A 56,124-nucleotide genomic window follows, 5' to 3' on the forward strand; every position below is an offset into this window, starting at 1 on the left:
GGAGAAAATTGTAACGGCAGACATTAAAGCTCTGATCAATTGTCAGTAGCAGCGCAGTCGAACAATTCTGTTGGAGCGGATTGGCAGATTTTCGGTGTGGGGTTTAAGATGGCTACAACCGCTCAACTTTGCCGTTAGGCTAAGTATTCATGAAGTAATTAGCGTTATGAATGACACAGAGATTATCTCCAAATTTATAAAAGTTGAGCAGGGGGATGCTGAACTTAAGATCTTCGTCTGCCGCATATCCTGGCCACATCCCCACGAGCCTGCATCTAATTTGGCAGTAGCTACTGCGCTTCCAATAAAATCCTCAACTAAGGAAATTGAGTCCAAGATTTTGGAAGTTCTACAAGACAAGCGTTATTTTTAAGTTTGTCAGGAGTGCCAACAGCGAAACCCTTGTGGTTGGATGCATAATGATGGAATATGTCAAAGTTGCGCTGAGAGAAATCACGGCATTGTCTACTAACGGATAGAGCAACTATGAATATCACCCTAGAGCTACCTTCAGAGCTAGAACGTGAACTAGCCAATGAAGCATCACAACTGAACCTACCTCTGGCAGAGTATATTCTGCGAGTTCTTTCCTTTCGCCCTTTTCTCCAAAATCCTCCCAAAACAGGGGTAGAACTTGTTACCTATTGGGAAAGCATTGGGGTGGTTAGTTCCCGGCCTGATATCACTGACAGTCAGGAGCACGCACGCAGGTTGCGCGACCAAGCTGAACACCGTGAGCTGGCTTAGGTAGCAAATGTACATAGTCGATACTGATGTCATGATCGACATTCAGCGAGGTTACTCGCCCGCTCTAGCTTGGTTCACCTCTCTCCCAGAACTTCCAAGCATTCCTGGTTTTGTTGTGATGGAGTTGATTCAGGATGCTCAAGATAAGCAACAGGTGCGTAAGGTTCTACAGCTTGTTGCCCCGTTGCCGATAGTGTGGACTACTGAAACTGACTGCGCCCGTGCCCTCTCTGATTTCACAGCCTATCACCTGTCCCACAAGGTTGGACTGATTGATGCCTTGATTGCTGCTTGTGCCATTGGACGCAATGCAACTCTCTGTACTTTCAATGTGAAGCACTATCGAGTTATTCCTGGTTTGCGTCTGGAGCAACCCTATAGCCACTGAACCGCCTAACACTGCGTTGGGTGCGGACGGAACGGAGGTTATCAGTAGGAGTTCGAGAATATCTGCCGCCGCACAACTTCACCGTTATCTGGCTTGAGTTTCAGGTTTTGGCAGTGAATGGAGGTTATTGGGTTGGCGTTCAAGATCAAGTAATTTCCAGATTATTTGCTGGGCAGCACCATAAAGCTGTTTGAATCGCTCGGCTCAGTTTACATCCAGCCAATTCATTCGTTCTTGAGTGTAGCGATCGCCAGCAGCGCTACCAATCAGAGCAATCTCACCCAATCGATCTAGCTCCTCGGTGTTCAAAACAATGTTACTTGCCTTTGCGTTCTCTTCAACGTAAGCAACTCGTTTTGTTCCAGGAATTGGAACGATATCGTTACCTTGATGCAGTAACCAAGCCAATGCGATTTGTTCAGGAGTTGTTCCTTTCGCCACAGCAATTTCTTTGACTTGCTGAACCAGCCTCATATTTTGGTCGAAGTTATCCCCTTGAAATCGGGGCTCGAGGCGGCGTAGTCATTTTCAAACGCTTCAGCCCGCTTGGCTTGTCCCGTTAAAAACCCTCGACCCAGGAGACAGTAGGGAACAAAACCAATTCCTAATTCTCGCAACGTAGGCAAGATTTCGGCTTCAACTATTCGTTCCCAAAGCGAATACTCGGACTGAAGCGCACTGATTGGATGAACAGCATGGGCACGACGAATGGTTTCTGGACTTGCTTCCGAAAGCCCAATGTAGCGAACCTTCCCTTGTTGTACGAGTTCTGCCATTGCCTCAACTGTCTCTTCAATTGGGACAGTTCGATCAACACGATGTTGATAAAACAAATCGATATAGTCAACGCCTAATCGCCGCAATGAGGCATTACAGACACGGTGGATATTTTCGGGCGAGCTATCTAAACCAACAATCTTTCCGCTTTCGTCAATCTTGAAACCAAATTTCGTTGCAATGACAACCCGATCGAGATCGTTCCGAATTGCTTGACCTGCCAGTTGTTCATTGTCGTTGTAGACTTTAGCAGTATCAAAATGCGTCGATCCAGAGCGTTGTCAGGCGACTAACACAGGATGATTGAGTTGACGTGATGCATAGGTAAGCGCCGCTCTCAAATCATCCATTTCCAGATTGGGTAGTTCCTCTAAAATCTGTTCAGCGCTGAATCCTGCTGCGAACAGATCTAGGACATCAGACACTCGAATTCTCATACTACGAATACAGGGGCGACCACCACACTGACTTGGATTGACTATAAGAAGGTTGAGCCTGGTCTTTTTCGATGGGTACTGGCGACCAAGCAACCGAACGCGTCTGACCAAAAATGTTAATTTCTAGTTGAAGAACGCTCATTGCATAGCTTTTGTATCATTTCAAAAAATGAGAACCTACAAATAACTTCTCCTCTGCACCTTTGCGCTCCTGCTTTCCTGCTTTTCACTCTCTACTACCTGAAGGTAGGTTTTTTTACAATCAAGAAGTGCTAATAGAAAAAGGGAGGTGATGGCTGATGGAAGAATCAGGAACACCACAAAAGCGATCGCATTGGCAGCGACGGCAATTCTTGTTGCGCGCTAGTATTGTTGGCGCTGGAGGTGCGATCGCCAGTTTCATTTGGCAAAAGCACAATATCTCAGCAGCAACACAAAACTCAGTAGCGAATCCCCGCGAAGATTTTGGGACAATTCCGCGACGGATGCTAGGCAAAACAGGAGTCGAAGTTTCTGCTTTAGCACTAGGAGGCGCACACCTAGGTAATGTGAAAGATGACCAAGTTGCGGTGAGGATTGTTCAAGAAGCGGTTGATTCTGGCGTGAATTTCTTAGATAACGCTTGGGAGTATGGAAAAGGGCGCTGCGAAGAATTAATGGGTCGAGCATTGCAAGGCGGAAGACGCGAAAAAGCGTTTTTGATGACAAAAGTCTGCACTCACGGACGCGATGCGCGTGTAGCAATGCAGCAGTTAGAGCAATCTTTACAACGGTTAAAAACAGACTACATCGATTTGTGGCAAATTCATGAAGTTATTTATGATAATGACCCTGAACTACATTTTGCCAAAGGTGGTGTAGTTGAAGCGCTAGAGCAAGCCAAACAACAGGGAAAGGTTCGATTCATTGGCTTTACAGGACATAAAGATCCTGCCATTCATCTCAAGATGTTGGCGTACAAATATCCCTTTGATACTTGTCAGTTACCCTTAAATTGCTTCGATGCAAGTTTTCGCAGTTTTGAGCAGCAAGTGCTACCAGAACTTAACCGCCAGCAAATCGCCGCAATTGGAATGAAAAGTTTGGGGGGTGATGGCAACGCATTGAAAAAAGGAATCGTTACAGTAGAAGAAGCACTCCGCTACGCTATGAGTCTCCCTGTAGCCAGTACGGTTAGCGGTATTGATTCCTTGGCAGTGCTGTACCAGAACTTACGTATTGCTGGTAACTTTCAACCGATGAGTGCAGAGGAAATGCAAGCTGTGCGCAATCGATACGCTAGTTACGCTGCAGATGGACGCTTTGAACTGTACAAAACATCAAAAAAATATGATGGGAGACCTGGTAGAGAACAGCACGGATTTCCTTTACCACAGCAGTTGAAACTTTAGGAGAAATTTGAGGAAGTTTTATGACAGCAACACTTTCTGCACCAGAAACAATTGAATCTTGGTTGGGTGAAGAAGCCGAAGATCTGCTGACTCACAAAGCCAAAGTGTCAAAAGATTTATTGCACTTACCAGGGCCCGATTTTGTCGATCGCATTTTTTCGATTAGCGATCGCTCGCCACAAGTATTGCGCAGTCTACAACAACTTTATTCCCACGGTCGCTTAGCAAATACGGGCTACCTTTCTATCTTGCCCGTAGACCAAGGAATTGAACACTCGGCAGGAGCTTCGTTTGCACCTAACCCAATTTATTTTGACCCAGAAAACATTGTCAAGTTGGCGATTGAAGCAGGTTGTAACGCGGTAGCGACGACTTTAGGAGTTTTGGGCAGTGTTTCGCGCAAATACGCGCATAAAATTCCCTTTATCGCCAAAATCAATCACAATGAACTGCTGACTTATCCGAACCAATTCGATCAAGTCATGTTTGCATCAGTTGAACAAGCTTGGAATTTGGGTGCTGTTGCGGTTGGTGCAACGATTTATTTTGGTTCGGAACAATCAACGCGGCAAATTCAAGAAGTCAGTCAAGCTTTTGCCCGCGCCCACGAACTCGGTATGGCGACTATCTTATGGTGCTATTTGCGCAATAGTGCGTTTAAGCAAGATAAAGACTATCACATTTCAGCCGACCTTACGGGTCAAGCAAATCACTTGGGCGTGACGATTGAAGCTGATATCGTCAAACAAAAGTTGCCAGAAAATAATCACGGCTATGCTGCAGTCGCCAAAGCAACAGGAAAAAGCTACGGTAAAACGAACGATCGCGTCTACACCGATTTAGTTACCGATCATCCAATCGACTTGACGCGCTATCAAGTTTTGAATTCTTATTGCGGACGCGCAGGGTTGATTAATTCAGGTGGTGCTTCAGGTAAAAATGACTTCGCGGAAGCAATTCGCACCGCAGTTATTAATAAACGTGCTGGTGGTTCTGGATTAATTTCTGGACGTAAAACATTCCAGCGTCCCTTTGAAGATGGAGTGAAACTGTTTCATGCGATTCAGGATGTTTATCTGTCGCCAGAAGTGACAATTGCTTAAGTCTAGTAGATAAGCTCCTTATTAATTGGTAATTGGTAATCGGTAACTGTCTTGTTATCTATTCCCGATTACCTGTTACCCACTACCATTTCCCTAAATTTATGAGTACACAAGATGCCATTGTTGCCCAAGTTAAGGATTTACAAAATGGCGAGATGAAGCAAGTTTCGGTGGGAGACACTGATATATTGTTAGCGCGGGTCAACGATCAGTTTCATGCAATTGGAGCTTATTGTACGCATTATAAAGCCCCACTTGTAGAAGGGGTTTTGAGTGGCGATCGCGTAATTTGTCCTTGGCATAATGCTTGCTTTAACCTTGTAACAGGAGATTTACAAGAACCGCCAGGGTTAGATGCACAACCTTGCTATGCAGTAAGAATTGACGGTGAAAATGTCATTGCGAGCGTTCCTGACTCTGCACCACAGCAAAGGACACCTACAATGGTTAAGTACGATCCAGAGGTAGATCGACGGACATTTGTCGTATTAGGTGCAGGTGCGGCGGGAAGTGCGGCGGTAGAAGCGCTAAGACAAGCAGGTTTTGCAGGGCGTATCGTGATGGTGACGTATGAGGATAAGTTACCGTATGACCGTACGTGGTTGAGTAAAGACTACTTTAATGGCAAAGTTTCTCGCGATGAAATGCCGTTGCGATCGCAGCAATTTTATGACGAGCATGATATCGAAGTTTTGTTAAACAAGCGTGTCACGCACATCGATGCAACAACTAAAACCATCACCTTTGCAGATGATGACACAATGACTTATGACTCGTTGTTGTTGGCTACTGGTGGTAAACCGCGTCAGCTAGAGGTTGAAGGTGCAGATTTAGAAAATATCTTTACTCTCCGCAGTTTCGCTGATACAGAGAAGATCCTGCAAGCCGCAGAAAAGGCATCCTGTGCCGTTGCGATCGGTTCAAGTTTTATTGGTATGGAAGCAGCTGCGGGTCTAGCACAAAAAGGTTTGCAAGTAACTGTTGTTTCGCCAAGTTCAGTACCATTTGAGAAAATTCTTGGTCAAGAAATTGGCAAGTTGTTTCAGCAAGTGCATGAAGAACAAGGCGTAAAATTTCTGCTAGGGACAAAAGCGCAAAAGTTTGAGGGCAACGGTAAAGTAGAAGCTGTGATTTTGGAAAATGGCGATCGCCTAGCAACAGATTTAGTGATTGTTGGTGTTGGCGTACAGCCTGCAACAGAATTTCTCGAAGGCGTGGAGTTGCACGAGAAAGACCGCAGCGTCATTGTCGATGAATATCTTTGTGCAGCGGATGGTTTGTATGCAGCGGGAGATATTGCGCGTTATCCTGATTGGCGTACAGGTGAACCCACTCGCGTAGAACACTGGCGATTAGCAGCACAACACGGTCGCATTGCCGCTTATAACATGGCTGGGAAGGCTGTTAAATTCGCGGGCGTTCCTGTTTTTTGGACGATGCAATTTCAGTTTCCTTTGCGTTACGTCGGACACGCTACGGATTGGGATGAAATAATTTTTGATGGTAGCCTGCCAGAGCGAAAATTCATAGCTTTTTATGTCAAAGACGAGCGAGTTTTAGCAGCAGCTGGAAGTCAACGCGATACCGAAATGGCAGCAATTTATGAGTTGATGCGTTTAGATCGAATGCCTACTGCAACAGAATTACGTGGCGGCAAGATTGATTTAGTGGGGCGAATCAAGAGCTAATTTTACTTTAGATAACAACAATGTTGTTACGCGTCAGGTTTGGTTCGCCAATGAGTTTAGCAATTTGGATTGCGTCGGCGCTGCCAGTACCATCAACGTCAAAAAACAAATTACCGTTGTTGCGGTTGTAAACGAAGCGATCGCTCGAATTTTGTGCAGATCCAGCTACGCGAAACTCTTGGCTTGTAATATTACCTCTCGAAAGCCCACCACTAAAACCTGCTTGAGAGACTGCGATTTTATCGAAGTCGGGATTAAAGTCTCTAATAATATCAACTCCTTCGGCAGGGTAATTAAACACAAAGCGATCGTAGCCAGAACCACCAACGAGTGTATCATTGCCAAATCCGCCGATAAGTGTATCGTTACCCGCATTCCCTCGCAGAATGTTGGCAGTACCGTTGCCGATTAACTTATCAGCAAATCGCGACCCCGTGACATTTTCGATTCCAGTGAGCGTATCGCGGTCAACCAGTGCATCGTACCAAGCATTTCCCAGTTTATCGTAGCCTTGACGACGTGGATGAATGCCATCGGCAGTTAGGTCACTCAACTTAAGATTACCAGCCGCGTTAACAAAGCTCACATTCTTACCTTGTGCAACTTTGCGGTCAACTAAGCCAGGAAGGAGTGTATTAAAATCTTTGGCAAGGTTGGCAGCGGTTACGCCACGAACTTTAGCATCAATGGGAGTGATTGAGGATACGAGTATCTGAGTACTTGTTGATTGTTGGGCAATGCGATCAATGAGGTAGCTTAAGTCATTGTACATTTCGTTCAAACTACTACGACCTAAAGCATCATTGGTGCCGATCATTAGTAGCACAATATCAGGTTTGTAAGTTTTGAGAATGCCACTATTGACGAGATTGGTAATTTCGTCAATTGTCCAGCCACCGTGTCCTTCGTGGTTTTTATCGCCAAGGCTTTGCGGACCATTAAACTGCGAACCTACAAAGTCGATTTTCAACCCATCAGCCGACATATTTTTCCACAGTTGGATTCGGTAAGTTCCAGGAGTCGGGTCAACGCGGTGTTCTCCCTTGGCGATCGAGTCACCTAAAGGCATAATTTTAGGCTGAGTTGATGGATTAAATATAGGTTTTACAACAATACCTTTTTTGAGATTAGCAACTATACCCTGAGATGCGTTGCGATAGCTTGCTGTATCATTGCCACTACCACCATAAAGGCGATTGTTACCACTACCACCGTAGAGCGTATCATTGCCACTACCGCCATAAAGGCGATCGTTACCACTACCACCGTAGAGCGTATCATTGCCAGAATAACCGTAGATTGTATCTGCAAATGAACTGCCAGTAAGGTTATCGTTTTTAGGAGTTCCTTGAATAAACGCCATGAAATTGGAATATTCTGCAGTATGATGCAGTCAAAGTATCACAAACCAATATCAGGGATAAATGACACAAGAGTATGGTTATGACACTCCCAACCCACAGAATGGCGTGGATTTCTAAGCAACTTAATGTCCAGCGTGGCAAGTAATCAAAACTAGCGCTTATAGGTTGACCAATAGCGAAGCAACGAAAAATACAAATTAGAGGTCAGACTCTAAGATATCCTAGATAAATTAGAGTTTTGCCGAAGATAGTGAGCATGAAGTTGGCAGCACGAGTAGGTGAGGTAACTCCGTCTTTAACACTGGCGATCGCCGCCAAAGCCAAAGCAATGAAGGCAGATGGAATCGATGTTTGTAGCTTTAGCGCAGGAGAACCGGATTTTGATACTCCCGCACACATCAAAGCCGCTGCTCAAAAAGCTTTAGATGAAGGTAAAACAAAGTATGGTCCCGCTGCTGGAGAACCAAAATTACGTCAAGCGATCGCCCGCAAGCTGCAAAATGAAAATCACCTCGACTACAACGCCGAAAATGTCATTGTGACCAATGGCGGTAAACACAGCTTATTTAACTTGATGCTGGCATTGATTGAGCCAGGCGATGAAGTCATTATACCTGCGCCTTACTGGCTAAGTTATCCCGAAATGGTCAAGCTAGCTGGAGGAACGCCCGTCATTGTCCAAACGGATGCGGCAACAGAATATAAAATTACACCAGCGCAGCTGCGTTCAGCAATTACCGATAAAACTAAGCTATTTGTCTTCAATTCGCCGTGTAACCCTACAGGTGTTGTTTATACCCTGGCAGAAATTCAAGCGCTTGCAGAAGCGATCGTCGAACAAGATATATTAGTTGTCTCGGACGAAATTTACGAAAAGATTATTTACGACGATGCCAAGCACGTTAGTATTGGTTCGCTAGGTAAGGACATTTTTGCCCGAACAATCGTCAGTAGTGGCTTTGCCAAAGCGTACTCCATGACTGGTTGGCGACTTGGTTATTTAGCGGGTGCAGTCGAGTTAATTAAAGCAGTTAGTACAATTCAAGGTCACAGTACGTCTAATGTTTGTACGTTTGCGCAGTATGGTGCGATCGCCGCGTATGAAGATTCGCAAGATTGTGTGGAACAAATGCGCTTAGCCTTTGCCGAACGACGACAAGTGATGTTAGAGCGAATTCATGCTATACCTGAAATTAGCTGTGCGCCACCAAATGGTGCATTCTATCTATTTGTCAATATCAGTAAAACCGGTTTGAGTTCATTAGACTTCTGCGACAAACTCCTAGAAACTCAACAAGTTGCAGCAGTTCCTGGCATCGCTTTCGGTGCAGACGACCACATTCGTCTTTCTTATGCTACCGATATGGCATCAATAGAAAAAGGTATGGATAGATTGCATAAATTCGTACAAAGCCAATTGTCCTAATTTCTTCATCTTCTCTGCTCCCCTCTACTTAGCACCTCTAAAACACAACAGATCATGCGGGCAATGATTCTAGAGACACCAGGAAAGCCCCTGCGTGTTGCTAACCTACCAATTCCCACACCAAATCCGCAGCAAGTTTTAATTCGCGTTCGTGCCTGCGGTATTTGTCGCACAGATCTACACATCGTTGACGGAGAACTTACACAACCGAAACTCCCCTTAGTTCCTGGGCATCAAATTGTAGGAATTATCGAAGAAGTTGGGGAAGAAGTACCGCAATTTAAAGTAGGCAATCGCGTTGGCGTTCCGTGGTTAGGGTATACGTGTCATCATTGTCGCTATTGTCTGAGTGGGAAAGAGAATCTCTGCGACTATGCACAGTTTACTGGCTATCAAATTGATGGTGGTTACGCCGAATACACCGTTGCTGATGCTAGGTTTTGTTTTCCCATTCCTGATGATTACCCAGATTTACAAGCTGCACCTTTATTATGTGCAGGGTTGATTGGTTATCGCGCTTATCGCATGACAGGTGATGCTCAAAAGTTAGGTTTTTACGGCTTTGGTGCTGCTGCACACATTTTAATTCAACTCGCACGCTATCAAGGACGAGACGTTTATGCATTTACTCGCAAGGGTGATGCCAAAGGACAAGAATTTGCGCGCAAGCTTGGCGCAGTGTGGGCGGGTAGCTCGGAAGAATTACCACCTGAAAAGTTAGATGCAGCAATTATTTTTGCGCCAATTGGTGCTTTAGTCCCGGCTGCACTTAAAGCAGTTACTAAAGGGGGCGTTGTTGTTTGCGCAGGAATTCACATGAGTGATATCCCTTCGTTTCCTTATCATATTTTGTGGGAAGAACGAGTTGTGCGATCGGTTGCTAATCTCACGCGTCTTGATGGCGAAGAATTCTTAGCTTTAGCACCGCAAGTTCCGATTCACACCGAAGTCAATCTTTTTCCTTTAAATGAGGCAAATGATGCCCTTGATGCGCTGCGCAGTGGCAAAATTAATGGCGCAGCTGTCTTAGTTGTCGCCCATGACTAAAATAACACACGGCACGATCGCCGCGGGACATCATAAAACTGCCGAAGCTGGTATTGAAATGTTTCGCTTGGGAGGTAATGCATTTGATGCTGCAACCGCAGCAATGTTGGCGTCTTTTGTTACCGAATCAGCACTCACTTCGGCAGGTGGTAGCGGCTTTCTACTCGCGCATACAAACCAAAACGAAAATATTTTATTTGATTTCTTCTCACAAACGCCACGACAAAAAAGGCATATTAACGAACTTAACTTTTATCCAATTGAAATTGTTTATGGTGATGCTGCCCAAGAGTTTCATATTGGGCTTGGTGCAATGGCTGTACCTGGTAATATTGCCGGAATTTTTCACATTCAACAAAGGCTAGGGAGATTGCCGTTTAAGGTGATCGCCGAACCTGCAATTCATTATGCAAAAACAGGCGTAGAAGTTGGTAGCTTTCAACACTACTGCTTAAACATTCTTAAACAAATTATGGTTTCCTCTCCCGCAGGGAAACAAATCTACGCACCAACTGGAGAAATTCTTCAGCTTGGCGAAAAAGTCGTCATGCGTGATTTTGCAGACACTTTATCACAGCTAGCCGTAACAGGATGTCAAGAATTTTATCAAGGAGAAATTGCACGTCAATTAGTAAGTGATTGTCAGGAATATGGTGGATATTTAACTTTGGAGGATCTAAAAAGTTATCAAGTTTTAGAAAGAACGCCATTAAAAGTTAATTATCGCGGTAATACTTTTTTGACGAATCCTCCTCCTAGTTCTGGCGGAATTTTAATAGCATTTGCCCTGGAGCTTTTAGCAAAGATTGATTTAGAAACTGTCGGCTTTGGTACGTCACGTCACCTGCAAATTTTAGCAGAAGTCATGCGACTTACAAATGCAGCTAGAAAAGATGGATATAATACAAATATTTATCAGCAAGATGTTGCTGAACAGTTTTTATCAATAGACCACATTGCGCAATATGCAAAACAATTAACCGATGCGCACAAGTGGGGAAGCACAACACATATTAGCGTTGTTGATGCTGAAGGTAATGCAGCAAGTGTCACAACGACACACGGTGAAGGTTCGTCTTATATCATTCCTGGCACGGGAATCATGATGAATAATATTCTAGGAGAAGAAGATTTGAATCCCCACGGATTTCATCAATGGCAAGAAAATGTGCGAATCTCTTCAATGATGGCACCAACAATAGTACTCAAAAACAATCAACCTGAAATTGTTCTTGGTTCGGGAGGTGCCAATCGAATTAGAACCGCAATCTTACAGGTTATTTCTAATATTATTGATTTTAAAATGCCTGTGGAACAAGCAGTAAGTAGTCCTCGCGTTCATTGGGAAAATAATGTTTTTAACATAGAACCAGGCTTTAGTGATTCTGTTATTAAAGCAATCGATAATGATGACGATCAGTTGATTTTATGGAATACAAAAAATATGTTTTTTGGTGGCGTACATACTGTCATGGAGACATCTGAAGGTGTCATTTCGGGCGCGGGTGACGAACGCAGGAATGGCGCGATCGCTCAAATTTAATTGTCAGCTATCTTTGTAAGTTACATAACATTAAATTACTGCATAAATAAAATTTTAGCTCAAGTAAGCCTTTGTAATACTGTAAACATAGATAATTAAGGCGCAGATTTGCCACTAAGTTGCAGATTTTGAGTTTTTTTTACGCATCTTAGCCGAAATAGAAGCAAGTTGGGTTGTAGTCACTGAATGAAAGATAGGCGCTGTAAGTAATAGCGAACGTTGTGATTTGCATGACTATCCACATTGAAGGAGACATATAAAATGCCTCATCATTTGTTTGATGCTGCTAATTTACTGACGCACTCAGCTATTAGCAATCCGCGACAGTTTCTAGAAAAATGTTTTGCCAAGTCTGTTAAAGAAACACCTAGTTATCAACTGCTTTTGTCGATCGTGTTAGCGATTTTAGCACTCGCTAGCGCGACTGTCTATACGCAAGCACCACACATATCTCGTTCTTTAAAAGCCGCAGGTACAAACACTGCGCAAGAACTGCTGTGGATAAATTCTCGATAACAACTTCATTACAACAACAAACTACCAATGATTTACCAATCAAGTACTTTAACAACTCAATCAAAGGTAAAAACTATGACTTTATCTTACCGTGGTTTGAAGTACGAATATCCTACTGTTCGTACTAATAACAATGTTGGTATCACTGCCAAATATCGTGGCATTACCTATCAAAAGCGACCTAATGAACTGAAAAATCAAGTATGCGAACTCAGATATCGTGGTTTAACTTATAAAAGCGTACTTTTCAAGTGAAAACAATCCAGTTATAGGAGGATGCTTGCTAAAAAAAGTTACTACAGGCGATCGCGCGATCGCTAAGTACACTTAAGAGCATTCCTCGTCTCTCTATGTAGTAACTATCCCAGTCTTGTGATTAACAATTACTCCTTACCTATGACCAACTACCAGCCGTCATTAACTTGGGAGTGTTACGATCGCCCTACTTGAGTTTTTCGTAAGCATCGCTAATAATTTTTTCCGTTTCTTCCCAGCCAATACACTTATCTGTTACTGAAACACCATATTTCAAATCTGCTAAATTACTTGGGATCGATTGACTGCCTTCATATAAATTGGATTCCAGCATCATACCTACAATCGCAGTATTGCCCTCCACGATTTGTTGAACAACGTTATTGAAGACTGTCGCTTGTAGTTTATAGTCTTTGTTTGAGTTGCCGTGACTGCAATCAATTACTATTTTTGCTGGTAAGTTGGCTGCTTTTAGTTTTTCTTCAGCTGCTTTGACACTTTCAAAGTCGTAATTCGGCTTACCACCGCCACCTCTCAGAATAATATGCCCGTGAGTATTCCCTTTGGTTTTGAATACACTCACTTGCCCATTATTATTGATTCCTAGAAAATGGTGTGGAACTTCAGCCGACTTTAAGGCATTTAAGGCAACTTCGATACCGCCATCAGTACCATTTTTGAAACCAACAGGCATTGATAAGCCGCTTGCCATTTCGCGATGTGTTTGCGATTCAGTGGTTCGAGCACCAATCGCTGACCAAGCAATCAATTCACTAATATACTGCGGTACAATCGGGTCTAAAGCTTCGGTTGCTGCGGGTAATCCTAGTTCGGCTAAATGAATGAGTAATTTTCGTGCAATTAACAAGCCCTTTTCGATGTGGAACGAGTCATTCATGTCTGGATCGTTGATTAACCCTTTCCAGCCAATGTTTGTACGGGGCTTTTCAAAGTAAACTCGCATGATGAGTAAGAGTTTGTCTTTGACTCGATCCGCAAGTTTTTTCAACTTTTCGGCATACTCTTTCGCTGCTTTGACATCGTGGATTGAGCATGGACCAACGACAATGAATTTGCGGTTGTCGTAGCCTTCTAGAATCGCTTCTATTTCTTTCCTCGCACGCAAGACTGTCTTCTCTGCCGAATGTGTAAGCGGGAGTTTTGCTTTTACTTCCTTCGGAGTCATTAAGATATGTGAATTTTCAATATGCGTGTTGAATAGTTTGTTGTGCATAAGATAAAATCTTTTGTTTGTTCAAAAAAAGTACTCAATATTAAGTTCTGAATTTACGTAAAAACATTACTTATCTTAATCTAAAAAACTATATTTCAGCAGGAATTTTTTAGCAGTAATTGTAGGAATCAACAAGCGATCGCATTTACTAAATTTAGTATTTTCCTTGCTCAATTCTGCACAAAAGCACATACTGTTAAGTTTTTTTATAAAGTTTAAATAAAAAATTACTATCAATAAAATTGATAAATACTGCTTAACGACGGATACTAAATTCAGAAATTCCCTCTGGTTCTTTGTACTCAACAGCAACATCTTCAACGACAGCTGCGCGAGTTCCTTGATGACACCACTGCACCATCTTTTCTACTGCTTCTTTACTTCCTTCAAAAACAGCTTCGACGCGACCATCAGTAAGATTACGTACCCAGCCATTTAGTCCTAGTGCTTGAGCAACATCGCGAGTTGCCATGCGATAGCCAACTCCTTGCACTCTACCAGAAACGAAAACATGAACTTGGATTGGCGCTTGGGGTATTGAGGAATCTAACATCGGCATGAATTGTTACCAGGGGTATGACGTCATAATAAATTCGCCTTTGTCTATCTTAAACAAATTGAAACAAAGGCGATAGGTTGCTTAATGCCACTAATTTAATTTAATCGTCGCGATCGCGGTACTTGTAGTGGCGATCGTCATCGTTGTCATCGTCGCGATCGTCGTCCTTCGATCTACCTTGCGGGAATCCTGGTATGTTTCTAAGAAAGTTGTCTATTTCCATGGTGCTTCTCCCAGAAGAGGGGTTGAAGCGATGAGTTTTGTCATCAGTCTATCATAATTTTTTTACTTACTATCTCCTCCAACAGAGGTAAATAGCAATGAGAAGCATTAATCAAACTGTGCCTAATGCATGACACAACATTTCAGCGATATTCTTGGTCGTAAGAAAATTTGAGTTCAATAAAGAGAACTTATGAATATACCTCCGTTGTTACCACTAAACATTGAAACAATTTGGGCAATTATCAACGATACGATTGACGATGCAACCGTAAATCGACTGGTATGGCACTATTTGGGCTATCGTTATGATGAGACGACAAATACGTGGGATAACACAAACGTTGTAGATGAATGGCGCAATGAATATCCACAACCACCAAACTTTATTGAGAGTCGTCCAGCTACAGTCAAGCTTACTCGTTCAATTCCTCCAGAAAACAAACAGCTTTTAAAAGAGATTGGTTTTTCTGGTTATAAAATTGGCGAGTTTGGACCTCGACAAACTCGCCGTGCAACGATGGCAAATTGGTTATTGAGCTATATGCAACAAACCAACGAAAAACCCTAAAGATTTATTTTGTTGGTATGACTTCTAGAGCATTAATCATTGGTAGCTGAGTGCGAGGTGTAAATTTGATATCTAGTTGACCGTCTTTGACGGTAACATTGACGGTTTTGACCAGGGCAATATTTCTACCATTTGCTTCCGAGTAGATATCAAGATTGGTTAGTTTTGCGTCTTCTACTGCCACATCAAAGACCCGTTGACCTTTTGCTGAGATACCATTATATGTTTCTGCGAAATGGAGTTTAACAAGGTAGTTACCATTAGGAACTGCAAAGGTATAACCCGTTACACCGTAACGTTCAGTTTGATAAATTTTCGCGTTCGATGTATTTGCAATTGGAATATTTCCACGCTCCACAGTTAGACCATTTAGAAAACCTCGATCTGAACCCCATTGACTACCATCAGAAGCAGTAAATCCTGCATTACTTCCTGCTGTAATTCGGATTGGAAAGCTTGATGGTGATGGTTGAATTTGAGATGGATTGCTGTTGCGCTTTTCGTACAACCAATCGCGTGTAAAACTACCATGATATCGAGGACCTTGACGCGGATTCCAGTTGCGATCGAATAACTGTGGATACCAAGGATTATTGCTTGCTACCCAACTTGTCCAACTTAGACCATAATCATCAATAAATTTCTTTAATTCATTTCCGTAGTTGTTTTGATTTCCGAAAACCTCCGTACCCGACATATCTTCATCCCAGCCCCACTCAGTTACGACAACTGGGTAACGCTGCGCTAAGTAGCCGATTTCGTACTCATATTTTTGTCGCGGTGAACTTCCTTGGCGCCCATAAAAGCTAGGGTAAATGTGCGCGACATAAGCCAAATTCGGCGATGCGGGAAACATTGGGTCGTAAAATGGCGCATCCGCAGCTTCACGCATATGCTGGCAGTATTGAGGACCGCAAATTAAGATGATATTTGGTGCGCCAGCGGCGCGAATTGTATTAATCCATGGTTGCGCCAGATTTTTCCAAGTACTCCAAGTCATCCCGCTACTAGCATTGCTAGAGTTTTCATTGAAGATTTCATAGAGAACATTGCCATAGGAACTAAACTTGGGTGCCATGTACTTCCAAAAGGCAAGTGTTTGACTTTGTTTGCTACGGGGATCTTGTACGTAATGCCAATCGATAATGACGTACAATCCTTTAGCAGTTGCATAGTCTACCAAAGGTTTTAAGTACTGATTGAAGTGACGATCTGCCTTTGTTTGGGAAAACGCATCGTTTTCTAACCAGGTATGAGGATGAATTGGAACGCGAACGATTTTGGTGTACCAATTTTTACTCGGATCGGTGAGTAGATCGATAATAAATTTATAGCCAAAATTCTTACTGATATGTTCCGCATCTGTAAGACTAACTCCACGCAATACAACAGTCTTACCTTGAGAGTCTTGGAATCTATTACCTACTACTTTAATACTGGGCGGTGGTGCCGCAATAGCCTTACGGTTTATCTCAGTTAGACCTATTCCACCGACGACTATTATTCCTAACAAAATATTTAGGAAAAAGTGATTTCTTTTCACAGAAGCCAAATGTCTTTTACCTTTCATGCTAAATTTTCACTAAAGCTCAACAACTCATTGATAGAAATGAGCCATACACGTACAGTTCAATTGCTAAATCTCATGAAATTTAGCTTTTTTAGACAATAAAGTCCTACACAAAAATGAGACATTCAAGCTTAATAATGAACTCATCTTTGCCATCAAGACTTTATTTGATTTGGTTTGCTGCTTTAATCAAACTTTACAGCTCTATGTTCTAAATTAAAATAGATATAAATTCTGAAGAGTTCCAGCGTGTTTTTACTGGTTTTTTTTTATTTATGTAATTATACTGAATCAGGTAATTTCACCCAGAAATATATTTTTAAGGCTTTATTGACAGGTGTAAATAAACGCAGTAACAGTCAGTTAGTTTTTTGAAAGGAGTCAATAAGTTGGGCTGCTAAGAACGCTATTGCGAACAAATTGACTGCTAGACAAATAAAGTCCACAGTGCGGCGGACTTTAATTGCTGAACAACTATAATTTATGCAAAAAAAGCATCAAGTTAAATCTAGACTATAGGCTATTAATGCACTCTGGACTATTATTTGTAGGCTTGTTAACTAAGGTACTCACTGGGTAAGAGTTCATCGCTTGTGATGAGTATGGACGTAACAAACCTTGTAATTCTGTTACCTGTGCAGCAGGATTTAACCAAAGCCCGTAGTCTTGAGAATCTAAAATGACTGGCATTCGATCGTGGATCGGACGCATAAGTTCATTAGCTTCTGTTGTCAGAATAGTGCAAGTATTAATTTCCTCTCCGTCTGAAGTTTGCCAATGTTCCCACAAACCAGCGAAACCAAACGGTTGCTTATTTTGAAGCTGAAAGTAGTAGGGTTGTTTTTTCCGTTCTTGACGTTGCCATTCATAAAATCCATCGGCAATGACTAAACAGCGTCGATGACGAAATGCAGCGCGAAATGAGGGTTTTTCACTTACTGTTTCTGAACGGGCATTAATCAAGCGCGATGCAATGTTAGGATCTTTTGCCCATGAGGGAATCAAACCCCAACGCATCATCTGCAACTGGCGTTGCTTTTCAGCAGAGTACAGTACTACAGGTACTAACTGAGTCGGTGCAATGTTATATCTGGGCTCTATTGCTAGTGATGTATCTAGTCCAAATGCTGTAGCGATCGCTTCTGCAGATTGACTCAGGGTATATCTTCCACACATGATTTCACCTGGCTACTGTGACTTAATTATAAAATTTTTGCGATCGCCCGTTTAGGTTAAATTGATTGTGCTGCGATTAGATCTATTCTAAACACTCCTCTTTTTAGATACAGATACCTGCTGTTTACTTATCATTTGAGTTTATTGACCCAGGCTGCGTAGCAATTAGCTGATAAAAGTGGTACACCTCCAGGCAATTCGCCAACTTTCTGTTCTTTAATAATTTCAACAAAATCGCGAATGATTATGGAACTTTGCTGATTAAAAGCCACCACCCACTCATGAATTAACTGAAGTTGTTTTAAGCTTAATATTTGAGTTCCATCTGCGAAAAAAAACTTAGCTGACTGCTTTATTTGAAAATTTTTCAGCCAGTCATCACTTGGGCAAGTACTTTGCCAATTATTAATTGTTAAGATACTACCTAAATAATTTTTACTAAATAAACTAATTTGTGTTAATGCTTCAACAATTTCTTGTTTTGTGATGGTTATTCTTTTAAAACCCATAAGCTGCAATATTTTACGTTTTATTCTCTCACTCTCTGAGAAATCACCTTTGGTAACTATAGTCTGATGCTGGCTAACTAACTTTTCTAGCTGTTCAACAACTTCACGGAGTACGTCTTCTTCCTGATACAGTTTGCTTAAAACATCTAGTATATCTTCTTCTAAATAAACATCGTATAGCAATTTATCTAAAATTGATTTTGAGATAAAACAAATTTCTTTTCGAGCTAAGAGAGAATTCAGTTCTTCTTCAGATTGAAGTAATAGTTTGCGAATGTAGTAGCAAGTATTAAATGGTATTTTGATTGCAGTTTCACTCATTTTTATGAATCAGTTTTTAGTAAGTCTTCTTCAACGAGCTTTGAAAACCAACTTTCGTAGAGGGTTAAAATATAAATTGTTCGAGATTGAATACTGGCTCTCTTTTGTTTTCTACTAGGGTCAAATTTTGTTCAATTAATAAAGCTAGTTGTATTGACTTTAGCATCTCAGTAGCAGAAGAAAAGCGGCGTGCAGGAAGCTTTTGTAATGCTGTTGATAAAATAGAGCGAAGAAGAAAGGGAATAGTGTTGGGAATTTTAACAGGTTGAGCAAGGTGTGCAGACATTAATTCTCCAGGCGAGCCAGAAAAAGGGCGGGAACCTAACAACATTTCATAAAGCACAACTCCTACTGCATACAAATCAGAAGCAGGTAAGAACTGACCGTAAAATTGTTCAGGAGCCATATAGGCTGGCGATCCTAAATTAATTTCTGTGTAACTGTCTTGGCTTAGTCGTGCAATTCCGAAATCAGTAAGACACGCTATCCAACCCGTTTCATTCTGATGTAGTAGTATGTTTTCTGGCTTAATGTCACAGTGAACAACACCATAGTTGTGTGCGTATTCTAAACCAGCAAGAACATCGGCAATTATTTTTAAGCTTTGAACTGTGCTGAGTGAGTTATCTGATTGCATGAGATGCCGCAGACTGCCACCATTCCAATAATCTAATACTAAATAGCGTCCTTTTTCAGTGTGTTCAATCGCTTGGCAAGCAACAATATTAGGATGTTGTAGTTCTGTTAAAAATTTTAACTCGCGAAGAAATTTATGAGTAGACCATCTTTTTTTTTCTAACTCTTTAAGAGCTACTAAATGACCTGTTGGTATATGAACTGCTCTAAAAACTCGCCCAAATTGTCCTTGTCCTAACAAGTCTAAAATTTGATATTGAGAATTCATAGAGCTAGTTCCATCACAAATTATTATTTTTTTAATTTACTGCTGTTGCAAATAATTGTCCTGCAGGAATGCTATTAACAACTTCATTTTGAGTTTCTAATTGATGAAGCTTCTGGCTAAGCGATTTTGCTTTTGTGTAGTTTTCAATATCACCCTTTGCAAAAAATAATTTAGCAGCTGTGCGGAAATCTTTAATCGCTTGCTTTTTATTTGCTAAGCTAGAATAGTTGAGCCCTCGCTTGTAGTAAGCTTCAGTATAATTAGCATCCAGGCGGATTGCTTGAGTATAATCTGCGATCGCAGCTCTTTTTTCTCCTAGCTGTTCGTAGGTTTGTGCGCGCTCGTAGTAAGCTGTAGCAGAATTAGGATTTAGTTGAATATTCTGGTGACAACGCTCAATTTCTCGCAAATAATTGATTGTTTCGGCGAGTTTTATATACTCTTTTGAGAAGTTTTGAATTTCTTCAGGCGTTGCTTTTTGTTGTGGTTCTAAATGGCTCGAAAAACTAATTTCGTTTTTTAATTCTGCGATCTGCTGAGCTAGTTGTTCAACCTTATTTTCAAGATTGCTGCTTTCTTGTCGGAGTTGGTTAAACGTTGTATTATTCTCATTCAAATTGCGACTAAAGCTAACATTTGCTTGCTGCAGTTGTGCGACTTGGCTAGAAATAGAAGCAAACCTTTCCTGGGGAATGGCATTTTGTTCTAATACATGCGTTATGGCTTGTTGGTTCTGCTCGATTGACGCGATTAAAAATTTGCGGTTTGCCCAATTGAGTACAAGAGCCGCTGATAAGGGAAGCGAAGCCAAGATCGCCTGTTGCGAAATAACAGAGGCGATCGCGCCGCCAACCGAACCAATAATCGCAAAGCCTTCAATAGTTTCTAACCAATGATATTTTTTATTCAATGATTTCATTTGTTGCATAATACCTGTTAGAGTAATTATCAAAAATGTTTTATTGCAAAGAATAAGTTGCTTATCCCAAGACAATTTGATTGAGTTTCAAAATTGGATTAAATAATGCAGCTTCTTCAGGAGTCAAGAATTCCTTAACAACTTCAGGCATTACTTCAAATGTTGTTTTACAAGTGCGTTCAAACTTGTAAGATTTTGCAATTGTAGCGTGCCAAAGTAACATACCTTCTCGCAAGCGTTCTCGATCGTCAACTAATAAAGTAGCCGTAGCATACGTGAGTAGTTGAATAATATCTTTTCTCCAAGTAGGTGTAAAATCTCCAGAAGCATTTTGAAACAAAGTAGGATCGATATCGCGCATTTTTGCCTCGACACGATCGAGAATTTCTGTTTCTGCTTTAGTAATTTTTTCGTAGGCACTCAGCCGTAAATTAAAAGACTGAAGATAGTTTTTAATAAATTGTAATTCTTCACTAGTAGCATATCGACCGTCCGTCTCTACACTCAGGCGAGATAATTGTGTCAACATTGATTTTATTTCCTTAGTAATTTTTTGTATTTTATGGTTCGCGAGTTTGTGCTAAGTATTTTTCTGTCGCTGTGCAAGTATCTTGCAACTGAGTAATCATTGAACGGGTAATTAACTTACCAGCTTCAACCAAAACCTTGCCATTGAGAGGATGTAAAATATCTTTCTCGGCACGACGACCGATCAAGGCTTCGATATCATCAATCGCATTAACATAGGTTCCAGAAGGCATTTCGACAACAACACCCTCACCTACCACTAAAGCTTGGCAAGCAAGGCGAGAATTTGGTTGTGCTTGGGTAATGACTTCTAACGTCCGCTTCTCGCGGCGGCTAAGTGGTGACAAGCTTTCCATGCCATTTTTAACGTAGATGTGGCAAGTCGCACACATTCCCCGTCCGCCGCATTCGGGTAATATATCAAGTTCATTCGCCAATAACGCAGACAAAATATTGGCATTGGTTTGCACTGATGTTTCTTGATTGATAGGTTCTAGCTTAATCGTTTTTGCCATGTCTGATTACTCTTTTGGGATGAACTCTAACGCGATATTGTTAGCTATGACATAGCTGCTGCATAATCGTTGCATGGTCTTGTCCTAACCAAGCGGTTACAGGTTTGAGGCGATGCGCTAAGCCTAAGACAAAATAGTTGCAATCAGAGCCTAAAGATTCACAAGCCGTTTGTACGCAGTCAAGTTCGCGCCCTGTTAGTTGACTGAAAAACGCGCTCAGGATACCCGCTTCTACATAACAGATGGGTTGATCGCTTTGCGGTGCTACCGCAGCGAAAGGAGAATTGGTAGTCTTGACAACTAGAAATCCGTACTGATAATAACTTACATCTAAGTCAAATGTTCCCCAGCCGTGAGTTTTCCAGCATTGTTTCAAGCACTGAAGAAACTCTACCATCTCCATTTCCGCTAAAGTTTTGCCGTAATATTCGCTGATTTCTTGAACGAATCGGACGTAAAAATTCTTACCCCACCACCGACCGCAGTTAGCAAGTACAATACCGCTAGCTTGACCAATTTCTTTTTCTAAGCCTAGGTAAATCGCTTTTAGGAAAGTTTCTGGCAAAGCAAGTAGGCGATCGCCTCGACGATTTTCAATTAAACCTGACTCGAAATCACCCTTTATGTATGCGTTTGCAGCAAAATAGTTACTAGGTAGATATTTATCTTTAACTAAATCAGCAACACTAATCATCATTAATTTTGTTGTTGTAAGTTTATCCTGGTAAGTGAGCCAACTTCTCTTGCAAAAGTGTCTTTTTAGCTTGCTCTAAAAAAGGTTTCAGTAAGGCGATTTGCTCGCTAGTGAATAGTTGTTGCAGTTGGCTTTGCAATAGTTCGTAGATTTTATTTTCAATAGGTTGTAATTGGTGGGCTTGGATTAAATTTGTCAGCCATTCTAAAAGTCTATGCTGTAAAAAACTTGGATCGTTTAACAACATTGCAATAGCACAGGAGCGAACAATTAGCAACCAATTTTTCAGTCCGCGTTCTAAACGTTCTTGTTTCTCTTGAGATAGCTCGCTTGATAGTCGATCGGCAATTGCTTGAAAAATATCTACTTCGCGATCGCGCAATATTTCGTAAACTTCTAATCGCGACTCTAGCGACGATACATGCTTTTTAAAATCGGTAATTTCTGCCAAACTTAGATATTTTGCTTCAGCTTGATAAAGCAAGTTTTGGAGTTCTAAAGTCATAGATACTATGTTTTTCTAAAATAATTCAGTTAAAGATAATGTCGGTGCTACCTCAAATACAGTCATCGATTTTGGCGCTAACCATTGTGGTAATGCACCAATTTCTGTTTTGCCTTCCCAGGAGATAAATTGCATAAAGTCACCAACTTTTTGCGTAAACCACAAATTTGGTTGGTCTAACACGTTTTGGCGTACGGATTGACCTTCCCAATTGCACGTGCTAAAGAAACTATTTACTGATAAGCATTGCCAATGCTGTTGAGATTGCGTGCTTTGCGATCGCGCAATGATTTGACCTTCCCAATTACTTGCAACAAAAAAATTCTCTACAGATAAGCACTGCCAAGCAGATAGCAAACAGTAGCGATCGTCTTGCTTGACATCTTCTAACAATTCACCTTCCCAGTTGTGCGAGCGAAAAAAATCTTCAACTGAGAAACATAGTCGGAAACTCTGATTTCTCATCCTAAAAGCTCCCCATGACGCAATCGCTTCTCAATATCTCTTGCTGTTGCACCTTCGTTTTGCCAAAAAGTTGCAGCATCAATTCGATCTCGTGTCCCTAAAAGAAATTTGCAATAAGTTTCTCCCATCGAGTAACACTGAATTTCAATGCAATTGAGAGGTTTTTTGACAACATGGCCAAAGAATCCAGCGAATAAACCAGCATAAACGTGACATACTGGTTTTCCAACATCACCTAATGTTCTAGCCACTGCAGAATCAAAAATATTCACAAACATAAATCCATTTTTATGCTCGCTCATATCTACTTCCCAGTTCCCCCATCCCTGAGCAGTAAAGGGCCACCACCAAGCCTCTAACATGAACATCGAATTAGCTTCGAGGATATTTTTTTGGTACTCTTTTTCAAACCACTTCTGGAAAAACTGAGCATCTTGATTACCCCATTCGTAACCAATGTTGTACATGACAACAGTAGACGCATTGCCAACTTCTTCTTCTAAGCCTTCAATTAGACCAATGATAAAATCTTCACTCGCAAAAAGATTTCGTCCCTCATTCCAATCTGTCACAACACCCGCGTCAGTTTGAAAATAGAAAAAATCTTCAAATTTAAAGTGAGCGTGTTTTTCAACATATTTCTGCTTGAGGGGATGTTGAACTAACTTCTCAAGCTGGCTGCTGTTAGTCATTAGCACTTGATCTGCTGTGACAATCATTTATATAGATACTCCATTCCCAATGTTAGATAATCTGCTGCTTTTTTATCTGAAAACAATAAAGTTATTCTTCAAAAACACAACTTAGCGTGCAATAACTTACCTAATTTTTAGATATGTTTCAGCATTCAGACATCGATATTCCTACTAAGTTTTATTTGAATATTTACTCAATTTATGAATCTTTAAGTGTTTTTACGTAGACAATTAATTGGTAAAAAATAGAGACTAAAATAATAAATATAGATTTATTTTTTTGTATAAAAATGATGGTATAATTTTTATACAATTAAGTTAATTACTTTCGATTTGTACTATTTTTTTTGACGAGATGTGAAATCAGACTATTTTCTTCTTTAATGAATAAATGCTTTGGCGGTTGGGATTTAATTGCTCGCGGATATTTTGTTTGCATAGCTGTTGATGACAACCCATAAAAATAGGGTAAGTTATGACTTACCCTAAAAGCAGCATTATTGCCTTGTATTTAAGGTTGTATTCGGCTTCCTGGACCTACTACACCAATTTTGTGTCGGTAGGATAACTCAGCACCGAACCATCCAGAAACACTTGTGAGCGTACCGACAATCAGCGATAGAACCAATCCCCAAGGGAGGATAGCCGTTTCGTAGTTATCCCAACGTAAATACAAGTTAATAGCCGTCAATATGAGTAGGGAGACATTAATAATCATATGTGCCCAACCAGCGCTACGTTTGCGGACGCGCTCAATCTGCAGAAAGTCACTCATACCGATAACTGCAGCAATTAGTCCAGTAGCCAACCCTACAACAATTAACCAAAATGAAGCCCTTGCCCAAAAAGGATCGTTAGTGAGCCAGTAAACTGCGTCAGTCACCAAAGCTCCTGCTAAAGATCCTATGGGAAAAATGACGCTGAGCGGATGTAATGGGTGTCCGGCGATCGCAACGGTACTTGGTACACCAGGGTCGCGATATTCGCGCTCGTCGCTTTCTATAACTGGTGGAATATTGGGATACGGTGTTCCCCGTGTTTGCTGTGTATCCATATGTTCTCCTGCTCAAGATAGTAGAGATCCAGGGTCAGATGACAGAGATAACTCTGAGGCTCTACGATGTCCTAATTATATTGACTCTTGCTATAAGTGTTGTTTATTCTCATCGACAATTTCAACCCGAAGGAATTTGCTCAACATAGGCTTCTGCCTGGAAAATTATCTTGCCTGCTTCAATTTGTAAATTGTTAATTTTTAACGTCATTCCTTGCAAATCAAAGTTACTTAAATTTAAGATTTCGCTTGTTTCTGCGATTAATGCTTGCGTGAGTTCGGGTGAAAGTTCCTCGTTGTCGCCATATTCGACGTTTTCCAATGTCACTGTTTGTCCGCTAGCACTGACATGCGGTACAGCCGAGAATGCAACTTGATGTGTTTCGCCTGTTTCTCGCAATAGCACGCTAGCGTTGAGCGCTACTTTGCCTTCTCCTGGTAGACGGAAATCGACTTGTTGAGCATCAATAGTGACAGGTTGACCATTTACGCGGATCTGCTGCTGTTGCAATTGCTGACGTACGTAATCTGAGTTAAATGCGCGGTTGATATCTGCTTCGGTTAAAACAGCGCGAACACTTGCTTCAGTTGGTTTTGTGAGTTCAATTTTACCTAACGCCACACTCAGCGGATTGATCGCAACAGTATTCATGTGCATGTCAAGTTCTTCTACACGCAAATCACCTTGCATGACCAAGCCATCGCCATCAATCGTTACAGAATCAACTTCTCCTTGAATTAGCTTTAGTGGGTCAGTTTTGATATCTACATCTAAGTTTTCCACTTCATCAAGCTGGCTAGCTAGTCCAATTTCTGCTACTTTGTTGAGTGCTTCCTCACCTAATCCCGGCTGCTGGTCGAACATTACTAATATTTTCCTTGGTTAAGAGCTTTTTTCTTTCGTAAATCTAACGATTTGCTCTTCGGCTTGTATCTGTCAACTGGTGGAGGAAACGTTCTAATACTTTGTATTCGCTGATGCAGCGGTGGTTATTCAGTTAATTTTTATTTTAAAGTTCTGCTTGCGCTCAATCAGTCATAAGGAGGATGAATCGCTAATTTGGGTTATGCGAAGCTCTAGTTTGTTGCAACTAATTCTCGTTTAAATTAGAGTAGTCGGAGAAATATATAGTATGGCAACTACACTTAATGAAACACAACTTCAGGCGATCGCAAGCAGACTAGCTACTTTAAAAGCAATTCAAAATTTAATCATTAGCAACGAGCAAACCTTAAGCTCTGCCATTAGCGATACAGATATTCGCGATCGCCTACAAGACATGCTCAAAGACGATCAAAAAAATCTTCAAGTTATCGAAAATAGTATTGCCAAACTTGGTATTTCGGCGGACGCTCCCGAAAAAGTTCACAAGCTCGTTGAGACTGTGCAAAACCTGATGGCGGGTAATGAACTATCGCTCTACGAAAAAGTGTTTGAACACGAAAAATTAAAACACCAGCAAGCGATGACAGGTCTTTTGATTCACAAAGCCGCGCAAGTCGTTGGCGAAGACCTCGAAGAAGCGATCGGGCCGCTAAATCAAGTCAATTTTGAGAATAGAGCGCATCAAGAGCAACTCAAAGGGGTTTTAGAAATATTAAGTACTCGCGAACTCGTAGGACGCGATCCCGATCAAGGTGTTTGGGGAAGGGTTCAAGATGCAGTATCTGCGTTGAGAGGCGTCTTTGGTAGTGCAGTCAGCTAAAATAACAGAGCATTTACAACGCTGTTGGTAGAGAAAAGTTACAACTGCTCAAATATTCGTTTTCAGCATGAACCGCAAGATAGGTTTTAAGTCTTGCTCAATCTAGCTTAATAACTCTTAACTTTAGCCTTTATCATTGATAAACGCGTGTTTTTCAAACATGAAAGTCAACGATAAAGGCTTGCTTCTTTTGGATTATTCTTAACAAATATTGTTGTTATAAGACAGAGCAGTTAATCAGTCATAAGAAAGAGGAACTAGCTAAAGAAGCATAGATATATTCAAAGTTAAGAACACTGGTTATGCATAAAAGAGAGGAAACTTAATAATGCCGGTAACGCTAGATGATACAAAGCGCGCTGCGCTTGGTAGCAAAATGGCAGATTTTAAAGCCGTTCAAGAGTTATTAATTTTTAGCGAACAACAACTATTATCAGAAGTAGACGATGCTGAGGGTAAAAAAGACCTGCAAAGCATGCTAGAGTCTGACCAAAAAAATCTCGGTATCATCGAAACTGCATATGTTCAATATGGAGTAAAGGGAGAACCAAAGCAAACAGCACAGCAGTTTGTCGAAACTGTTAAGGAATTGATGCAAGGTTCTGAACTGAGCACGTACGAGAAGGTTGCGCAGCTCGAACTTCTCAAGCATAAGCAGTTCATGACAGGAGATATTATTCACAAAGCAGCACAAGTTATTGGTGCGGATGTGCAAGCTGCGATCGCACCCATCAACACCGTCAACTTTGAAAATCGCGGTCATCAAGAGCAATTAAAGCCACTGCTTGAACGACTCGGTGTTCGTGAAATCACTGGACAAACCCCAGATCAGGGTTTCTTCGCACGTATCCAAGACGCAGCAGCAGCAGCTACAGGAGTTATTGGTAGCGTGCTTACCCAAGGTTCTGACAAAAAAGACATGAACATTCAGGATATTATCAGAATGGATCATGCTAAAGTCAATACCTTGTATACAGAAATGGGTGCAACTGACGATCCGCAAAAGATTCAAGAATACTTCGGTCAAATGTATAAGGATCTATTAGTTCACGCCCAAGCCGAAGAAGAAGTTGTTTACCCAGCAGTTCGTCCTTACTATGGTGAAAATGACACTCAAGAATTGTATGACGAACAAGCCGAAATGAAGCGAATGTTGGATCAAATCAAGGCGCTAGATCCTTCATCTTCCGAATTCAAAGACAAAGTTAAGCAATTGATGGATATTGTAGGCGATCACATTCGTCAAGAAGAAAGCACAATGTTTGCTGCGATTCGCAATAACTTTAGCGACGAACAAAGCGAACAGCTCGCTACAAAATTTAAAGAAGCTAAGAGCAAGTTGCAAGACCAAATGGCAGCTAGTTAATGAAGTAATTAGTTTGCAATTTAGTTAGGGTAAACCCCCACCACTATTTGTGGTGGGTTTCTTTATTAAGGTCTCAATTGTTATGGATATTATTGATTTAATTAAACAAGAACAGCAAAAAATAATGAATTTATTAGTAGAAATTTGTCAAGCAGATATTCAAAGAAGATATACTCTTTTCAATGAAATTAGCCAAGCAGTCGATCTCCTTGCAGAAGTGAAGCAACGCTTCTATTCTTTAGTGCAGCAACAATGCCCAGATATTATTGAACAAATTACAATAACTGAAGATGAATATGAGCGCCTGAAGTCACTGATTACAGAACTAGAGTTGCTGAGTCCTGCAACAAAAGAATTTGAGCAAAAAGTTTATGAAGTACAAAAATTAGCAAGCCTTTACATTCACGAAGAAGAGAAAGTGATAGAAAAGTCTAGCAAGCACTTAACAAACACGCAACGGCAACAGTTAGCACAGGATACTCAAAAATAAAAAAATAAATAAAATAAAAAAAGCCCGCTTTTGCGGACTCATATTAGATAGCGCTTACTGCCTGACTAACCATTAACAATGGTGCCACCGTTGGGATGCAAAACTTGTCCTGAAATATAAGATGAGTCATTAGCCGCAAGAAATACATAACACGAGGCGACTTCTTCCGGTTGACCTGCACGCCCCATCGGAACTTGTTTTCCAAATTCTGCTACTTTGTCTTCTGGGAACGTTGCTGGAATTAGCGGCGTCCAAATCGGACCTGGTGCGACAGCATTAACGCGAATTCCTTTTTTCACCAAGCTTTGAGACAGCGATCGCGTAAACGCAACAATCGCGCCTTTAGTTGAAGAGTAATCAATTAACTGCTGATTACCTTGATATGCAGTCACAGAAGTTGTGTTAATGATTGTGCTACCTTCTTTGAGATACTTCAACGCTGCTTTGGTGAGGTAGAACATCGAAAAAATATTTGTGCGAAATGTCCGTTCTAACTGTTCTGCACTAATGTCCTCAATACTTTCTTGGGGATGCTGTTCCGCTGCATTGTTCACCAAAATATCCAGCTTACCGAACTCTTGTACAACTTGTTCGACCGCCTGCTTGCAAAAACTTTCGTCGCCAATATCGCCAGCGATCGTTGTCGCTTTACGTCCTTTTTCTTCTACTAAACGCTTTGTTTCCTTTGCATCGTCATGTTCGTTGAGGTACATAATCGCGACATCAGCACCTTCTTTGGCAAAGGCGATCGCCACCGCACGCCCAATTCCACTATCACCACCAGTGATAACGGCGACTTTACCTAATAATTTACCGCTACCTTGATGCTGGGGATCGTCCGCCTTTGGCTTCGGCGTCATTTCCGATTCAAGCCCAGGCTGTTGGTCTTGCTCTTGTGGCGGTTGCAACGATTGTTCTTCTGGCATGATAACTATTCTCCTGTAATGAATTGCATAAAACAGGCTTGGTTTTGTTTTACTGAGTAATACTCTTAGATGACGTTGCGTTGGTACCTGTTATATGAATTCCTCAACAATTTTTTGAGCAACGCGACGATCACCTCTAGCACTAAGTTATCTATCACTTTCTTTGACTTTATCGATCTAGAGATGGAAAGCAGAATTGATAAGTGTCAGCCTTAAGAGGTAGAGAAGACTAACTTTTACTTCGATTTCGGGACGCTGACATCATATACCAATAGCAGTTAGCTTTTTCTGTTACAAAGCAATCAGCACCAGCAACTTTCTTGCAGCACTAAACCTTGCGTATTTATACTCGTGAAATTTGAGTAAATTACCAATAAATTGGCTTTATCAGTAAATACAATCATTTTGATAATAGTGTGACTAATCTTACTGTTTCTTAAGAAGTATTTCGTACACAATACAAACCAGAGTAAGATCGCTGTAGTTAAGATCTGTAGGCTGGGGCGATGCAAACGTTAGATCATTCATTAATAGAAACGCAACATATTGAAGTATTCAAACAGCTACAATCTCAGTTACGCGATCGCTGGGCAACTATCGAATTATTTGACCAAAGTGATGCCGATATTTTGGTTATTCCTTCGCTGAGTGTAGACCAACGCGAACTCCTCAAAATACCAGGTTGTCATCACTACGAAGAGCGTTTGCTGTTTTCTTTAATTCGCCTCCAAAACCCTCGTACCCGCCTCATTTACGTCACTTCGCAGCCGATACACCCAAGCGTGATTGACTACTACTTGCAGCTTTTACCAGGAATTCCTTTTTCCCACGCCCGCGATCGCCTGTTGCTCCTTTCCACTTACGATTCCTCACTCAAACCCCTCACGCAAAAAATTCTCGAACGCCCGCGTCTCATTCAACGAATACGTCAAGCGATCGACCTCAAAAACGCATACATGATCTGCTACAACTCCTCTTTTCTAGAAAGCGAGTTATCCGTACGCATTGGAGTTCCTTTGTACGCGTGCGATCCCCAGCTATCGATTTGGGGAACAAAAAGTGGTAGTCGGCAAATCTTTGCCGAGAGTGGCGTACCGCATCCTGATGGAAGTGGTAGCGTATGGAATGCTCAAGACTTAGCCGTTGAAGCCGTAAATTTGTGGGAACGCAAACCCGAAATCAAACGCCTCGTCGTCAAACTCAACGAAGGAATTTCAGGTGAAGCAAATGCTTTACTAGACTTAAGACCGATTCATCACTTAGCGCCTGGCAAAAGTGCAACCCGCGAACAACGCATCGAAGCAATTACGCAGCGCTTTGAAACAATGAGTTTTCAAGCCACGTCCGAAAATTGGGCAAATTTTTCGACGCGGATTCCCGAATTAGGTGCAATTGTCGAAGAATTTATTGAAGGAGACATCAAGCGATCGCCCAGTGTTCAAGGTCGAATTACTCCTAGTGGTGAAGTGGAAATTCTCTCAACACACGACCAAATCTTGGGCGGTCCTGACGGTCAAATTTATCTTGGTTGTCGCTTTCCTGCGGACGAAGCATATCGCATGCGTCTGCAAGAATTAGGAATAAAAGTTGGCAGAAAATTAGCTGAAAAAGGTGCTTTAGAACGTTTTGGCGTTGATTTTATCGCCGTACAACACCCCGACCGTAGTGGAGTACAACATTGGGATTTGCAAGCCATTGAAATTAATCTACGCAAGGGTGGAACGACGCATCCATTCATGACATTAAAACTACTAACCAATGGACGTTATCATCCAGCAACCGGAATGTTTTATAGCCCACATGGTCGTCCGAAATATTACATTGCTACCGATAATTTGCAAAAAGAGCGCTATCGCGGTTTACTTCCCAGCGATTTAATGGATATCATTGCTTATCATCGGCTACATTTTGATACTGGAACCGAAACAGGCACAGTTTTTCATCTTATGGGTTGCCTCTCAGAGTTCGGTAAACTTGGATTAACAAGTATCGGCGATTCGCCACAGCAAGCTGAAGAAATTTATAACAAAGTTGTGAAAATTCTCGATGAAGAAACACGCCATAATGCTCACAATCCTACTTGGGAGTTAGACGCTTGTGGACCGATTATTTGGAATGGTGCAACTTAAGTAGCAATAAATAGCGTTTTATATCTAAAGGAAGTACCTGCCTAAGAAACCTCTAAGCAATGATAATGATAGTGCCAAGGTCTAATCAAACCTGATCTTTTATCAGATATAAACCTGGCTAGACAAATATGATTCTACCAGGAGTTAGTAATGACAAATAATATCAAAGAACAAATTACAAACGACCTCAAACAAGCGAAAGAAGCAGGGCAGTTAAAAGCATCTCGAATTCGTGAAATTGTCCAAAATGCTGTATCGCAAGTTACCGACGAATTTAAATCAGGCTCGACTGAAATTCGTTCGCTTGTCAAAGATGCTGTCGCCGCCGTCGTCGAAAATGTTCAGCAACAAGGAGAAGAGCTTAAAGAAAATATTACAGCCTCTATCGAAGGCGCGATCGATGGCGTAACTAGCTTAAGACGCAAAGCAAACGCCAAAACTCATGCTGAAGTGCGAGAACTGCAAGCAAAGCTTGATTCGGAAGAAGAAGAATTGCAACAGGAAATCGAAAGACTTTTAGGAGATATTGAAGAAACTGGAAAAGATACTTCACCTAATATTAGAGCAGCGATCGAATCGGCAATTAGCACGCTAAAAAATAGCGAGGAAGCCGCACTTCTGCAAAAGCGTTACGCACAACTCCAAGCGCAACTAGCAATTTTGCGCGCTAATCTAGCGGCGCGTTACGGTGGAAGATACGAAGATGTGAAAGAGTATCTCGATGATGCAAAAAATTGGTACAATAAAACCCGCACTCAAGCAGAACCTATTGCTGAACAAGTAGAACAAAAGCGATCGCTCTTAGAGGAAAAAATGGGCGATGCAGGAGTTGCACTCGCTAAAAAAGAAAGACAAATCAAGCGAATTCTCAGCGAGTTATTGCAAACAGCAACTGATTATTTACGAGACAAAAAGCCACCCACAACGTAATGCAACGTAATTGATTCGTAAAGTGTCTGCGCTTCCTAAAACTCTTTAATAGAGGCGCAGTATTTTGTGTGTATAGGAGAATAAATAACCGTACTGCATACAGAGTACGGTTTTATTAATTTATGCACTTAGACGATTGTGGTAGCTGCATGCAGCTTCACCTTCACCTATCATTAATACACTTGCTTATTCACTCGTTCTTCATGCTTGACGATTATCCAAAGAGCGTGAATACTCCCTGGAAGCCAACCTAAGAGAGTTAGCACAATATTAATCAAAAAAGCTGTGCTAATTCCCTCTGTTAAAAAGACTCCTAAAGGAGGGAGAATAATAGCTGTAGCAATTCGTAGTAGTTTCATATCGTTACTCTTAAGTTTTCCTCGAACTACCTTTAATATCCTCTTGTATTTAGAAGTTTCTTACCTCCACCTAAGGAATTATTACATTTTAATTTTGAATTAATGTATCAAATTTCTTTTGTTGTTGAATTTTCAGTTACTTTATAGTAAACCTTTTCCACAAAAATCTGGCTCTGCTTCGCCGCTTGGTTTACTCAATCTTTATCGCTCCAAAAATATATCGAGCTGGATTTTCTCCTTGGCTTACAAGGATATATAAATTCCTGAAACGATGGGCTATGACTTAATTTCTGTGTTAGTTGTAGTTGTTGTAATCCCTAAATTTCTTTCAGCAAAATATTTACTCAAAAAGGTGTTAACAAACGATAGAATAACTGGACCTAGAAGCGCTCCTACAATGCTATGTACAGCAAAACCTGGAACGAACACTGCTGCCAACCAAAAGCACAAACCGTTAACGACTACTGAGGATAGCCCTAAAGTGAGGTAGTTGAGTGGTAGAGCCAGTTTGTTCAGTGCTGGTTTAACCGATGAATTCGTTATTCCAATTGCTAAAGCAGCTATTAAAGCGGCTGGGAAAGTTGCAATATCAACACCTGGAACAACAATATCAACAACGAGTAGGCTAAGAGCAGTTGCTAGTAGTGTAAAAAAAGCTGCGGTCATAGTACTGTATTCTCCTGAATTTGTTACTCTAAATTTCAGAGAGAGTGTAACATTTATAATTATCTTTGCTAGTGGGCGATCGCACCTCTCCAAGAAGATAGATCTATTGAAGGAAAAAGTTCGTTACTCAGTTTCAAGTTTTATATTACGCTTACGTATCTGCTCTTTAAAAATGCGATAGAAGAATAATGGATTTCCTATGATGTAGCGCTTCCACAAGCGATGTGGTTCAACGACTAAACGCATTAGCCATTCTAAGCCACAGTCAGTCATCCATTTTGGACCGCGATACACTGTACCAGTATAAAAATCAAGACAAGCCCCCAAGGGTAAAAAAACGCGGGCATTAATGCGTTCTAGATTATTCAATATCCATTGTTCCTGTAGTGGCATACCAAAGCCAACAAAAAGAACTCCTGGGTTAAATTTATTGATCAGTTGAATAACACGTTCGTTTTCAGCGCCAGTTTTTTCAAAATAACCATGATGTCCTTGTACTTGTAAATTAGGTGCAGCCGAGGTTAGCTGAGTCATCGCTTTTTCAACTACACCAGGTTTACCAGCAAGTAAAAATAAAGATACGTTATGTTGCTCGCACGCTAGCCCTAAATTTTCTATGTAGTCAGGACAGGTCATGCGATGCGTAGAGTTTACATCATAACCAAGCATTTTGGCTCCTAGTAAAACACCAAAGCCATCGCAAAATATTAAATCCGAATTATTAATAAAATTTCTATACCAATCAAGCTCATACGCCAGATTCATTGCTTTAATATTTACGTTGCTAATTATTGTTTTTCGATTGCTTTTTGCGGCTTCAATAACATAATTTATGAGTTGATAAACATTAATTTTATGAAATTTTATTCCAAGAATATTGACTTCATCAAACTTATTCATGTTCCACCTTCACATCTAGAATAAGAATTGGCAGTCATTTGAAGTTATAGATACAAATACTAAATAAATTTCTAGAACTTATTTTAGATATAAGAAATACAAAAGGCTTACTGGTAGCATTCCTCGTTGCTCTTACATACTAAATCTTTTTTTGAATTGAGAGATGTACAATACTGTAATTCATCATTGCGTTACAAGCTGCTCATTAATAATTGGCGAAATTCTTCAGCAAATAGTTGTTGCTACGTCAAATGTAGTGATTTTCGCGAATCCATATCTTGATTATGCGGTAGTGTGATGTAACAACAACTCATAGTTGTGTAGAATCGAGAAAGCCTGCATATTCTGGTCGTCGTGTCGCAGTTGGTTCAGCGTGCAATTTACTGCATTAACCCAAATTGCCCGCATCCTTATCCTAAGATTTGGGGAAGCAAGTTTTGCGATCGCTGTGGTGCACCGCTACAGTTAAGAGATCGCTATGTGCCTCTGCAGCAGTTAGGCGCAGGTGGATTTGCCACGATATACACGGTTTGGGACTTGCAGTTGCAGACGCAAAAAGTACTAAAGGTATTGGTAGACCCCTCTCCGAAAGCATTAGAACTATTCGAGCAAGAAGCCGCTGTTCTTCAGCACTTACACCACCCAGGTGTTCCTAAAGTAGAACCTGATGGCTATTTTCAAGTTACTGTCAAGGGGTCTCAATCGATTTCCTTACCATGTTTGGTAATGGAGAAAATTAATGGTCAGACTTTGCAAGAAGTTTTAGAGAAGTACCCGCAAGGCTGTCCAGAAGAATGGGTATTAGCTTGGCTCAAGCAAGCTACGGAGATTTTACACGAGTTGCACGCTCGCCAGATTATCCATCGCGACATCAAACCATCGAATCTCATGTTGCGAGAAGCAACAGGACAACTTGTTTTAATTGATTTTGGGGGAGCCAAGCAGATTGCCGCAACATCACGTTTAGCAGACCACTCAACGCGACTATTTACTTCGGGTTATAGCCCACCCGAACAAATAGCTGGCGGTGTTGTCGGACCAGCCGCCGATTTTTATGCGTTGGGGCGGACAATGATTGAAATGCTCACGGGTAAATACATCTCGGATTTACAAGATCCAATGACAGGACAATTGCAGTGGCGTCGCTTTGCGCAAGTTAGTCCTGCACTTGCTGATTTACTTGACGATATGGTGCAAGAGGATGTCCGCCGTAGACCAGCAAACGCTAAAAGCATTCAAGAACGGCTAGCAAAAGCGCAAAAACCCTTACGATGGCTATTTTTATTTAAACTCCTACTTAATAGCTGGAACAGTTCGCGAATTGTATTTCGTTCCTTAACGGTGGGGCTATCGAAAACAACGGTTGTTGTCCTCAAAGCGATCGCACACGCACTACGCGCTACTTGGGATACGATTTGGGAAATGCTATTAAGTGCCAGTGGAGCTTGTATCGCAACGCTCATCGGCTTTGTTTTAGCATACTGGTCGCCACTGGGAAATGCTTTTGCTCGTTTTTTGTCACAACAGCTTTTTTTAGCCGTAGAAGCAGATATTCTCTTATTTGCCATTGTTGGTATGGGAACAGCCTGGGGACTCACAGCGGCTGGCGGATATGGTCAGCGACGGCGATATTTGATCGCTGCACTTATGGGGTTATTTGGCTATAGCTTAAGTTGGTTAGTATGGCAGTTGATTCTTGGGAATACGGGAGATTCTGGAATTGCAGCGTCAATTGCGCTCGCTGTTGCTTTTCTCACCTTAGGTTTAGGTTTACCCAGCCATTATTTAGTTCACGCAGGAGTTGCGGCGGGAGGTTGTGCAGCGGTGTTTTTACTCCTCAATAGCTTGAATATTTATCCACCTGGATTTTGGCACTTCCCTATTATCACTTCACCGAGTTGGTTAGATTTAGCCACTGCGATCGCTTTCTTTGCTACTTTAGGTTTGCTTCTCGGTTTTTGGTTAGGTATCAGCTACTACATTATTGTTCCTATACTACGCTTTTTAGGTTGGCGCTAATAGTTATACTCTTCAATTTAAGGTTAATACAAAGTGCCTTTGGCTAAATAATTCAGAATATTCGTATTATTACGCTTTACTAGTCGCCCTTCACCTTTACTGACTATTTTTGCGATCGCTCAGCAACTGGATCTGCTATTGCTGACATCTATTGTAGTTGCGGTCTCCATTATCTTCTGCGTGTTTAGGCAAAAGTTTAAGGCGTATTAAAACTCCCATTAAATCATTTCCTGCACCACGGACAACTCTGCTGGATACTTGCACTTGAATTGCAATCGCGATAGTTTTTGTTGAAAATAAACAGTTCTAAACCTGGATATAGCTTGATGTAAAGATAGTTTTCAGGCGAGCGCAGCTACAAGTGGACAATGTTTCTAGCTATCGTTGATGAGTCAAGAATATTAAACTTTGCGCGCGAATACTGACAAAAGGCAATCGCCTTCATCGCTCGCTGGACTTCACCATATCGCCCTGGTGTAATTTTTATCCTACACAGCAAGTTATCGTAATTTTATCAACAAGTCCACGCAAGTAAACTTTGTTATTCTAGCCGCGAATCTCTTCCTCAGGTTATGCGTAACAAATAAAACATCGGTCAAGGAAACCTGAACTTTACCTTATTTTTCTTATGTGTAAGGTTAATTACCCTGTACTGGTAATCGCTAACGCTACAAAATCTTCACCTTATTTAAAGATTTGGTGTAGTGGAACCGATCGATTTAGTTTGCGTCAAACAGTTTGAGCTATAAATTTAACACAGCACCCTTCCAAATTACACTTAAATTAGTTAGGTTAGTTAGTTACGCAATGAAACTCACTCTTTTTTCCGTCGCTATTTTATTAACTCCCATGTGGTTCGCCGCTGCAGCACAAGCGTACAGTCCCCAGGACTTGGAGCAACTCAAGCAAACTAGGGCGTGTCCTCGATGCGACCTCAGTGATGCACCCCTAAGTCAACTAAATTTAAGTGGCGCTAACCTCCGAGGCGCTAATCTCACTCGTGCTAATTTATCGCAAAGTAATCTTACAGGAGCTGACCTCAGTGGTGCAAATTTGGATGTTGCCGATCTACGTGGTGCTAACTTAACCAATGCTACGTTAACTGGAGTTAATCTCAGAACGGCAAATCTAGAAAATGCGAACTTAACTTTTGCCGGTTTCATTGCTGCTAATCTAGAAGGAGCGAGTCTCCGAGGTGCAAGAATGTTAATTACTAACTTCCGAGGCGCAAAGTTTAGACTCACAACCATGCCTAACGGCGTCGTTACACCCGATCGCCGTTATTGGTAAAGAAGGTCTCAGTATATATACTGAGATTATGTATACAAAAAAGCAAGAAAATATAAACTTCCTGTTATTGCGTTTCCAAGTTCGGGATTAATGAGCGAAGAACAGACTTGGTGACGCAATGAAAATTCTACAATTAGTAACAATTTCAACGGCAGCTATCTCGCTGGTAACAGGGTTTACTCCTGCAATCGTTGCTCAAGATGCTGATTATGTTTGTTACATGACGACCAAATCAGGTCGGACCCTAGATTTGTCTGCATCTGTGTGTAAGCTGGACGCATCGACTCAATTAGCAAAAGCAACAAGTGGCGTAGGAAGCGATCGCGCTTTTATTGCAGACTACAAGCGCGCCGTCATGAGCTATCCCCAACTTCGAGATAAATTATTGGCAAGCGTCGAGCGATCGCCTGAAGCAAGTATCATGCAGGCAAAAAGTATATGCGACGAGCTGGAAGTCGGGCTGACATTAGAAGATATCATCTACCATCGCACTGAAGGCACTACGAATACAGTAGATACTGTGAATTCATCAGTAATTGCCACTTTAGCGACAAAACACTACTGTCCTCAATTTAGTAGTCCATCATCAGCACCTCGGTAGTCGGTCTATGCTTGTATGAGCATACTTACAGATAAATTATTACTTGAACGATTCTTTATCATGGGGGAATAGGTAATTACGAATTACTGCATCGATGCTCAGCCGCATAAAAGAGTTAGCAACTGAACTAGCACCCCGTCTGATTGAAATTCGCCGCCATATTCACATTCATCCAGAATTGAGTGGTCAAGAGTATCAAACAGCTGCTTTCGTTGCTGGAGTTTTATCATCTTTTGGAATTCACGTACAAGAAGGCGTAGGAAAAACCGGCGTTGTCGGAGAGGTGCAAGGAGGTGGTCGCGATCCTCGCTTACTCGCAATTCGTACGGATATGGATGCTTTGCCAATACAAGAGCGTACTGGTTTGGAATATGCTTCGCGGACACCAGGGATTATGCACGCTTGCGGTCATGACGTCCACACGACAGTCGGACTAGGTACTGCGATGGTTTTATCGCGCATCGCTGAAGAATTGCCAGGCAATACCCGATTTTTGTTTCAACCAGCCGAAGAAATCGCCCAAGGTGCTAACTGGATGGTAGCTGATGGGGTAATGGAAGGCGTTTCGGCAATTTTTTCACTTCATGTTTTTCCTTCGATTCCTGCGGGTTCAGTGGGAATACGCTATGGAGCCTTGACCGCTGCGGCGGATGAGTTGGAAATCATTATTATTGGCGAATCAGGACACGGCGCGCGACCGCATGAAGCTATTGATGCGATTTGGATTGCCGCGCAAGTCATAACAACTCTACAACAAGCTATCAGCCGCACGCAAAACCCATTACACCCGATTGTCTTAACGATTGGTCAAATTCAAGGTGGCAGAGCGCCGAATGTGATTGCAGATCAAGTAAAGTTACTAGGAACCGTGCGATCGCTCCATCCTGAAACCCGCGCTAAACTTCCGCATTGGATTTCGCAGATGGTTGCGAATGTTTGCCAAAGCTACGGCGCGCGGTGTGAAGTGAAATATAATCTCGGCGTGCCAGGCGTGAATAATGATTTGTCACTCGCACAACTGATGCAGACTGCGGCGGAAGAAGCCTGGGGAAGCGATCGCGTGCAAATTTTACCTGAACCATCGTTGGGTGCAGAAGACTTTTCGGTTTATCTCGAAAAAGCGCCTGGTGTGATGTTTCGTTTAGGCGTAGGCTACCCAGACCGCAGTGTGAATTACCCACTACACCATCCACAATTTGAAGTAGACGAAACAGCAATAGTTACTGGAGTGGTCACCCTAGCATACACTGCCTGGAAGTATTGGCAACACAACAATGGCTTTTCTGAAGATTAACCGAGGAAAGATAGAGGGTAGAAGGAGAAGGGTAATAATTGTATTTTTACTCTACCTTCACGGTTGTAAGCTCCTAAATTTATTGCAAAAATATGAGTTTTGAGACGCGCAATGCTAAAAGTGCTGAGAATAAGGCATTGCCGCGATCGCACAATTTCTGACTTCTAAGCGCCGTCTTCCACAAGAAGGATGCTGCTTTTCTGTGCAATTGGTAATCTATCAATCATTGAGTAGATAACGACGAATCAGCTATGCCATCAAATACACCATTGCAAGGCACCGATTTAGTAGACTGTGCCAGAGCTAATGCTAAGCAAGGAATCGAGACTGCGGCTTATCAATGCGGCTATGGTGAAGATGTGAATGCATTTGCGAAAGCACTCAAAACCGCTTGCGAGCAAATGAATCTCCAAGTTAAGGAATTGAGCGAACTCATCGACGAGCAAGAAATGCCTTTACAGTTAGGAGGTGAAGTTGTTGCTCCTGATACGCCATCTGAGCTATGAACAACTTCTAGATTTGCAAAATGACGCGAGCTAAGTTGAAGTAAATCAAGACACCCAGTACATCCACCGCCGTCGTAATAAAAGGTGCAGACATCAAGGCGGGGTCTAAGCCCAGTAAGCGAAACAAAAACGGTAATGCTGAACCCGAAACTGAAGCCAGAACCGAGATAGCGACTAAACTTATCCCAACCGCGATCGCGACTAACCAACTTCCTTGCAAAAAGTAGCTCCAAACAGTAGTAATGCTCCCTAGCATTGTCCCTAGTAAAGCTCCGGCGATCGCTTCGCGTACTATGACTTGCAACGATCCTAAGGTTTTAATTTCATCGGTATTCATTCCTCGGATAACCACAGTAGAAGACTGCGCGCCAACATTTCCACCTGTACCAGTTAGCAAGGGAATAAAAGCCGCTAGCGTGACTACTTTTTGTAAAATTTCTTCTTCAGACCTGATAATCGTTCCAGTAACGGTGTTGGTTAAAAGTAGTACAAACAACCAAACTACGCGCTTGCGGGCAACGGTCAGTAAATCAGTTTGAAAATAATTGTCTCCCCCTGATTGAACGCCGCCGCCCAATGCATAAATATCTTCTGTAGTTTCTTGCTCTAAGATGTCAATTACGTCGTCAACTGTTACAATTCCTACAAGACGCTGTTCGCGATCGACGACAGGCACCGCTAAAAAGTCATAGCGTTGAATTAACCTCGCTACTTCTTCCTGGTCGGTATCAGTATAAACAAACACAACTTCACGCGTCATAATTTCGCCAATCGTTTGCTGCGGCTGTGCGGTGACGAGTTCTCGTAGCGACAAAATTCCAGTTAAGCGCCGCGCAGCATCGGTGACATAAAGATAGTAGATTGTCTCAGTCGCATTTGCTAGAAGGCGAATTCGCTCTAGGGCTTGCGTGGCAGTAAAGTTTTCTTTTAGCGAAATGAGTTCAGGTGTCATGATCCGCCCAGCCGTACCCGCTTCATAACCCAATAGCTGAGCAGTAGCTTGACGTTCTTCAGGACTCAGTTGTTCTAAAAGGCGAGTCACGAATTTTGCCGGTAATTCATCAAACAACTTGGCGCGATCGTCGGGTGACATTTTATCGACAATATCAAGAACCTCTTGACTTTTAAATTCCACAATGAGTGCTTCTTGAACACCAGAGTCAAGATATTCATAAACTTCGATCGCTTCACTTTTTGATAGCAAACGAAAGGCGATCGCCTGCATCGCTTTTGGTAAGCCTTCAATTGCTTCTGCGATATCTGCAGGTTGTACAGGTTCTAAAATAGCTTTGGCTTGCTGCAAATCTCCTTGTTCGAGGAGCGATCGCAGTTGATTTTGTATTAACTCGCGCAGGGAAGTGCGCGAGACATCCTGAAATAATGATAAGTTGTTAGTTTCAGTCAAAGCTTACCGTCCTGAACCCGAAAGTGCAAAATTCGCTGTTTTTAGTCTATAGTGATGCAGGCAAATTTCCGAAAATGGATTAGCCTGGATTTTTTTACATCGAGCAAGCTAGAAAGTCGTCAGTACTCTGCTATACGATGGTGGAACCTGCGACGATGACTGCATAAACGCGGTCTTTAGGCTTCTACCTCCTCATCCTTTAAGTGTTGTCTTAACTTAAGACTCTCTTAAAGCAGGTGCAAAGTTATTTAACTTCTAATATTCCTAACTCCGCGAAGCGGTAAGGTGCGGCTTTTGCGGTGGAATGTTAAGTAAACACCGAACCGCTACTGGCGATCGCTTACTTTTACAATAACTTTAGAGCGGTCAAGTCCAAGCTCTTACGACATTGGTAAATCAATGTTTTATCTGCCAGTATCGCTGTTACTGTTTCTCGTCTTACTGCTATTACTGCCATTTTTGTGGTTCACCCTAGCAGTGGACGTCGTTCGGCTAGCAGTAGCCAAGTTAGGCTTTGCACCCGACGTAGCAGTTATGTTGTTAGCTGCTGTGATCGTTGGCAGCACAATCAATATTCCACTTTACAAAGTTGAAGCGCCGCAACCAACAGCAGATAATTTAACCGAATTATGGTTGCGCGAGTATTGGGGTATTCCCCTCAAGCGAATGAAACGCTCTACTGTCGTTGCGATTAATGTAGGAGGCGGTGTCATTCCCGTGGGATTAGCACTGTATCAATTTACACAAGGCGATACCTTGGCAATCGTGCTAGTGACAGCGATCGTCACGGTTGTCAGTTACTACGCAGCCAGAGTCGTCCCAGGAATTGGCATTCAAATGAATCCTTTAGTCGCGCCTTTGACGGCGGCATTATCTGCAATGGTATTGGCAACAGCCCACGCTGCACCTGTAGCTTTTGCAGGTGGAATTTTGGGAACTTTGATTGGCGCTGACCTACTTCACCTCAAAGATATTCAATCAATGAGTTCGGGTGTTTTAAGTATTGGTGGCGCAGGAGTATTTGATGGTATTACTTTGTGCGGTTTATTTGCCTTACTCTTGACCTAAGTTAAAGGTCAAGAATCCAAGGTCAGAGGTCGGGGCTAGCTGAGCGATAACCATAGTTACAAATACAAGGCGTCTTCTTCATAGACTTCCTATCTGACCTTTGATCTCTAACTTCTTTTCATATTAGGAGAAGCTATAAACAATGCCTGTCGAAACAAACAATAACAAACGCTCAAAAAAGCCGCCACAAGTACGGCAATTTGGCGGCAGCTTACTGATTTTATTTACGATACTATTGCTGCTAAATTTTATTGTGCCGAGCTTTGGTCCGCGTTTACCACAAGTGCCTTATAGCGATTTTATTGCACAAGTCGAAGCAGATAAAGTCGATCGGGCAATTGTTGGTAGCGATCGCATCGAGTTTGCCCTCAAACCTGAAACAGAAGAAGGGACAAGTCAAGTTTTCACCACAACACCAGTTGCGATTGACTTAGATCTTCCTAAAATTCTCCGCGACCATAATGTCAAATTTACGGCTCCAGCACCGAATAATAATGGTTGGATTGGCACAATTTTAAGTTGGGTAATACCGCCATTAATCTTCTTTGGTATCTGGGGATTTTTAATTAACCGTCAAGGTGGTGGTCCAGCGGCATTAACGGTTGGTAAAAGTAAAGCGCGTATCTACTCCGAAGGAACTACCGGAGTTAAATTCAGCGATGTCGCCGGCGTCGAAGAAGCTAAGCAGGAAGTTCAAGAAATTGTTGATTTCCTCAAAAACGCGGGCAAATATACTCGACTAGGAGCAAAAATTCCCAAAGGAGTCCTACTTGTTGGACCTCCAGGAACAGGAAAAACTCTACTCGCCAAAGCGATCGCTGGTGAAGCAGGTGTTCCTTTCTTTAGCATTTCCGGTTCGGAATTTATCGAGTTATTTGTCGGTGTCGGTGCTGCACGCGTCCGCGATTTGTTTGAACAAGCGAAGCAACAAGCACCTTGTATCGTCTTCATTGACGAGTTAGATGCTTTGGGTAAATCGCGGGGCGGTGCTAACGGCTTTGTTGGCGGTAACGACGAACGCGAACAAACGCTAAACCAACTCCTGACCGAAATGGATGGTTTCGACGCAAATACCGGCGTCATCATCATCGCTGCGACAAACCGTCCCGAAGTGCTAGACCCTGCGTTACGCCGTCCTGGTAGATTTGACCGTCAAGTGGTTGTCGATCGCCCTGATAAAGTCGGTCGCGAAGCGATTCTCAAAGTTCATGCACGAAATGTGAAGTTAGCAGATGATGTCGATCTTCTAACCATTGCAGGACGTACCCCAGGATTTGCCGGAGCAGATTTAGCAAACTTAGTCAACGAAGCTGCTCTTCTCGCCGCCCGCCAAAATCGCGAAGCTGTGTCGATGAGTGACTTTAACGAAGCAATCGAGCGTGTCGTGGCTGGTTTAGAAAGGCGATCGCGCGTTCTCAATGAAAATGAGAAAAAGACGGTTGCTTATCATGAAGTTGGTCATGCGATTATCGGTGCTTTGATGCCTGGTGCGGGTAAAGTCGAGAAAATCTCAGTGGTTCCTCGCGGTGTGGGTGCATTAGGCTACACTGTGCAAATGCCCGAAGAAGACCGCTTTTTAATGATTGAAGATGAGTTACGCGGGCGGATTGCAACGCTACTTGGCGGACGCTCTGCTGAAGAACTGATTTTTGGTAAAGTGTCTACAGGTGCGAGTGATGACATTCAAAAAGCGACTGATTTAGCCGAACGCGCTGTCACGCTCTACGGCATGAGTGATGAGTTAGGTCCAGTTGCTTTTGAGAAGATCCAACAAGAGTTTCTTGGCGGTTTTAGCAACCCGCGTCGTTCGGTTAGCCCCAAAGTTGCGGAAGATATTGACCGCGAAGTTAAAGAAATTGTTGATGGAGCGCATCACATTGCTTTAAGCATTTTGGCTCAAAACCGTGACTTGTTGGAGGAAACCGCACAGATATTATTGCAGCAAGAAATCCTCGAAGGCGAACAACTGCGCGAACAATTGAAAAAAGTGCAAGCACCAGCCGAGTTAGATGAGTGGCTGCGTAGTGGGAAGTTATCTCCTGACAAGCCTTTGATGCAATCAGTTTTGGTGTAAGTGAGACTGAAAAATTCAGGCGATCGCTACTTAAGGGAAGGGCGATCGCTTTTTTTTGTCAATGCGTTGTAGCAGAGGTCAGAGTTAAACTTTCCTCAGCGAAGTCATTATGAGCTTATACAAGGTCAGGACTTACGCAAGAGCATAGAAAAATGAACCACAAAGGATACATAGACGCGCCAGTGGCTTCCCGCAGGGTAGGACGCGAAGGAAACGCTGTCTTGCGTTCAATCTTCTGTGTCTAACCGCCGAATTCTCCGCTGTAATTCAATTTCTTGCGAACTACAAATTGTTTCTAGATCGGCGACTCGCTGTTCTAAATTCTTGATACTATTTGCCAAATTGTTGCTTGCGTCGTTATCTGAGCTACGCCAAACGGCAATTGTACCAATAGCTGCACCCATCACTACCGCTAATGGCAGAATTGGACCGCTTCTAGTCACAGGTACTAACAAAATGCAGATTGCAAGCATACCTGTCGCAAACCCCCAAATTTTGCCGGTAGCCAAAACGCGGATATCTGTCTCGGAGTTCCTTGCCATAAAGTAGTAAATTTTACATTGATAAATATGATTCGATGTACTTCTGCTTTCAGTATGAATCTTGAGCTAGCAAGACCCGATCGAAATTCACTCTATCTTTAGATTAATCTCTTTAGATAGATGACCTAGATAAATAAAGTTTTCAAAATAGCATTTATAAGTAAAATTAATAAATGTGCAGAGTTATTCTGCTTTTTTTGAATACAGCATAGCGGGCTTTCAGCCTAGTGGTACTAAACTTTAGCTCAGGCAAAGACGACAAGCGATCGCTTTAAGTTGCTGGTCGCAGTAACAACTAATTTTGAACTGCTTGAGTCTTAGGGCTTTGGGAAATAATAATCATTTTCAAAAAGAAAATTGAGCCCACTATTTAGCTGTATTGCAACATTGTTGCGAACGAAAAGAAGAGTTGAGGGGGCTTTTAAGCTGCAATTATGTCGCCTGGTGTATTAATTCTAATCGCGATGCTCGGCATCGGCCTACTGCTGTTTCTGGTAATGGGTTTAAGGGTACAAGCCTTTGTAGCTCTACTCTTAAGTAGTTTATTCGTTGCGGTTGCAGCAGGGATACCGTTAAACGAGATTGCCAGCACAATTCAAGAAGGTATGGGGAACACCCTCGGCTTTATTGCAATTGTGGTTGGTCTGGGTACGATGTTCGGCGAGATGCTACGCGTGTCTGGCGGCGCGGAACAATTAGCAAACACTTTAGTAAGACGCTTTGGACAAGACCGCGCGCAATGGGCGTTAGGCTTGACAGGATTTTTAGTCGCGATTCCTGTCTTTTTTGATGTTGGTTTAATTATTCTGATTCCGCTGGTCTACAGCTTGGCGCAACGAACAGGGAAATCGTTGCTGTATTATGCAATTCCCTTAACCGCAGGGTTAGCAATCACTCACAGCTATATTCCACCCACGCCAGGTCCTGTGGCGGTTGCTTCATTAATTAATGCGGATCTGGGTTGGGTAATTTTGTTTGGCGCGATCGCTGGTTTACCCGCGATGGTCGTCGGTGGCGTTTTCTTTGGTAAGTATATCGGTGGGAAAATTCACGTGAAAGTGCCAGAGTACATGATCATTGACGCACCAGAAAAGGAAGTGGCAAAAGAGCCACCGGCATTTGGTACGATCGTTGCCATTATTGCGATTCCACTTTTACTGATTTTGCTCAATACTGTTTCTGGAATTTTGCTACCAGAAGGTAATTTTGTTCGTAATTTACTTGGATTTTTAGGACACCCATTTACCGCGTTACTCCTCGCGGCGCTGGCTTCATTTTATTTGTTAGGAACTCGACGCGGTTATACACAAGACGAAATTCAAACCATCGCGACAAAATCACTCGAACCAGTAGGATTGATTATTTTAGTCACAGGTGCGGGTGGTGTTTTTGGCAGAGTTTTAGTAACGAGTGGCGTTGGTGATGCATTAGCCGGTGTTATGGCTGCATCAAACTTACCGATCATTCTCCTTGCGTTTCTGATTGCGACTGCGGTACGAGTTTCGCAAGGTTCGGCGACGGTATCAATGGTAACAGCCGCAGGCATTATGGCACCCGCAATTGAAGCAGGGAATTATTCTGCACCAATGGGTGGGTTAATTACAATTGCGATCGCATCCGGTGCAACCGTACTTTCTCATGTCAACGATTCAGGTTTCTGGTTAGTCAGCCGTTATCTGGGATTATCCGAGAAAAACACGCTACGTTCTTGGACAGTGATGGAGACGATCATTGGTTTGGTGGGCTTTTTGATCGTGTTTGTGATTGGCTTTTTTGTGTAACTAGGTAGCGAATGGGTGATAGGTAATAGGTCATAAACATTCTTTAAGTGAACCAATTACCAATTACCTGTTACCAATTTGTTGACGTTGATTTTCACCCACCGACTAACCACTAAATCTATGAGCCAAACTTACTTTCTCGGTGTCGATCTTGGCACCACGAGTACAAAAGCGATTGTTTTTTCGGCTTCGGGTGCCATTAAAGGGATGGGCAATCGGGGATATAAAATTATTGTCCCCAAACCCACTTGGGCAGAACAAGACCCTGAAGCAATTTTTTCTGCGGTAATTTGTGCAGTGCGCGATGCAGTAAATGCGGCAGAAATCTCAAAATCGGCGATCGCCGCCTTGGGGTTTAGCGCAGCAACACATAGTTTAATCGCCGTTGATGCCAAAAACTATCCATTAACAAATGCCATTATTTGGGCAGACAATCGCAGTATTCATCAGACAGAATTCCTCAAGCAACAAGATCAAAAACACGATCTTTACTTGCGTACCGGAAGCCCGATTCATCCTGTTTCCGTCGTCACAAAATTGATGTGGATGCGCGAATCGAACCCAGATGTTTTTGCGAAAGCTGCTAAGTTTATCTCGATTAAAGAGTACGTTTTCTATCAATTATTCGAGCGCTACGTGATTGATTATTCGATCGCATCAGCGACAGGGTTACTCAATTTAAAGCAGCTTGATTGGGATGCAGAAGCACTGCAAATTGCCGGAATTCGGTCAGAACAATTGAGTGAACTCGTTTCACCAACGCACGTTTTACGCGGGATGAAAACACGTCATGCAGAAGTCATGTGCATTGCACCCGATACACCCGTTGTCATTGGGGCAAATGATGGTGTTTTAGCAAATTTAGGAGTAGGAGCGATTGCGCGGGGCGAGGTTGCAATTACGATTGGTACGAGTGGTGCGGTGCGCACGGTTGTAGATACACCACTTACGGATGAGAAAGAAAGAACGTTTTGTTACGCTTTAACGGAAAAACACTGGGTCATTGGTGGACCTACAAATAACGGTGGAATTGTTTTACGGTGGTTTCGCGACAACTTTTGCGCGCCAGAAGTTGAAAAAGCAAAGCGCTTGGGGGTAGATCCGTACGACTTGATGATTGAAAGCGCAATGGAAGTTTCTCCAGGGGCTGAGGGGTTGCTGTGTTTACCGTATTTATCAGGCGAACGCGCCCCGCATTGGAATGCGAAAACACGCGGTTTATTTTTTGGTGTGGGATTACATCACGGGCGATCGCATTTTGTCCGCGCGATTATGGAAGGGATTTTATTTAACGTTTACAGCGTTAATGTCGCTTTACAAGAACTCACTGGAGATATTAAAGAAATTCGCGCTTCGGGTGGTTTTGCGCGTTCGAGGGAATGGCGACAAATGATGGCAGATTTGTTTGGCATTGAGGTATTAATGCCAGAGGTTTATGAAGGAAGCGGATTTGGTGCAGCAGTATTAGCAATGTATAGTGTGGGTGCGATCGCCGACCTCACTGACGTGCAAAAATTAATTCGCATTACCTATCGTCATAAACCCAACGCACATTTAGCTAGTACCTATCACCATCTATTCTCGCTGTACGAACGCTTGTATCAAAATCTGGAACGTGAGTTTGATGCGATCGCAGATTACCAAAGCCAGGCAATTAAGAGAGATTAGAGATTATTAAGTGTAAAGTAGCGATAGAATAAAAACGCTAAGTATCAGGATCAATCGCCAATTCGCGCAGTTTTGCAGCTAACCTTTCAGCTTTTTGCTGTCGTTCTTCCTCGACGACTTCTGCTGACGTGAAAAACTGTAATTGCTGACTCCACAATCTACCCTGTGCATCGAATTGTAGCGGTTGATAGATTTCATCAGCGATATGAAATCCTGCAAATTCTAGCGTCTCTGGGTCAAACCAGAAATAGTCTAGTATACGTAAAATATCTTGACATAGACGACAATATCTTCATCTTCCCATGTTTCTGGAATCAAATCTTTGGCAAGCGACGTAGCAATACAAATGGGGTGACAAGGTTCTTGCTATGAGTTTATGGTAACTGGATAAAACTAATAGAATCCACAGTTATGGCTACCCAGCTAGCGAGACGCGCCTTTTTGTCGTTGAGTGTAGGAACAACTACCTTCTTTCTTAGCAATAAATGGCTGCAACCTGTGTCAGCCAAGCCGACAGCATTTGTGATGCGGTCAAATCAAGTGCAGTTGCATAATGGCGTGACTTTGAACTATGTTGAGAATCAACCGTCTTTTCCAGATTCAGACACAATTATTTTTTTGCATGGATACACAGACTCTTGGCGATCGTTTGAACGCAACTTGCCACTGTTATCCAATAAGTTTCGCATATTAGCAATTGACCAGCGCGGTCATGGTAACTCTTCACGTCCTTCCTGCTGTTACACGCAAGCCGACTTTGCTGCGGATATTGATGCGTTTATGACTGCTATGAAAATCGAAAAAGCAACTCTTGTTGGTCATTCGATGGGCGGTTTTATTGCGCACAAAGTTGCAGTAGACTATCCACAACGCGTTCAGCGCTTAGTACTCATTGGTGCAGCCCCTAGCGCCGTAAAAAATCCAGTACTTAAAGAACTTAATGATACTGTTCAAGCGTTAGTTGAGCCGATTGATCCTAATTTTGTCCGCGAATTTCAAGCGAGTACCTTTTATAAACCGATTCCACCTGCATTTCTAGACACTGCGGTTGCTGAAAGTTTGAAAGTGCCACTAATGGTTTGGAAACAAGCTTTAGCAGGGCTGATTGTCGAAGATCACGCTATGCGATTAGACCAAATTGCAGCACCTACATTAATTTTATGGGGCGATCGCGATGATATTGTAACGTTACAAGAGCAACAAGCCCTACAAACGCAAATTCCCAATGCAACGCTAAAAATCTACCGCGAAACAGGACATGGTTTACACGTTGAATCTCCGCAACGATTTGTCCGCGATTTGTATCGTTTTATGCGGCGATCGCAGTCAGTTGTTAAACATGATTGAAACTACCTTGCTCTAGCCAAATTTGAATGATGTAAGTCTTAATTGTTCAAACATTTGCAATTGCAATTAGCTTATGCATACCTACTTTTGAAGCGCTTTAGCAAAAGCTTAGTGTTTTCTACTTCTCTTTGAAATTCTTCTTGTTTCTCTAGCTGAATTTTGCTACCAGCTTGCTCGAATATCTTTTGTAATGCCTTGTCTAAATCAGTTTGCAATTGAGTCATTGTATCGAGTATTCTTTGATTGATTTCCTGGTGAGGATTAGGCATATCTATCCTTTGATTTTCACTTTGTTTACCTTTTTGACATAAATGATAATTTGTTAGTGCATTCATTATGATGTCCTTATGTTTATAGTGATAATTAAAGCTAATTTAGCGTTGACTCCTCTGCACCTGAAGCTGCCTATCTGTAACAACTTCAAAGTGAAACGGTATTAAACTAAGGGCTTGCTTCTAGTGCTGGTTATAGGATTACAACTAGATTCAACCTTGCCATAGTCGAGCTTAATGATCCGGTCTGCCAGATGAAAATAACGGTCGTCATGAGTAATCACTAAAACTGTTTTGCCGCGTTCTTTTAGCTTAATAAGAATCTCTTTGTAAAAGAGTTCGCGAAAAAATGGATCTTGGTCGGAAGCCCATTCATCGAATAAATAAATCGGACGATCTTCTAAATAAGCTGTTAGTAAAGCAAGGCGCTTTCGCTGTCCTTGAGAAAGGCGGGTTGTCGAAAGAATACCATTTTTTACTTGTACTTTGTGGTCTAACTGCAATTGCTTGAGATAGCTTTCAACTTCGCGATCTAAACCTGCACGATTAAATCCTAAATAGCGATCGAAAAGATAGAAATCAGAAAAAATGACCGAGAAATGCTGGCGATACCACTCGCGGTTTTGTGCTGAAATTGGTACTTGATTAAGATATATTGAGCCACTTTGAGGTGTATACAATCCTGCAATAAGTTTGGCAAGCGTTGATTTACCACTGCCATTGCCACCCACAATATATGTAATCTCTCCTGGTTGGAAGGATAAACTGATTGGACCCAGAAGAAAGCCTCTTTCTACAAAATCTGCATGATGACGATGGGGAGGACGCATCTCATTTGCTTCGCCATCCGGTTGATACATATAAGTCACGTCATCGAGTTCGAGTAGACAGTGATGATTAATATTGTCAAAATCAACAGTATCAAATTCAGCTTGATGGGCTAACGACAGTTTCATTCTTACAATTTTCTGTAAAGCAATATTGCCTTGCGCGAGATCGGGTAATCGCTTCAAGAGGTTTTGCATTGGGATGGCAATAAAGGTACTTGTCAGAACATAAGTAGATAGCATTGGTACTGGAAGGTAAATAAACCAAGGCAAGATAAAAACAATAAACGCCAAACTAGCAAACTGAGAAAATTGCCCTAACCCGTTGGCGATCGCAAAACTTTTCATAGCACTACTGTTTTTCCGGCGGAGTTTTGCGGCACTTTCCTGCAAATTCTTTGCTAAAAAATCTTCTCGCCTTGACTTGTGCAGTTTTAGTTCTTTAATCCCTGTCGTCGCTGCTTGAAAATGCTTGAACAAATTATCATCTTCTTCACGGGCTGCTGCGAAGAGATGCCGCGCTTTACCAAGTCTTGTCTGAGTACACCAAATAGCAATCGACGTGAAGGCGATCGCTAACACAAATATCGTATTTGATAACCAAGCTAAGTAAACTAAGCAGCCAATAATTGTAGCAAGGTCAATGCAGAGGTTAGGAATAGTAGAAACTGCGTGCGAAAGGACTCGAACATCGTCTGTAAGTGTGGCAAGTAAGCGGTGTTCTCCAAGTTTTTCTAGTAGATGCTGTAGAGGAGAAGATAAGATATTTTGACTTAATCTTAATCGCAGCTGGTAGATTGCATTTTGTGAAAGATGAATGAGCATAAATTGCGAGACAATGCTCGTAACCAGCGTAAAAAGAGCCAAGGCAGCAAAATAAAGCAATGCATTAGGAAGTGAGGCTTGATTGACCGCGCGGTTAATCAGTGAAACGAGCATCGCATTGCCACCACCACTCATTAAACCTGCAATCGTTGCAATCAAAATATTCCGCTGTAATTGCATAAAAGTACAATAGCCTACCTCAGTAAACTCTACTCGAGTGAACTGCCTAATCCTTCCTTGTAACTCAACACAATATTTGAGTTAACTTACTGAAACAGCTGAGAGTAGGTAGGTTCTAGCTTCTAGACTTGTCAATACACTTTTCGGCAATCAAAGTATCCTAATTAAGCAATCAGATTATCCTGGATCAGCAAATACAACGGCACATAGATCAGGTGTATTTTAGAGATTATTTTTCTATTTTTGGAATTGAGCAGAAAGTTTCAGTTCATTTCCAACAAAGAGAAAGCGATGAACATTTTGTGGAAAAACTTACTAATTAAAACAGTCCTTTGGATCTTTGTAGAAATCATTCTAACGCTGCTAGGACTTGACAATGTTGCTGACTACAGCGAGTTTGTCTTTAATCGAGATGAGATCGCGGCAAGCTACATTCAGCCAGCCATTCATCTGAATTCCTTTGTTTTATAAAAAATAAATCAAATTGATGTATCGAGAAATTCAAATTGACTCTTTTGGTGAAAAGGCAATTGGTAGACTTAAGAGAAACCTTAAAAAAATAATTAATTGCTATTGTTCCTCCTTAGTTTGTCGTAGTGTTTGACGTGGATGGATTGACTAAATTTTATTCATAATTATTGGTTTAATTCTTGTTCGCTATAAAAACTAAATGTGTTAGGGAATTGATTCTGTGATGACGAGAAGCTGGTGTGATTGGCGTTGGCAGTTGAAGTTAGTAGGTTGCGTTGCGTTTGTTGGGGCAGTAGCAGGAGGAGGCGATCGCTAAATATCTAATATCTCAAGCAACGCCATCGTTCATGACTTACTATCCTATCGTCCTAGTAGATAGTGGGGTTTTAATTGCATACTACAGCGCTCAGGACAAGTACCACCAGTTTGTACAACGCTTTTATGAAAATTGCACGTCGAAGCTGGTAACGACACAACCCATTTGTACAGAGGTAATGTGGCTGCTTAACTCTGATTGGCGTACGCAAAACGAGTTTCTTCTAGATATCGCTAAAAGACTCTACAAGTGCAAGCATCTGTTGCCTCAAGATTTTTCGCGGATTGCTCAACTCAATGCTCAATATTCAGATTTACCAAGAGATTTTGCAGATTTATCCTTAATTGCTATTTCAGAACGTTTAGACATTGCAGCGATCGCTACTTTGGATAGTGATTTTGACATTTACCGCTGCTATCGCAAGCAGCCATTTGAGCGAGTCATGGAAATATAATTTCAGCCGTATAGCAGAGGTCAGCGTTAAACTTCCCTTAGGAAAATTATTATGAGCTTCTATAACCTCCTAACTCTTGACTAGAACTATATCTCCATGAGGTGGGTTTGCAATCCGAACTGGCAACCTATCTATAACCATAACTTAGTGTTTGCTGCCTGAGTAAAAGCCTTCAAAACCAGTAGGTCATAATGCTACCATTTCACCTCAAAGTTACTACAAATGGGCAGCAGAGGAGAAATAATTTGTAGTTTTTATCTAGTGAAATGATAGCGACAAATAAGTCATGACTTCAGCTAAATCATGACCCATAACAATAGCAATTCAAATCATTATCCACTCTTCTATAACTTCTAAAAGTTCTTTTCGACAAGCTTCTAACATTTTACCCGTTGCTCATACACCAGGTGCGCTAGGAATCCCATAAAACCTTTATTATTTTTTATAATTTCATAATGTGCAAATTCCATCGCTTTTTGTAGATATTCTGTGAATACTCTTGAATCGTCTATCACCTCTAGCAAGAATTAATTACACTAGTGCATATCGTAACCAAACAAATTCGGGTCAACGTCTTGCAGATTCAAATCGTCCAAACCATACTCCGCCCAGCGTCTTTCCACCATAGCAGCAACATCAGGGTCGGACTCTAATACCGCACCCCACTCGTGTTCAGTTTCTGGAGGAATTTTCGTTGTTGCATCAATTCCCATGCGTCCGCCTAAACCAATTTTCTCACTGGCAAAATCTAACGAATCAAATGGCGTATTTGGTAATATAAACACATCGCGCGTCGGGTCAACTTTAGAACTAATTGCCCAAACAACTTGGCGCGGATCGCGGATATTGATATCTTTATCGACGACAATAACAAACTTGGTGTAAGTAAATTGCGGTAACGCACTCCAAAACGCTAATGCTGCGCGTCTTGCTTGTCCAGGGTAAGCTTTATCAATGGAAATAATTGCCGCTTTGTAACTCAAAGCTTCCATTGGTAAGAAGAAATCGACAATTTCCGAAACTTGTTGGCGTAGTATTGGGGTGTATATGCGGTTGAGGGCGATCGCCATCATGGCTTCTTCTTTCGGCGGACGTCCGCTAAATGTAGTTAAATAAATCGGGTCTTTACGATGGGTCATGCACTGAAAGCGAATCAGCGGTGAATCTTCCACGCCACCGTAGTAACCCATGTGATCGCCAAAAGGACCATCAGGTAACACTTCCCCTGGTGTAATTGTGCCTTCTAAGACGAATTCTGAGTCAGCAGGGACTTCTAAATCAACCGTTTTACACTTGGCTAGCTGTACCCCTGAACCGCCGTAAAGCCCTGCAAATAGCCATTCCGATAAATCGACAGGAATTGGTGTGGCGGCTGCCATAATAATCAGCGGATCGACACCAAGCGCGATCGCCACTTCTAATTTTTTCCCCTTTTCAGCAGCTTTGCGCAGATGTCTCGCCCCACCGCGTACAGACAACCAGTGAACGGTCATGGTATTTTTTGATTGCAATTGCAGGCGATAAACTCCAACATTCGGAGTTCCTGTTTCACAATCTTTGGTAATCACAAGCCCTAACGTAATGATTTTCCCCGCATCACCTGGATAAGGACGAATTAAGGGGAGCGTGTTTAAATCTAAGTCGTCGCCTTGAAACACAACTTGCTGACACGCAGGAAAAAAGTCGCGCCCTGGTTTGGCTTTGACGACATCGAATAACAGTTTGCCAAATTCTACGGCTTGTCCAATTTTCTTAGGCGGTTTGGGCTGTTGTAGCATACCGAGTTTTTTTCCCAAGGTTTCGAGTTCTTGGGGAGTTTCCATATTCATCGCCCAGCAGATGCGTTCTACGGTTCCCATAAGATTGATGGCGACGGGATAGGCTGCACCTTTGACGTTTTCAAAGAGTAAGCCAGGACCTCCCTGCTGTAACATGCGATTAGCAATTTCGGCGATTTCTAAATCGGGGTCAACTTTAGCAGTGATGCGTCGCAGTTGTCCGCGTTGTTCGAGGAGTTTGATGAATCCGCGTAAGTCTCGTGCCATAGTGTTTGTAGATTTGTGAAGCTTTTTTCATTATCACAGGTGTTTGTGGAGGGTGGGGAACGAACCACCAAGGCACAAAGAACACAAAGGTGGATTTTAATGAGGATGAAGATTTGACTGTACTAAAGATTATTTGACTTCAAAATATCTGATAGAGAACCTTCCGCGCGTGGAAAGACAAAGATAAAGCGATCGCACCTCAATAAACACTCACCTACAAGTGGCACAATCGAACATATAGAGCAGTTGATTTATAATGCCGTCTCCTCCTGTTTACACTCAGCAGCCTTGGTCAGAAACCTATAGTGAAATCATCGATGTTCGTTCGGAGGGAGAATTCGCCGAAGATCATATTCCTGGCGCGATTAATTTACCTGTATTAAATAATGAAGAACGTGCCGAAGTGGGGACGATATACAAACAAGTATCCCCTTTCACGGCGCGTAAAATTGGTGCAGCACTCGTTTACAAAAACCTTTCGCGACATCTGCGCGAACACTTTGCTGATAAAGAAAAAGACTATCGCCCTTTAGTTTACTGCTGG

General features: G+C 42.1%; 60 protein-coding genes and 1 pseudogene (1 of these 61 only partly in view). 29 read left to right on the forward strand and 32 right to left on the reverse strand.

Annotated features, from left to right (window positions below; genetic code table 11):
- Positions 1-486 precede the first annotated feature (486 nt).
- Together B1A85_RS26375 and B1A85_RS22110 are read left to right on the forward strand one after the other, a co-directional pair.
- Positions 487-747 carry a hypothetical protein gene (locus B1A85_RS26375; protein ID WP_104548885.1) on the forward strand — a complete coding sequence of 87 codons (261 nt, stop codon included), beginning with the start codon at positions 487-489 and terminating at the stop codon, positions 745-747.
- Positions 748-754: 7 nt separating this feature from the next.
- Entirely contained in the window at positions 755-1,135 is a 381-nt protein-coding gene (locus B1A85_RS22110; RefSeq protein WP_104548886.1) for a PIN domain-containing protein, read from the forward strand.
- 204 nt (positions 1,136-1,339) lie between these two features.
- On the opposite strand, the gene B1A85_RS25745 is transcribed toward B1A85_RS22110, so the two are convergent.
- From B1A85_RS25745 to B1A85_RS24100, 4 genes are read right to left on the reverse strand one after another with little or no spacing between them, the layout of a single operon-like run.
- Positions 1,340-1,609, reverse strand: a complete 270-nt coding sequence (locus B1A85_RS25745) for an aldo/keto reductase (RefSeq protein WP_210404681.1) — start codon at positions 1,607-1,609, stop codon at positions 1,340-1,342.
- Positions 1,606-2,136 (reverse strand): aldo/keto reductase, encoded by a 531-nt coding sequence (locus B1A85_RS25750; protein WP_371681705.1) that lies wholly within the window; start codon positions 2,134-2,136, stop codon positions 1,606-1,608. The genes B1A85_RS25745 and B1A85_RS25750 overlap by 4 nt, the downstream gene beginning before the upstream one ends.
- 57 nt (positions 2,137-2,193) lie before the next feature.
- The gene (locus B1A85_RS22120) at positions 2,194-2,394 is read right to left on the reverse strand and encodes a DUF433 domain-containing protein (protein ID WP_371681706.1); all 201 of its coding nucleotides are present in this window, start codon (positions 2,392-2,394) and stop codon (positions 2,194-2,196) included.
- Positions 2,351-2,491 (reverse strand): hypothetical protein, encoded by a 141-nt coding sequence (locus tag B1A85_RS24100; protein WP_168192461.1) that lies wholly within the window; start codon positions 2,489-2,491, stop codon positions 2,351-2,353. Before B1A85_RS24100 ends, B1A85_RS22120 begins: the two co-directional genes overlap by 44 nt.
- Positions 2,492-2,645: 154 nt before the next feature.
- On the opposite strand from B1A85_RS24100, the gene B1A85_RS22125 reads away from it, so the two are divergent.
- The 3 genes from B1A85_RS22125 to B1A85_RS22135 all read left to right on the forward strand — a co-directional run bounded on the left by B1A85_RS22125 (position 2,646) and on the right by B1A85_RS22135 (position 6,531).
- On the forward strand, positions 2,646-3,740 hold the full coding sequence (locus tag B1A85_RS22125; protein ID WP_104548888.1) for an aldo/keto reductase: 1,095 nt from the start codon (positions 2,646-2,648) through the stop codon (positions 3,738-3,740).
- Between the two features lie 20 nt (positions 3,741-3,760).
- Positions 3,761-4,843 carry a class I fructose-bisphosphate aldolase gene (locus B1A85_RS22130; protein ID WP_104548889.1) on the forward strand — a complete coding sequence of 361 codons (1,083 nt, stop codon included), beginning with the start codon at positions 3,761-3,763 and terminating at the stop codon, positions 4,841-4,843.
- Between the two features lie 101 nt (positions 4,844-4,944).
- Entirely contained in the window at positions 4,945-6,531 is a 1,587-nt protein-coding gene (locus B1A85_RS22135) for an apoptosis inducing factor family protein (RefSeq protein WP_104548890.1), read from the forward strand.
- A gap of 7 nt (positions 6,532-6,538) precedes the next feature.
- Here B1A85_RS22135 and B1A85_RS22140 read toward each other — a convergent pair whose 3' ends face one another.
- On the reverse strand, positions 6,539-7,894 hold the full coding sequence (locus B1A85_RS22140; protein WP_104548891.1) for a GDSL-type esterase/lipase family protein: 1,356 nt from the start codon (positions 7,892-7,894) through the stop codon (positions 6,539-6,541).
- 257 nt (positions 7,895-8,151) lie between these two features.
- Here B1A85_RS22140 and B1A85_RS22145 point away from each other — a divergent pair, with 257 nt between their 5' ends.
- From B1A85_RS22145 to B1A85_RS22165, 5 genes are all read left to right on the forward strand, one after another.
- On the forward strand, positions 8,152-9,321 hold the full coding sequence (locus B1A85_RS22145; RefSeq protein WP_104548892.1) for a pyridoxal phosphate-dependent aminotransferase: 1,170 nt from the start codon (positions 8,152-8,154) through the stop codon (positions 9,319-9,321).
- Between the two features lie 54 nt (positions 9,322-9,375).
- Positions 9,376-10,368: a zinc-dependent alcohol dehydrogenase family protein gene (locus B1A85_RS22150; protein WP_104548893.1), complete on the forward strand. Its 993-nt coding sequence runs from the start codon at positions 9,376-9,378 to the stop codon at positions 10,366-10,368.
- Positions 10,361-11,911, forward strand: coding sequence for a gamma-glutamyltransferase (gene ggt / locus B1A85_RS22155; RefSeq protein WP_104548894.1), 1,551 nt, complete (start codon positions 10,361-10,363; stop codon positions 11,909-11,911). Before B1A85_RS22150 ends, ggt begins: the two co-directional genes overlap by 8 nt.
- Before the next feature lie 261 nt (positions 11,912-12,172).
- Positions 12,173-12,427, forward strand: a complete 255-nt coding sequence (locus tag B1A85_RS22160) for a hypothetical protein (RefSeq protein ID WP_104548895.1) — start codon at positions 12,173-12,175, stop codon at positions 12,425-12,427.
- Between the two features lie 75 nt (positions 12,428-12,502).
- On the forward strand, positions 12,503-12,682 hold the full coding sequence (locus B1A85_RS22165; RefSeq protein ID WP_168192462.1) for a DUF4278 domain-containing protein: 180 nt from the start codon (positions 12,503-12,505) through the stop codon (positions 12,680-12,682).
- Between the two features lie 187 nt (positions 12,683-12,869).
- On the opposite strand, the gene B1A85_RS22170 is transcribed toward B1A85_RS22165, so the two are convergent.
- The 3 genes from B1A85_RS22170 to B1A85_RS25755 all read right to left on the reverse strand — a co-directional run bounded on the left by B1A85_RS22170 (position 12,870) and on the right by B1A85_RS25755 (position 14,698).
- Positions 12,870-13,916 carry a 3-deoxy-7-phosphoheptulonate synthase gene (locus tag B1A85_RS22170; RefSeq protein ID WP_104548897.1) on the reverse strand — a complete coding sequence of 349 codons (1,047 nt, stop codon included), beginning with the start codon at positions 13,914-13,916 and terminating at the stop codon, positions 12,870-12,872.
- A gap of 256 nt (positions 13,917-14,172) precedes the next feature.
- Complete coding sequence (locus tag B1A85_RS22175) at positions 14,173-14,469, reverse strand: acylphosphatase (protein ID WP_104548962.1); 297 nt, start codon at positions 14,467-14,469, stop codon at positions 14,173-14,175.
- Between the two features lie 106 nt (positions 14,470-14,575).
- Positions 14,576-14,698 (reverse strand): hypothetical protein, encoded by a 123-nt coding sequence (locus tag B1A85_RS25755; RefSeq protein ID WP_256387493.1) that lies wholly within the window; start codon positions 14,696-14,698, stop codon positions 14,576-14,578.
- Between the two features lie 192 nt (positions 14,699-14,890).
- On the opposite strand from B1A85_RS25755, the gene B1A85_RS22180 reads away from it, so the two are divergent.
- On the forward strand, positions 14,891-15,268 hold the full coding sequence (locus tag B1A85_RS22180; RefSeq protein WP_104548898.1) for a DUF1823 family protein: 378 nt from the start codon (positions 14,891-14,893) through the stop codon (positions 15,266-15,268).
- A 4-nt stretch (positions 15,269-15,272) separates the two neighbouring features.
- On the opposite strand, the gene B1A85_RS22185 is transcribed toward B1A85_RS22180, so the two are convergent.
- The 13 genes from B1A85_RS22185 to B1A85_RS22245 form a co-directional block, all read right to left on the reverse strand.
- Positions 15,273-16,838: a cellulase family glycosylhydrolase gene (locus B1A85_RS22185; RefSeq protein WP_104548899.1), complete on the reverse strand. Its 1,566-nt coding sequence runs from the start codon at positions 16,836-16,838 to the stop codon at positions 15,273-15,275.
- A gap of 513 nt (positions 16,839-17,351) precedes the next feature.
- Positions 17,352-18,014 (reverse strand): SOS response-associated peptidase, encoded by a 663-nt coding sequence (locus tag B1A85_RS22190; RefSeq protein ID WP_104548900.1) that lies wholly within the window; start codon positions 18,012-18,014, stop codon positions 17,352-17,354.
- A gap of 131 nt (positions 18,015-18,145) precedes the next feature.
- Positions 18,146-18,844, reverse strand: coding sequence for a hypothetical protein (locus tag B1A85_RS22195; RefSeq protein WP_104548901.1), 699 nt, complete (start codon positions 18,842-18,844; stop codon positions 18,146-18,148).
- A 64-nt stretch (positions 18,845-18,908) separates the two neighbouring features.
- Positions 18,909-19,748, reverse strand: a complete 840-nt coding sequence (locus B1A85_RS22200) for a serine/threonine-protein kinase (protein WP_104548902.1) — start codon at positions 19,746-19,748, stop codon at positions 18,909-18,911.
- Between the two features lie 31 nt (positions 19,749-19,779).
- The gene (locus B1A85_RS22205; protein WP_168192463.1) at positions 19,780-20,667 is read right to left on the reverse strand and encodes a tetratricopeptide repeat protein; all 888 of its coding nucleotides are present in this window, start codon (positions 20,665-20,667) and stop codon (positions 19,780-19,782) included.
- A gap of 61 nt (positions 20,668-20,728) precedes the next feature.
- Positions 20,729-21,196 carry a phycobilisome protein gene (locus B1A85_RS22210; protein ID WP_104548904.1) on the reverse strand — a complete coding sequence of 156 codons (468 nt, stop codon included), beginning with the start codon at positions 21,194-21,196 and terminating at the stop codon, positions 20,729-20,731.
- A 31-nt stretch (positions 21,197-21,227) separates the two neighbouring features.
- Positions 21,228-21,710: a 2Fe-2S iron-sulfur cluster-binding protein gene (locus B1A85_RS22215; protein WP_104548905.1), complete on the reverse strand. Its 483-nt coding sequence runs from the start codon at positions 21,708-21,710 to the stop codon at positions 21,228-21,230.
- A 40-nt stretch (positions 21,711-21,750) separates the two neighbouring features.
- On the reverse strand, positions 21,751-22,404 hold the full coding sequence (locus B1A85_RS22220) for a V4R domain-containing protein (RefSeq protein ID WP_104548963.1): 654 nt from the start codon (positions 22,402-22,404) through the stop codon (positions 21,751-21,753).
- 22 nt (positions 22,405-22,426) lie between these two features.
- Complete coding sequence (locus B1A85_RS22225; RefSeq protein WP_104548906.1) at positions 22,427-22,909, reverse strand: phycobilisome protein; 483 nt, start codon at positions 22,907-22,909, stop codon at positions 22,427-22,429.
- 15 nt (positions 22,910-22,924) lie between these two features.
- A complete protein-coding gene (locus B1A85_RS22230; protein WP_104548907.1) occupies positions 22,925-23,374 on the reverse strand; it encodes a hypothetical protein in 450 nt (149 codons plus the stop codon).
- Entirely contained in the window at positions 23,371-24,093 is a 723-nt protein-coding gene (locus tag B1A85_RS22235) for a V4R domain-containing protein (RefSeq protein ID WP_104548908.1), read from the reverse strand. The genes B1A85_RS22230 and B1A85_RS22235 overlap by 4 nt, the downstream gene beginning before the upstream one ends.
- Positions 24,094-24,580: 487 nt before the next feature.
- A complete protein-coding gene (locus B1A85_RS22240; RefSeq protein WP_104548909.1) occupies positions 24,581-25,123 on the reverse strand; it encodes a DUF2231 domain-containing protein in 543 nt (180 codons plus the stop codon).
- A 121-nt stretch (positions 25,124-25,244) separates the two neighbouring features.
- Complete coding sequence (locus B1A85_RS22245; RefSeq protein WP_104548910.1) at positions 25,245-25,988, reverse strand: DUF2993 domain-containing protein; 744 nt, start codon at positions 25,986-25,988, stop codon at positions 25,245-25,247.
- A gap of 268 nt (positions 25,989-26,256) precedes the next feature.
- On the opposite strand from B1A85_RS22245, the gene B1A85_RS22250 reads away from it, so the two are divergent.
- The 3 genes from B1A85_RS22250 to B1A85_RS22260 all read left to right on the forward strand — a co-directional run bounded on the left by B1A85_RS22250 (position 26,257) and on the right by B1A85_RS22260 (position 28,685).
- Positions 26,257-26,829, forward strand: coding sequence for a hemerythrin HHE cation-binding protein (locus tag B1A85_RS22250; protein ID WP_104548911.1), 573 nt, complete (start codon positions 26,257-26,259; stop codon positions 26,827-26,829).
- 328 nt (positions 26,830-27,157) lie between these two features.
- Positions 27,158-28,195: a hemerythrin domain-containing protein gene (locus B1A85_RS22255; RefSeq protein WP_104548912.1), complete on the forward strand. Its 1,038-nt coding sequence runs from the start codon at positions 27,158-27,160 to the stop codon at positions 28,193-28,195.
- A gap of 82 nt (positions 28,196-28,277) precedes the next feature.
- Positions 28,278-28,685 (forward strand): hypothetical protein, encoded by a 408-nt coding sequence (locus tag B1A85_RS22260; RefSeq protein WP_104548913.1) that lies wholly within the window; start codon positions 28,278-28,280, stop codon positions 28,683-28,685.
- A gap of 65 nt (positions 28,686-28,750) precedes the next feature.
- On the opposite strand, the gene B1A85_RS22265 is transcribed toward B1A85_RS22260, so the two are convergent.
- Positions 28,751-29,611 (reverse strand): SDR family oxidoreductase, encoded by an 861-nt coding sequence (locus B1A85_RS22265; protein ID WP_104548914.1) that lies wholly within the window; start codon positions 29,609-29,611, stop codon positions 28,751-28,753.
- 506 nt (positions 29,612-30,117) lie between these two features.
- Between B1A85_RS22265 and B1A85_RS22270 the strand changes: the two genes are divergently transcribed.
- Together B1A85_RS22270 and B1A85_RS22275 are read left to right on the forward strand one after the other, a co-directional pair.
- Positions 30,118-31,740 carry a peptide ligase PGM1-related protein gene (locus B1A85_RS22270; RefSeq protein WP_104548915.1) on the forward strand — a complete coding sequence of 541 codons (1,623 nt, stop codon included), beginning with the start codon at positions 30,118-30,120 and terminating at the stop codon, positions 31,738-31,740.
- A gap of 150 nt (positions 31,741-31,890) precedes the next feature.
- Positions 31,891-32,670 (forward strand): histidine kinase, encoded by a 780-nt coding sequence (locus B1A85_RS22275; protein ID WP_104548916.1) that lies wholly within the window; start codon positions 31,891-31,893, stop codon positions 32,668-32,670.
- 173 nt (positions 32,671-32,843) lie between these two features.
- On the opposite strand, the gene B1A85_RS22280 is transcribed toward B1A85_RS22275, so the two are convergent.
- The 3 genes from B1A85_RS22280 to B1A85_RS22290 all read right to left on the reverse strand — a co-directional run bounded on the left by B1A85_RS22280 (position 32,844) and on the right by B1A85_RS22290 (position 34,595).
- Complete coding sequence (locus B1A85_RS22280) at positions 32,844-33,029, reverse strand: YqaE/Pmp3 family membrane protein (RefSeq protein ID WP_104548917.1); 186 nt, start codon at positions 33,027-33,029, stop codon at positions 32,844-32,846.
- 276 nt (positions 33,030-33,305) lie between these two features.
- The gene (locus tag B1A85_RS22285; RefSeq protein WP_104548918.1) at positions 33,306-33,695 is read right to left on the reverse strand and encodes a phage holin family protein; all 390 of its coding nucleotides are present in this window, start codon (positions 33,693-33,695) and stop codon (positions 33,306-33,308) included.
- Positions 33,696-33,818: 123 nt separating this feature from the next.
- A complete protein-coding gene (locus B1A85_RS22290; protein ID WP_210404683.1) occupies positions 33,819-34,595 on the reverse strand; it encodes a WecB/TagA/CpsF family glycosyltransferase in 777 nt (258 codons plus the stop codon).
- 354 nt (positions 34,596-34,949) lie between these two features.
- Between B1A85_RS22290 and B1A85_RS22295 the strand changes: the two genes are divergently transcribed.
- The 5 genes from B1A85_RS22295 (at position 34,950) to B1A85_RS22315 (ending at position 40,305) form a co-directional block, all read left to right on the forward strand.
- Positions 34,950-36,614, forward strand: a complete 1,665-nt coding sequence (locus tag B1A85_RS22295) for a serine/threonine-protein kinase (RefSeq protein ID WP_104548919.1) — start codon at positions 34,950-34,952, stop codon at positions 36,612-36,614.
- A gap of 807 nt (positions 36,615-37,421) precedes the next feature.
- Positions 37,422-37,904, forward strand: a complete 483-nt coding sequence (locus B1A85_RS22300) for a pentapeptide repeat-containing protein (RefSeq protein ID WP_104548920.1) — start codon at positions 37,422-37,424, stop codon at positions 37,902-37,904.
- A 118-nt stretch (positions 37,905-38,022) separates the two neighbouring features.
- The gene (locus B1A85_RS22305; RefSeq protein ID WP_104548921.1) at positions 38,023-38,505 is read left to right on the forward strand and encodes a DUF732 domain-containing protein; all 483 of its coding nucleotides are present in this window, start codon (positions 38,023-38,025) and stop codon (positions 38,503-38,505) included.
- Between the two features lie 94 nt (positions 38,506-38,599).
- Positions 38,600-39,799: a M20 family metallopeptidase gene (locus B1A85_RS22310; RefSeq protein ID WP_104548922.1), complete on the forward strand. Its 1,200-nt coding sequence runs from the start codon at positions 38,600-38,602 to the stop codon at positions 39,797-39,799.
- A 251-nt stretch (positions 39,800-40,050) separates the two neighbouring features.
- Positions 40,051-40,305 carry a hypothetical protein gene (locus tag B1A85_RS22315; RefSeq protein ID WP_104548923.1) on the forward strand — a complete coding sequence of 85 codons (255 nt, stop codon included), beginning with the start codon at positions 40,051-40,053 and terminating at the stop codon, positions 40,303-40,305.
- Between the two features lie 7 nt (positions 40,306-40,312).
- Here B1A85_RS22315 and mgtE read toward each other — a convergent pair whose 3' ends face one another.
- The gene (gene mgtE, locus B1A85_RS22320) at positions 40,313-41,710 is read right to left on the reverse strand and encodes a magnesium transporter (RefSeq protein WP_104548924.1); all 1,398 of its coding nucleotides are present in this window, start codon (positions 41,708-41,710) and stop codon (positions 40,313-40,315) included.
- A gap of 399 nt (positions 41,711-42,109) precedes the next feature.
- Here mgtE and B1A85_RS22325 point away from each other — a divergent pair, with 399 nt between their 5' ends.
- Positions 42,110-42,778 (forward strand): DUF1614 domain-containing protein, encoded by a 669-nt coding sequence (locus B1A85_RS22325; protein WP_104548925.1) that lies wholly within the window; start codon positions 42,110-42,112, stop codon positions 42,776-42,778.
- Positions 42,779-42,920: 142 nt separating this feature from the next.
- Positions 42,921-44,852 carry an ATP-dependent zinc metalloprotease FtsH gene (gene ftsH, locus B1A85_RS22330; protein ID WP_104548926.1) on the forward strand — a complete coding sequence of 644 codons (1,932 nt, stop codon included), beginning with the start codon at positions 42,921-42,923 and terminating at the stop codon, positions 44,850-44,852.
- 227 nt (positions 44,853-45,079) lie between these two features.
- Here ftsH and B1A85_RS22335 read toward each other — a convergent pair whose 3' ends face one another.
- The gene (locus B1A85_RS22335; protein WP_104548927.1) at positions 45,080-45,394 is read right to left on the reverse strand and encodes a hypothetical protein; all 315 of its coding nucleotides are present in this window, start codon (positions 45,392-45,394) and stop codon (positions 45,080-45,082) included.
- Positions 45,395-45,828: 434 nt separating this feature from the next.
- Between B1A85_RS22335 and B1A85_RS22340 the strand changes: the two genes are divergently transcribed.
- Both B1A85_RS22340 and B1A85_RS22345 read left to right on the forward strand, forming a co-directional pair.
- The gene (locus tag B1A85_RS22340) at positions 45,829-47,175 is read left to right on the forward strand and encodes a gluconate:H+ symporter (RefSeq protein ID WP_104548928.1); all 1,347 of its coding nucleotides are present in this window, start codon (positions 45,829-45,831) and stop codon (positions 47,173-47,175) included.
- Between the two features lie 120 nt (positions 47,176-47,295).
- Complete coding sequence (locus B1A85_RS22345; protein ID WP_104548929.1) at positions 47,296-48,843, forward strand: gluconokinase; 1,548 nt, start codon at positions 47,296-47,298, stop codon at positions 48,841-48,843.
- Positions 48,844-48,880: 37 nt separating this feature from the next.
- On the opposite strand, the pseudogene B1A85_RS26380 reads toward B1A85_RS22345, so the two are convergent.
- A pseudogene (locus tag B1A85_RS26380) lies at positions 48,881-49,126 on the reverse strand (Uma2 family endonuclease); the annotation flags it as partial.
- A gap of 128 nt (positions 49,127-49,254) precedes the next feature.
- Here B1A85_RS26380 and B1A85_RS22355 point away from each other — a divergent pair.
- Positions 49,255-50,190, forward strand: a complete 936-nt coding sequence (locus B1A85_RS22355; RefSeq protein ID WP_104548930.1) for an alpha/beta fold hydrolase — start codon at positions 49,255-49,257, stop codon at positions 50,188-50,190.
- Between the two features lie 71 nt (positions 50,191-50,261).
- Here B1A85_RS22355 and B1A85_RS22360 read toward each other — a convergent pair whose 3' ends face one another.
- Complete coding sequence (locus tag B1A85_RS22360; protein ID WP_104548931.1) at positions 50,262-50,525, reverse strand: hypothetical protein; 264 nt, start codon at positions 50,523-50,525, stop codon at positions 50,262-50,264.
- A gap of 101 nt (positions 50,526-50,626) precedes the next feature.
- The gene (locus B1A85_RS22365) at positions 50,627-52,294 is read right to left on the reverse strand and encodes a cyclic peptide export ABC transporter (RefSeq protein ID WP_104548932.1); all 1,668 of its coding nucleotides are present in this window, start codon (positions 52,292-52,294) and stop codon (positions 50,627-50,629) included.
- Positions 52,295-52,585: 291 nt separating this feature from the next.
- Here B1A85_RS22365 and B1A85_RS22370 point away from each other — a divergent pair, with 291 nt between their 5' ends.
- Both B1A85_RS22370 and B1A85_RS22375 read left to right on the forward strand, forming a co-directional pair.
- On the forward strand, positions 52,586-52,765 hold the full coding sequence (locus tag B1A85_RS22370) for a hypothetical protein (protein ID WP_104548933.1): 180 nt from the start codon (positions 52,586-52,588) through the stop codon (positions 52,763-52,765).
- Positions 52,766-53,112: 347 nt separating this feature from the next.
- Positions 53,113-53,535 carry a type II toxin-antitoxin system VapC family toxin gene (locus tag B1A85_RS22375; RefSeq protein ID WP_104548934.1) on the forward strand — a complete coding sequence of 141 codons (423 nt, stop codon included), beginning with the start codon at positions 53,113-53,115 and terminating at the stop codon, positions 53,533-53,535.
- Positions 53,536-53,859: 324 nt separating this feature from the next.
- Here B1A85_RS22375 and B1A85_RS26385 read toward each other — a convergent pair whose 3' ends face one another.
- On the reverse strand, positions 53,860-53,919 hold the full coding sequence (locus B1A85_RS26385) for a hypothetical protein (protein WP_371681707.1): 60 nt from the start codon (positions 53,917-53,919) through the stop codon (positions 53,860-53,862).
- Positions 53,920-54,071: 152 nt separating this feature from the next.
- The gene (locus B1A85_RS22380) at positions 54,072-55,580 is read right to left on the reverse strand and encodes a UbiD family decarboxylase (protein ID WP_104548935.1); all 1,509 of its coding nucleotides are present in this window, start codon (positions 55,578-55,580) and stop codon (positions 54,072-54,074) included.
- A gap of 256 nt (positions 55,581-55,836) precedes the next feature.
- Here B1A85_RS22380 and mnmH point away from each other — a divergent pair, with 256 nt between their 5' ends.
- Positions 55,837-56,124, forward strand: the 5' portion of a protein-coding gene (gene mnmH / locus B1A85_RS22385) for a tRNA 2-selenouridine(34) synthase MnmH (RefSeq protein WP_104548936.1). It continues 789 nt past the right edge of the window; only the first 288 of its 1,077 coding nucleotides appear in the window; the start codon lies at positions 55,837-55,839; the stop codon falls past the right edge of the window.

Origin of the sequence: Chroococcidiopsis sp. TS-821 (assembly GCF_002939305.1) — a bacterium.
Classification (GTDB): Bacteria; Cyanobacteriota; Cyanobacteriia; order Cyanobacteriales; family Chroococcidiopsidaceae; genus Chroogloeocystis.

What these genes read in the sequence shown, in the direction of transcription:
- B1A85_RS26375 (WP_104548885.1), top strand. Translation starts at nt 487, where the DNA reads ATGAATATCACCCTAGAGCTACCTTCAGAGCTAGAACGTGAACTAGCC.
- B1A85_RS22110 (WP_104548886.1), top strand. Translation starts at nt 755, where the DNA reads ATGTACATAGTCGATACTGATGTCATGATCGACATTCAGCGAGGTTAC.
- B1A85_RS25745 (WP_210404681.1), bottom strand. Translation starts at nt 1,609, where the DNA reads ATGAGGCTGGTTCAGCAAGTCAAAGAAATTGCTGTGGCGAAAGGAACA.
- B1A85_RS24100 (WP_168192461.1), bottom strand. Translation starts at nt 2,491, where the DNA reads ATGAGCGTTCTTCAACTAGAAATTAACATTTTTGGTCAGACGCGTTCG.
- B1A85_RS22130 (WP_104548889.1), top strand. Translation starts at nt 3,761, where the DNA reads ATGACAGCAACACTTTCTGCACCAGAAACAATTGAATCTTGGTTGGGT.
- B1A85_RS22135 (WP_104548890.1), top strand. Translation starts at nt 4,945, where the DNA reads ATGAGTACACAAGATGCCATTGTTGCCCAAGTTAAGGATTTACAAAAT.
- B1A85_RS22140 (WP_104548891.1), bottom strand. Translation starts at nt 7,894, where the DNA reads ATGGCGTTTATTCAAGGAACTCCTAAAAACGATAACCTTACTGGCAGT.
- B1A85_RS22145 (WP_104548892.1), top strand. Translation starts at nt 8,152, where the DNA reads ATGAAGTTGGCAGCACGAGTAGGTGAGGTAACTCCGTCTTTAACACTG.
- B1A85_RS22150 (WP_104548893.1), top strand. Translation starts at nt 9,376, where the DNA reads ATGCGGGCAATGATTCTAGAGACACCAGGAAAGCCCCTGCGTGTTGCT.
- ggt (WP_104548894.1), top strand. Translation starts at nt 10,361, where the DNA reads ATGACTAAAATAACACACGGCACGATCGCCGCGGGACATCATAAAACT.
- B1A85_RS22160 (WP_104548895.1), top strand. Translation starts at nt 12,173, where the DNA reads ATGCCTCATCATTTGTTTGATGCTGCTAATTTACTGACGCACTCAGCT.
- B1A85_RS22165 (WP_168192462.1), top strand. Translation starts at nt 12,503, where the DNA reads ATGACTTTATCTTACCGTGGTTTGAAGTACGAATATCCTACTGTTCGT.
- B1A85_RS22170 (WP_104548897.1), bottom strand. Translation starts at nt 13,916, where the DNA reads ATGCACAACAAACTATTCAACACGCATATTGAAAATTCACATATCTTA.
- B1A85_RS22175 (WP_104548962.1), bottom strand. Translation starts at nt 14,469, where the DNA reads ATGTTAGATTCCTCAATACCCCAAGCGCCAATCCAAGTTCATGTTTTC.
- B1A85_RS25755 (WP_256387493.1), bottom strand. Translation starts at nt 14,698, where the DNA reads ATGGAAATAGACAACTTTCTTAGAAACATACCAGGATTCCCGCAAGGT.
- B1A85_RS22180 (WP_104548898.1), top strand. Translation starts at nt 14,891, where the DNA reads ATGAATATACCTCCGTTGTTACCACTAAACATTGAAACAATTTGGGCA.
- B1A85_RS22185 (WP_104548899.1), bottom strand. Translation starts at nt 16,838, where the DNA reads ATGAAAGGTAAAAGACATTTGGCTTCTGTGAAAAGAAATCACTTTTTC.
- B1A85_RS22190 (WP_104548900.1), bottom strand. Translation starts at nt 18,014, where the DNA reads ATGTGTGGAAGATATACCCTGAGTCAATCTGCAGAAGCGATCGCTACA.
- B1A85_RS22195 (WP_104548901.1), bottom strand. Translation starts at nt 18,844, where the DNA reads ATGAGTGAAACTGCAATCAAAATACCATTTAATACTTGCTACTACATT.
- B1A85_RS22200 (WP_104548902.1), bottom strand. Translation starts at nt 19,748, where the DNA reads ATGAATTCTCAATATCAAATTTTAGACTTGTTAGGACAAGGACAATTT.
- B1A85_RS22205 (WP_168192463.1), bottom strand. Translation starts at nt 20,667, where the DNA reads ATGAAATCATTGAATAAAAAATATCATTGGTTAGAAACTATTGAAGGC.
- B1A85_RS22210 (WP_104548904.1), bottom strand. Translation starts at nt 21,196, where the DNA reads ATGTTGACACAATTATCTCGCCTGAGTGTAGAGACGGACGGTCGATAT.
- B1A85_RS22215 (WP_104548905.1), bottom strand. Translation starts at nt 21,710, where the DNA reads ATGGCAAAAACGATTAAGCTAGAACCTATCAATCAAGAAACATCAGTG.
- B1A85_RS22220 (WP_104548963.1), bottom strand. Translation starts at nt 22,404, where the DNA reads ATGATTAGTGTTGCTGATTTAGTTAAAGATAAATATCTACCTAGTAAC.
- B1A85_RS22225 (WP_104548906.1), bottom strand. Translation starts at nt 22,909, where the DNA reads ATGACTTTAGAACTCCAAAACTTGCTTTATCAAGCTGAAGCAAAATAT.
- B1A85_RS22230 (WP_104548907.1), bottom strand. Translation starts at nt 23,374, where the DNA reads ATGAGAAATCAGAGTTTCCGACTATGTTTCTCAGTTGAAGATTTTTTT.
- B1A85_RS22235 (WP_104548908.1), bottom strand. Translation starts at nt 24,093, where the DNA reads ATGATTGTCACAGCAGATCAAGTGCTAATGACTAACAGCAGCCAGCTT.
- B1A85_RS22240 (WP_104548909.1), bottom strand. Translation starts at nt 25,123, where the DNA reads ATGGATACACAGCAAACACGGGGAACACCGTATCCCAATATTCCACCA.
- B1A85_RS22245 (WP_104548910.1), bottom strand. Translation starts at nt 25,988, where the DNA reads ATGTTCGACCAGCAGCCGGGATTAGGTGAGGAAGCACTCAACAAAGTA.
- B1A85_RS22250 (WP_104548911.1), top strand. Translation starts at nt 26,257, where the DNA reads ATGGCAACTACACTTAATGAAACACAACTTCAGGCGATCGCAAGCAGA.
- B1A85_RS22255 (WP_104548912.1), top strand. Translation starts at nt 27,158, where the DNA reads ATGCCGGTAACGCTAGATGATACAAAGCGCGCTGCGCTTGGTAGCAAA.
- B1A85_RS22260 (WP_104548913.1), top strand. Translation starts at nt 28,278, where the DNA reads ATGGATATTATTGATTTAATTAAACAAGAACAGCAAAAAATAATGAAT.
- B1A85_RS22265 (WP_104548914.1), bottom strand. Translation starts at nt 29,611, where the DNA reads ATGCCAGAAGAACAATCGTTGCAACCGCCACAAGAGCAAGACCAACAG.
- B1A85_RS22270 (WP_104548915.1), top strand. Translation starts at nt 30,118, where the DNA reads ATGCAAACGTTAGATCATTCATTAATAGAAACGCAACATATTGAAGTA.
- B1A85_RS22275 (WP_104548916.1), top strand. Translation starts at nt 31,891, where the DNA reads ATGACAAATAATATCAAAGAACAAATTACAAACGACCTCAAACAAGCG.
- B1A85_RS22280 (WP_104548917.1), bottom strand. Translation starts at nt 33,029, where the DNA reads ATGAAACTACTACGAATTGCTACAGCTATTATTCTCCCTCCTTTAGGA.
- B1A85_RS22285 (WP_104548918.1), bottom strand. Translation starts at nt 33,695, where the DNA reads ATGACCGCAGCTTTTTTTACACTACTAGCAACTGCTCTTAGCCTACTC.
- B1A85_RS22290 (WP_210404683.1), bottom strand. Translation starts at nt 34,595, where the DNA reads ATGAATAAGTTTGATGAAGTCAATATTCTTGGAATAAAATTTCATAAA.
- B1A85_RS22300 (WP_104548920.1), top strand. Translation starts at nt 37,422, where the DNA reads ATGAAACTCACTCTTTTTTCCGTCGCTATTTTATTAACTCCCATGTGG.
- B1A85_RS22305 (WP_104548921.1), top strand. Translation starts at nt 38,023, where the DNA reads ATGAAAATTCTACAATTAGTAACAATTTCAACGGCAGCTATCTCGCTG.
- B1A85_RS22310 (WP_104548922.1), top strand. Translation starts at nt 38,600, where the DNA reads ATGCTCAGCCGCATAAAAGAGTTAGCAACTGAACTAGCACCCCGTCTG.
- B1A85_RS22315 (WP_104548923.1), top strand. Translation starts at nt 40,051, where the DNA reads ATGCCATCAAATACACCATTGCAAGGCACCGATTTAGTAGACTGTGCC.
- B1A85_RS22325 (WP_104548925.1), top strand. Translation starts at nt 42,110, where the DNA reads ATGTTTTATCTGCCAGTATCGCTGTTACTGTTTCTCGTCTTACTGCTA.
- ftsH (WP_104548926.1), top strand. Translation starts at nt 42,921, where the DNA reads ATGCCTGTCGAAACAAACAATAACAAACGCTCAAAAAAGCCGCCACAA.
- B1A85_RS22335 (WP_104548927.1), bottom strand. Translation starts at nt 45,394, where the DNA reads ATGGCAAGGAACTCCGAGACAGATATCCGCGTTTTGGCTACCGGCAAA.
- B1A85_RS22340 (WP_104548928.1), top strand. Translation starts at nt 45,829, where the DNA reads ATGTCGCCTGGTGTATTAATTCTAATCGCGATGCTCGGCATCGGCCTA.
- B1A85_RS22345 (WP_104548929.1), top strand. Translation starts at nt 47,296, where the DNA reads ATGAGCCAAACTTACTTTCTCGGTGTCGATCTTGGCACCACGAGTACA.
- B1A85_RS22355 (WP_104548930.1), top strand. Translation starts at nt 49,255, where the DNA reads ATGGCTACCCAGCTAGCGAGACGCGCCTTTTTGTCGTTGAGTGTAGGA.
- B1A85_RS22360 (WP_104548931.1), bottom strand. Translation starts at nt 50,525, where the DNA reads ATGAATGCACTAACAAATTATCATTTATGTCAAAAAGGTAAACAAAGT.
- B1A85_RS22365 (WP_104548932.1), bottom strand. Translation starts at nt 52,294, where the DNA reads ATGCAATTACAGCGGAATATTTTGATTGCAACGATTGCAGGTTTAATG.
- B1A85_RS22370 (WP_104548933.1), top strand. Translation starts at nt 52,586, where the DNA reads ATGAACATTTTGTGGAAAAACTTACTAATTAAAACAGTCCTTTGGATC.
- B1A85_RS22375 (WP_104548934.1), top strand. Translation starts at nt 53,113, where the DNA reads ATGACTTACTATCCTATCGTCCTAGTAGATAGTGGGGTTTTAATTGCA.
- B1A85_RS22380 (WP_104548935.1), bottom strand. Translation starts at nt 55,580, where the DNA reads ATGGCACGAGACTTACGCGGATTCATCAAACTCCTCGAACAACGCGGA.